Below are 57,671 nucleotides of genomic sequence, written 5' to 3'. Positions count from 1 at the left end.
AGGGCGCCAAGTACGTCGCCAGCACCATTAAGGCCGAGCTCGGCGGCGCCAACCCGGCCGACCGGGAGCCCTTTCAGTACTTCGACAAGGGCTCCATGGCCACGGTGTCGCGGTTCTCCGCGGTCGCCAAGATCGGCCCGGTCGAGTTCAGCGGGCTGTTCGCCTGGTTCGCCTGGCTGGTGCTGCACCTGGTGTACCTGGTCGGGTTCAAGACCAAGATCAGCACCCTGCTGTCCTGGACGGTGACGTTCCTGAGCACCCGTCGCGGCCAGCTCACCATCACCGAGCAGCAGGCGTTCGCCCGGACGCGGCTGGAACAGTTGGCGGTGGTCGCCGCCGAGGCCAACCGGCCGGCGGCCAGACGCGCCAGCTAGCTTGCCCGACAGCGCAATTCAATGACGGCGTGACGGGCGCCGCTCAGCGGAGCTCGAGGTTCTGCAGCCGCACCTGACCGCGGGCGACGACGCGGTCGTCGTCGTCGGTGATGGTGACCAACCACAACTGCTGGCTGCGGCCGCGGTGGATCGGCTCGACGGTGCCGTACACCATGCCCGAGCCGATCGAGCGCAAGAAGTCGGTGTTGTTGTTGACGCCCACCACGTTTCCGCCGCCGCGGGTGGCCAGCCAGGTGTAGGCGGCCACGCTCGCCATGCTTTCGATCATCGAGCAGTAAACGCCGCCGTGCACCAAACCCATCGGCTGCAACAGCTTGGGCGTGACCTCGAGTTGGGCCCGCGCACCGTCGGGGCTGAGTTCGGTGAACTGCAGCCCGATCTCGCGGTCGAAGGGTGCGGAGAAGTCCGGCGGGATAATGGCATTCTGCGGCTCTGGCACGTCCATGTGTCTACACCATGGCCCGCAAGCGTTTTCGCCGTGGGACTTTGGCCCCGAAAACGGCTGAGCCCCGTACCTGTTGGCACGGGGCTCGCCGATCGAGTAGACCGGGGGTCGCTGCAGCCCTCAGGACACTCACACGGTCTGTTATCGCTCGACTCGATCAGCATAGGCAAGGCTGCCCTAACTTCGCAAGGGGTATTGTTCTTCTTGTTCGCCCCGGGGGCGCGCGCGTCGGCCGACACAGTGGTTTGTCAGCCTTCCGTACGACCGTCGGTAGTAAGCCGGAGTACGCTGGTTTCGACGCTCAGGAGATGAACGAACTATGGCCAAACTGACTCGGCTGGGGGATCTGGAACGGGCCGTCATGGACCACCTGTGGTCCACGCCCGAGCCTCAGACCGTTCGCCAGGTCCATGAGGCGTTGTCGGCGCAGCGCGATCTCGCCTACACCACGATCATGACCGTGCTGCAACGGCTGGCCAAGAAGAACCTGGTCTCGCAGATCCGGGACGACCGGGCGCACCGGTATGCGCCTGTTCATGGTCGCGACGAGCTGGTCGCCGGACTCATGGTGGACGCGCTGGCCCAAGCCGAGGATCCCGGGGGCCGGCAGGCCGCGCTGGTGCACTTCGTCGAACGGGTCGGCGCCGACGAGGCGGAGGCGCTGCGGCGCGCGCTCGCCGAACTGGAAGCCAATCAACGCAATAACTCACCATCTGCTGGCGCTGCACCGGAGGCCTGAGGGACACTGACAGTGTGTCCGCGCTGGCTTTCACCATTCTCGCGGTGCTACTGACCGGTCCGGTGCCGGCGATGTTGGCACGCGCGCGCTGGCCGCTGCGCGCTCCCCGCGCCGCCATGGTGCTCTGGCAGGCGGTCGCACTGGCCGCGGTGCTGTCGGCGTTCAGCGCCGGCATCGCGATCGCCACCCGGCTGTTGATGCCCGGCCGCGACGGGCGACCCACGACCAGCATCGTCGGCGCCGCCGAGCGCCTCGGCTGGCCGCTGTGGATCGCGTACGTCAGCGTGTTCGCCCTGACCGTGCTGGTCGGCGCCCGGCTGATGGTCGCTGTGGTCCGGGTGGCCATCGCCAACCGGAAGCGACGGGCCCACCACCGCATGGTGGTCGACCTGGTCGGGGTCGGCCACGGTGCCGCGCTGTCGCAGCCCTGCGCCCGCACCCGCGATCTTCGTGTGTTGGACGTCCCACAACCGCTGGCCTACTGCCTGCCCGGCGTGCGCAGCCGCGTGGTGGTCAGCGAGGGGACGCTGAGCACCCTCGCCGACGCCGAAGTGGAGGCGATCCTCACCCACGAGCGCGCCCACCTTCGGGCGCGGCACGACCTGGTGCTGGAGGCCTTCACCGCCGTGCACGCGGCCTTCCCGCGGCTGGTCCGCAGCGCCAACGCGCTCGGCGCCGTCCAGCTGCTGGTCGAGCTGCTCGCCGACGACGCGGCGGTGCGCGCCGCGGGTCGCGCTCCCCTGGCCCGGGCGCTGGTCGCCTGCGCGTCCGGCCGGGCCCCGTCGGGTGCGTTGGCGGCCAGCGGTCCCAGCACGGTGCTGCGAGTGCGCCGCCTGGGCGGACGCGGCAACAGTCCGCTGCTGTCGGCGGCCGCATACCTGGCCGCGGCCGCGGTATTCGTCGTGCCCACGGTCGCGCTGGCCGTCCCGTGGCTCACCGAGCTGCAACGCCTGTTCAACCTCTGACACCGCCGAGAACCGATCACCCCGGGCGCCTGACTGTTCGCTGTGCCACAGTGTCACCGAAAGCTTTTGGTGAAAGTTCTCCAACTTGAGAGGCGACAACATGAGTTCGTCGGATGCCCACTCCGGATCCAAGACCGGCACCGCGCAGATCGGCGTCACGGGCCTGGCCGTGATGGGTTCGAACATCGCCCGCAACTTCGCCCGGCACGGCTACACGGTGGCCCTGCACAACCGGTCGATCGCCAAGACGGACGCGCTGCTCAAAGAGCACGGCGACGAGGGCACGTTCGTGCGATCGGAGACCATCGCCGAATTCCTGGACGCGCTGGAAAAGCCGCGCCGGGTGCTGATCATGGTCAAGGCCGGTGAGCCCACCGACGCCGTCATCAACGAGCTCGCGGACGCCATGGAAGAAGGCGACATCATCATCGACGGCGGCAACGCCCTCTACACCGACACCATCCGCCGGGAGAAGGCCATCCGGGAGCGCGGGCTGCACTTCGTCGGCGCCGGCATCTCCGGCGGCGAAGAGGGCGCGCTCAACGGCCCGTCGATCATGCCCGGCGGCCCGGCCGAGTCGTACGAGTCGCTGGGCCCGCTGCTCGAGGAGATCTCCGCACACGTCGACGGCGTGCCGTGCTGCACCCACATCGGCCCCGACGGCGCCGGGCACTTCGTCAAGATGGTGCACAACGGCATCGAGTACTCCGACATGCAGCTGATCGGCGAGGCCTACCAGCTGTTGCGCGACGGGCTCGGCAAGACCGCCCCCGAGATCGCCGACGTGTTCGCCGAGTGGAACAAGGGCGACCTGGACAGTTTTCTCATCGAGATCACCGCCGAGGTGCTGCGCCAGACCGACGCCAAGACCGGCAAGCCGCTGGTCGACCTCATCCTCGACGAGGCCGAACAGAAGGGCACCGGGCGCTGGACCGTGAAGTCCGCCCTGGATCTCGGCGTACCGGTGACCGGCATCGCCGAGGCGGTGTTCGCCCGCGCGCTGTCGGGCTCGGTGGCGCAGCGCAAGGCGACTACCGGGCTGGCGTCCGGCCAGCTGGGCGAGAAGCCAAGCGACGCAGCGCAATTCATCGACGACGTGAGCAAGGCGCTGTACGCGTCGAAGATCATCGCCTACGCCCAGGGCTTCAACCAGATCCAGGCCGGCAGCGCCGAGTACGACTGGGACATCACCCCCGGCGACATGGCGACCATCTGGCGCGGCGGCTGCATCATCCGGGCGAAGTTCCTCAACCGGATCAAAGAGGCGTTCGACGAGAACCCCGACCTGCCGACGCTCATCGTCGCGCCGTACTTCCGCAGCGCCATCGAGGAATCGATCGACAGCTGGCGCCGCGTCGTGGTGAAGGCCACCGAACTCGGCATCCCGATCCCCGGGTTCTCGTCGGCGTTGTCCTACTACGACGCGCTGCGCACCGAGCGGCTGCCGGCCGCACTCACCCAGGGCCTGCGCGACTTCTTCGGCGCGCACACCTACGGCCGCGTCGACGACGACCCGGCCAAGCGTTTCCACACGCTGTGGAGCGGGGATCGCACCGAAGTGCCCGCGTAGCGGGGACAGCACTGGCGTGAAGGGGGCGTGAGTTTGGTGGGGCGACTGCGATGAGGTTTCTCGACGGGCACCGACCCGCATACGACCTGACCTACAACGACGTGTTCGTGATGCCGAACCGTTCGGAGGTCGCGTCCCGCTTCGACGTCGACCTGTCCACCGAGGACGGTTCGGGCACCACGATCCCCGTCGTCGTCGCCAACATGACCGCGGTGGCGGGGCGGCGGATGGCCGAGACGGTGGCGCGCCGCGGGGGCCTCGTCATCTTGCCGCAGGACCTCCCCATCACCGCGGTGCAGCAGACGGTGGAGTTCGTCAAGAGCCGCGACCTGGTGCTCGACACCCCGGTAGTGCTCGGGCCCGACGATTCGGTGTCCGACGCCACGGCGCTGATCCACAAGCGCGCGCACGGGGTCGCGGTGGTGACCTTCGAGGGCCGTCCACTAGGCCTGGTCAGCGAGTCATCGTGCCTGGGCGTGGACCGCTTCACCCGGGTGCGCGACGTCGCCTTGACCGATTTCGTCAGCGCCCCGGTGGGGACCGAGCCGCGCAAGGTCTTCGACCTGCTCGAGCAGTCACCCCTCGGTGTCGCGGTGGTGACGAACGCCGACGGCACGCTGGCCGGCGTGCTGACCCGCACCGGCGCCATCCGCGCGGGGCTGTACACCCCGGCGGTCGACGCGCGCGGGCGGCTGCGGGTGGGCGCGGCCGTCGGCATCAACGGCGACGTCGGAGCCAAGGCGCGATCGCTGGTCGAGGCCGGGATCGACGTGCTGGTGATCGACACGGCGCACGGGCACCAGGTCAAGACCATCGAGGCGATCCGGACGGTCGCGGCGCTGCAGCTGGGGGTGCCGCTGGTGGCCGGCAACGTCGTCTCGGCCGACGGCACCCGTGACCTGCTGGACGCCGGGGCGACCATCGTCAAGGTCGGCGTCGGGCCGGGGGCGATGTGCACCACCCGGATGATGACCGGTGTCGGCCGCCCCCAGTTCTCCGCTGTTGTCGAATGCGCGTCGGCGGCACGGGAACTGGGTGGGCACGTGTGGGCCGACGGCGGCGTCCGGCATCCGCGGGACGTGGCGCTGGCGCTGGCCGCCGGAGCCTCCAACGTGATGATCGGGTCGTGGTTCGCCGGCACCTACGAGTCGCCCGGCGACCTGATGCGCGATCGCGACGACCAGCCGTATAAGGAGAGCTACGGCATGGCCTCCAAGCGTGCGGTGGTTGCGCGCAGCGGGGCGGACACGGCGTTCGACCGGGCCCGCAAGGCGCTGTTCGAGGAGGGGATTTCGACGTCCCGGATGGGGCTGGATCCGGCCCGCGGCGGGGTCGAGGACCTGCTCGATCACATCACCTCCGGCGTGCGCAGCACCTGCACCTATGTCGGCGCCGCGAACTTGGCGCAGCTGTACGAACGGGTGGTGATCGGGGTGCAGTCGACCGCGGGCTTCGCCGAGGGGCATCCGCTGCCGCAGGGATGGTGACACGGCGATAGTAAGGCTAGCCTTGCCTAACTATGGCTGCTAATCTACTGCGCCATGACCTCCTCTTCCCCCGCCTCCTCGGCCTCCCCCGCCCACGTCAGCCCGGAGCTGCTCAGCATCCTGCGCGACGAGCTCAACGTCGACGCGGCCCGCGTGACGCCCGACGCCCGGCTGGTCGACGACGTCGGACTGGATTCGGTGGCCTTCGCCGTGGGCATGGTGGCGATCGAGGAGCGGCTGGGCGTCTCGCTGTCTGAAGAGGAACTGCTGAGCTGCGACACGGTCGCGGACCTGCAGGCCGCGATCGCCGCCAAACCCCGCGATGAGTGAACTGGCCGCGGCGCTGACGGACGCGATGCGCACGGGCACCAGCGAACTGGTTGTCTTCGACCGCGAGACGTCGACGTGGGGCCACCATCCCTGGCCGGAAGTGCACGGGCTGGCCGAGAGCATCGCCGCATGGCTGCTCGATCGGGGGCGCCCGGCCGCGGTGGGGCTGGTCGGCGAGCCGACCCTCGAATTCGTCGCCGCCATCCAGGGCGCCTGGCTCGCGGGCGCCGCCGTGTCGATCCTGCCCGGTCCGGTGCGCGGCGCCGAAGGCCGGCAATGGGCGGCCTCGACGCTGGCCCGGTTCAGCGGCATCGGCGTGCGCACCGTCTTGAGCCACGGCTCGCAGCTGGACGGCTTGCAGGCGCTGGATCCGCCCGGCGACATCGTCATCGAAAGCCTTGCCGCAGCGGCAGATACGGGTCGCTCATGCGCCGCGGTTGGCGCCGACGGGAATCCGGCAATCTTGCAGGGCACGGCGGGTTCCACCGGCTCGCCCAAGACGGCCATGCTGTCGGCGGGCGCGGTGCTGGCCAACCTGCGCGGCCTCAATCAGCGCCTCTGCGTGACGCCGGCCGACGTCGGCTGCTCGTGGCTTCCGCTGTATCACGACATGGGCCTGTCCTTCCTGCTCGCCTCGGTGCTGGGCGGGATGTCGCTATGGCTGGCGCCGACGGCGGCTTTCACCGCCTCGCCGTTTCGCTGGCTGAGTTGGCTCTCGGAGAGCCGGACGACGATCACCGCCGCGCCCAACTTCGCCTACAACCTGCTGGGCAGGTATGCCCGCCGGGTGTCCGACGTCGACCTGGGCGCGGTGCGGGTGGCCATCAACGGTGGCGAACCGGTCGACTGCGAGGGATTCCAACGGTTCGCCGACGCGATGGCCCCGTTCGGATTCGACGCCGGCGCCGCGACCCCGTCCTACGGGCTGGCCGAATCGACCTGCGCCGTCACCGTACCGGCGCCGGGCACCGGGCTGCGCGTCGCCAGCGTCGCCGGCGAGACCGGTACGCGTCGCCACGCGGTGTTGGGCCAGCCGATTCCGGGTACCGAGATCCGCATCGCGCCGCACGACGACGCCGACGGCGACATCGGTGAGATCGAGATCCGGGGCGCCTCGCTGATGGACGGGTACCGCGACCACCCGCCGCTGGACCGCGAAAACTGGCTTCCCACCGGGGATCTCGGCTTCTTCGACGAAGCCGGGCTGGTGGTGTGCGGCCGGGCCAAGGAGCTCATCACCCTCGCGGGTCGCAACATCTTCCCGACCGAGATCGAGACGGTCGCCGCCGGCGTCCGCGGGGTCCGCGAGGGCGCCGTGGTGGCGTTGGGCACCGGTGAACGGTCCGCGCGCCCGGGCCTGATCGTCGCGGCCGAATTCCGCGGGGCGGATCAGGCGGGTGCCCGCGCCGAAATCATTCAGCGCGTCGCATCCAGGTGCGGCGTCGTTCCCTCCGACGTGATCTTCATGGCACCGGGGTCGCTGCCCCGCACGTCGTCGGGCAAACTGCGCCGGCTGGAAGCCCGGCGCGCTCTAGAGGCGGTGGACTAAGTGACGACAACATCCATGCCGACCGAGGCATCCGCCACCACCATCGACGACTACCGGCGCCTGCTCGCCGGCGCGTTCGACGACCGGGTGCTGGCCTGGACAGCCGAAGCCGAAGCACAGCAACGCTTTCCGCGTGAGCTGATCGAGCACCTGGGCGCCTGCGGCGTGTTCAGCCACAAGTGGGGCACCGGACCGCTGCCCGACGTGGCCCGGTTGGTGGAACTGGCGCTGGCGCTGGGCGGGCTGTCGTCGGCCGGCATCGGGGTCGGCGTCAGCCTGCACGACTCGGCCATCTGTGTGCTGCGCCGATTCGGCAAGTCGGACTACCTCAAGGAGACCTGCGAGCGGGCGATCCGCGGCCAGGCCGTGCTGTGCATCGGGGCCTCCGAGGAGTCGGGCGGGTCGGACCTGCAGATCGTTCGCACCGAAATATCCTCTCGGGACGGCGGTTTCGACGTTCGCGGCATCAAGAAGTTCGTGTCGCTGTCCCCCATCGCCGACCACATCATGGTGGTGGCCCGCAGCGTCGACCACGACTCGGCCAGCAAACACGGCAACGTCGCGCTGATCGCGGTGCCCACCGCGCAGGTCAGCGTGCAGCGGCCCTACAACAAGCTCGGCGCCGGGCCGCTGGACACCGCCGCCGTGCACATCGACACCTGGGTGCCCGCCGATGCCCTGGTCGCGCGGGCCGGCACCGGGCTGGCCGCCATCAGCTGGGGGCTGGCGCACGAACGAATGTCGATCGCCGGGCAGATCGCCGCATCGTGTCAACGGGCGATCGGAATCACCTTGGCCCGCATGATGACTCGGCGCCAGTTCGGCCACACGCTGTTCGAGCATCAGGCGTTGCGGCTGCGGATGGCGGATCTGCAGGCGCGCGTCGATCTGCTGCGACACGGACTGAACGGCATCGCGGCGCAGGGCCGTTTGGAGCTGCGTGCCGCCGCGGGCGTCAAGGTGACCGCGGCCCGCCTCGGTGAGGAAGTGATGTCGGAGTGCATGCACATCTTCGGCGGCTCGGGGTATCTCGTCGACGAGACGCCGCTGGGGGCGTGGTGGCGCGACATGAAGCTGGCCCGGGTCGGTGGCGGCACCGACGAGGTGCTGTGGGAGTTGGTGGCCGCCGCGATGGCGCCCGATTACCGCGGCTACGAGTCGGTGATCGGGGCTTCCAGCGCGTAGAGCGCCATGCGCCGGTTGGTCGTGTCGTGCTCGCCGAGGAACTTGCATCCCGCGTACTCGCACAGCCGGCGCGCGGTGGTGTTGCGGTGATCGGGGTCGAACATGACCCGCCGGCAGCGGGGCTCGAGCGCGAAGACGCTCGCCACGATCCGGGGCAACAGCATCGGGCCCAGGCCGCGGTTCACCAGTTTCAGGTCCGCGATCGCGGCGTGCAGCCCCAGGTCGTACGGCTCGGCGTCGTAGTGACGGGAGATCAGATCCTTTGCGCCCCAATACAGTTCGAGGTAGGCGCAATCCCTGCCCCGGATGCTGCCGAGCAATGGCAGGGAATATGTCCCGTCCAGCTGGGCGCTCAGGTGCTGGCGCCACCGGGGCGCCGGCCAGTCGTATTCCCAGGCCTGCGCCAGATGCGGGCGATTCATCCACTCGGTCACCATGTCCACGTCCTCGAGCTGCGCCACGCGCATGGCGAAGGGTGGATCCAGCGTGGGAACCGGTGGGCGGGGGATGCGAGCCACCTCGTCGGGGATGTCGAAGCGTTCGCGCGGCAGGACGTGAATGGACGGCGTCTGAGCGTCGGGCATAGTGCGCAGAGCCTACCGGGTAAGGTTAGCCATACCATAGTTGGGCCGGGCCGATGAGCCGAGGCGGTCGGCATGCCCCGCGCCGGGCGGCGCCGTGCGGCGGCGGGCCGGGCTAGCATAAGACAGCAAAGACGGAAGCAACCGCGACCGCCCCGCCATCTGGCAGCGAAAGGATCGACGTGCCGCAGGCACCCGTGCAGGCCATCGGCTTGCGGGCGCACGGGCCGTCCGACGAACCGCGCGATGCGGAGCCTCCCCCGCCGCCTTTTCTCCTGATCGGCGTTCTCCCGCCGGGGCGGCGTAGGTCATGAACGTCACCGTCACCGTGATCAGCGTTGTGGCGATCGCGGTGCTCATTTTCGGCAACGCCGTCTTCGTCGCCGCGGAGTTCTCGCTGACCACCCTCGACCGCAGCGCGGTGGAGGCCAACGCCCGCGGCGGTGGTCGGCGGGACCGCTGGATCCGCCGCGCCCACCACCGGCTGTCGTTCCAACTGTCCGGCGCCCAGTTGGGCATCTCGGTCACCACCCTGGCGGCCGGTTACCTCACCGATCCGATGGTGGACGACCTGCCGCACCCGTGGCTGGATGCCATCGGCATACCCGACCAGGTCGGCGACGCGCTCATGGCCTTTGTGGTGCTGGTGATCGTGACCTCGGTGTCGATGGTGTTCGGCGAGCTCGTCCCCAAGTACCTCGCGGTGGCCCGGCCGCTGTCCACGGCCCGCGCGGTCGTCAGCGCCCAGTTGGTGTTCTCGCTGCTGCTGACCCCGGCGATCCGCCTGACCAACGGCGCCGCCAACTGGATCGTGCGCCGGCTGGGCGTCGAACCCGCCGAGGAGTTGCGGTCGGCTCGCTCCCCGCAGGAGCTGCTGTCGCTGGTGCGTTCGTCGGCGCGCAGCGGCGCGCTGGACGCCGCCACGGCCGCCTTGGTGCGCCGCTCGCTGCAATTCGGCACGCTCAGCGCCGAGGAACTGATGACGCCCCGCTCCAAGATCGTGGCGCTGCAGACCGACGACACGGTCGCCGACCTGGTGACCGCGGCCGCCGAGTCCGGCTTCTCCCGCTTCCCCATCGTCGACGGTGACCTCGACGAGACGGTCGGCATCGTGCACGTGAAGCAGGTGTTCGCCATCCCGCGCACCGAACGGGCCCGCACCCGGCTGGTCACGGTGGCCCAACCCGTTCCGAAGGTGCCGTCCACCCTGGACGGCGACGCGGTGATGGCCGAGATCCGGGCCAACAGCCTGCAGACCGCGCTGGTCGTCGACGAGTACGGCGGCACCGCCGGCATGGTGACCGTCGAGGACCTGATCGAAGAGATCGTCGGCGACGTCCGCGACGAGCACGACGACGCCACCCCGGACGTGGTGCCCGCCGGCAGTGGCTGGCGGGTCTCGGGCCTGCTGCGCATCGACGAGGTGGCCACCGCCATCGGTTTCCGCGCGCCGGAGGGCCCCTACGAGACCATCGGCGGCTTGGTGCTGCGCGAGATCGGTCACATCCCGGTGGCCGGTGACACGGTCAAGCTGCCCGCGCTGGACGCCGACGGCCTGCTGGACGCGGTGACCCGCTGGCAGGCGACGGTCATCCGGATGGACGGCCGCCGGATCGACCTGCTGGAGCTGATCGAACTGAGCAATCACGGCGAGGTCCCCGCCACCGGGGGGCGCCGATGAGCGACACCATGGGCCTGCTGCTGGCCTGCCTGCTGATCGGGGTGAACGCGTTCTTCGTCGGCGCGGAGTTCTCGCTGATCTCCGCGCGCCGCGACCGCCTCGAGGCGCTGGCCGAGCAGGGCAAAGCGGCCGCGGTCACGGTGATCCGCGCCGGGGAGCAACTGCCGTCGATGCTGGCCGGTGCCCAGTTGGGCGTCACGGCCGCGTCGCTGCTGCTCGGGCGGATCGGGGAGTCGGCGGTGTCCAATCTGCTGCGAACGACGCTGGGGCTGACCGGAATTCACCCGGCGCTGCTGCACACGCTGTCGTTCGCGATCGCGCTGGCGATCGTGGTGACCCTGCACGTGTTGCTGGGCGAAATGGTGCCGAAGAACATCGCACTGGCCGGCCCGGAGCGCACCGCGATGCTGCTCGTGCCGCCGTACCTCGCCTACGTGCGGGCCGCCCGGCCCTTCATCGTGTTCTACAACAAATGCGCCAACGTGGTGGTGCGCGCGTTCGGCGTCGAACCCAAGGACGAGCTGGAGATCACAGTCTCACCCGTCGAGCTCAGCGAGATGATCGCGGAGTCCGAGTCCGAGGGCTTGCTGGACCGCGAGGAACGCACCCGGCTGACCCGGGCGCTGCAAATTCGCCACCGCGTGGTCGGTGACGTGGCCGTCCCCCTCGCCGCGGTGCACGCGGTTCCGGTGGCCGCGGCGGGCTCGGGGCCGACGGTCGGGGCGGTCGAGCAGGCCCTGGCCCAGACCGGCTACTCCCGGTTTCCGGTGGCCAGCGTCAGCGGCGTGTTCGTCGGATATCTGCACATCAAGGATGTGCTGACGCTCGACGACGATCCGCGGACGGTGATCGATCTGGCGATGGTGCGGCCGCTGCCGCGGCTGTCCCGGTCACTGCCGCTGGCAGACGCGCTGTCCCGGATGCGCCGCAGCAACAGCCATCTGGCGTTGGTGACCGGCGAGACCGGCGCCGTGGTCGCCATGGTGGCGATGGAAGACCTGGTTGAAGACCTCGTCGGGACCATGCGCGAGGCGTAGCGGCACTGGCCGGCCGGAACGACCGCGCGCAGCCCGTATGATCTTCACGGCTACCAGTTAAGAAAGTGCTGGAGGGCGGGCGACCGCGGGCGCGCGGAACATGCGTTGCTGGACACGGATCCCGGCGCCCGCCGCAGCGTCGTTCTTGGGGCGCTCAGCGCGGTCTGACCTGCGCCTGCCGGGTCGGGCGAATAACGCCCGCCACGCTGCGCTCGGTAGGCTTATGACATTGCCAATCTGGGCCTGTGCGGCCCATGGACGGTCCAGTGCGGCCCGTGATGGAGGAGAATCATGACTGATCGCGTGTCGGCGGGGAACCTGCGCGTCGCCCGAGTGCTCTACGACTTCGTGAACAACGAGGCGTTGCCCGGCACCGACATCGACCCGGACAGTTTCTGGGCGGGCGTCGACAAGGTCGTCACCGACCTGACCCCCAAGAACCAGGATCTGCTGCGCCGGCGGGACGAGCTGCAGGCCCAGATCGACAAGTGGCACCGGCAGCGCGTCATCGAGCCGCTCGACATCGAGGCGTACCGCAAGTTCCTCATCGAGATCGGTTATCTGCTGCCCGAGCCCGAGGACTTCACCATCACGACGTCCGGCGTCGACGACGAGATCACCACCACGGCCGGCCCGCAGCTGGTGGTCCCGGTGCTCAACGCGCGGTTCGCGCTCAACGCCGCCAACGCCCGGTGGGGCTCGCTGTACGACGCGCTGTACGGCACCGACGTCATCCCGGAAGACGACGGCGCCGAGAAGGGGTCGAGCTACAACAAGGTCCGCGGCGACAAGGTGATCGCCTACGCGCGTAAGTTCCTCGACGAAGCGGTGCCGCTGGAATCCGGGTCGTGGGCCGACGCGACGGGCCTGTCCGTCGAGGACGGCCAGCTCAAGATCGCGGCCGCCGACGGCGCCGTCGGCCTGGCCAGCCCGGAGAAGTTCGCCGGCTACACCGGCGAGCTCGGCTCCCCCAGCTGGTCGGTTCTGCTGGTGAACCACGGCCTGCACATCGAGATCCTGATCGATCCGGAATCGCCGATCGGCAAGACCGACTCGGCCGGCATCAAGGACGTGGTCCTGGAATCGGCCATCACCACGATCATGGACTTCGAGGACTCGGTGGCCGCCGTCGACGCCGACGACAAGGTGCTCGGCTACCGCAACTGGCTCGGGCTGAACAAGGGTGACCTGTCCGAAGAGGTCAGCAAGGACGGCAAGACCTTCACCCGGGTGCTCAACGAGGACCGCACCTACAAGACACCCGACGGCGAGGGCGAGCTGACCCTGCCCGGCCGCAGCCTGCTGTTCGTGCGCAACGTCGGTCACCTGATGACCAACGACGCGATCGTCTGGAGCGAGGGTGACGACGAAAAAGAGGTGTTCGAGGGCATCATGGATGCGCTGTTCACCGGGCTGACCGCGATCCACGGGCTCAAGACCGGTGACGCGAACGGCCCGCTGGCCAACAGCCGCACCGGGTCCATCTACATCGTCAAGCCCAAGATGCACGGACCCGACGAGGTCGCCTACACCTGCGAGCTGTTCAGCCGCGTCGAAGACGTTCTCGGCCTGCCCCAGGGCACCCTGAAGGTCGGCATCATGGACGAGGAACGGCGCACCACCGTCAACCTCAAGGCCTGCATCAAGGCCGCGGCCGACCGGGTCGTGTTCATCAACACCGGCTTCCTGGACCGCACCGGCGACGAGATCCACACCTCGATGGAGGCCGGCCCGATGATCCGCAAGGGCGCGATGAAGGGCACCGCGTGGATCAAGGCCTACGAGGACGCCAACGTCGACATCGGGCTGGCGGCCGGCTTCAAGGGCAAGGCCCAGATCGGTAAGGGCATGTGGGCGATGACCGAGCTGATGGCCGACATGGTCGAGCAGAAGATCGGCCAGCCCAAGGCGGGCGCGACCACCGCGTGGGTGCCCTCGCCGACGGCGGCCACCCTGCACGCGATGCACTACCACTACGTCGACGTCGGCGCCGTGCAGGAGGAACTCGCCGGCAAGAAGCGCACCAAGATCGAGGAGTTGCTGACCATCCCGCTGGCCAAGGAACTGGCCTGGGCCTCCGAGGAGATCCGCGAAGAGGTCGACAACAACTGCCAGTCCATCCTGGGCTACGTGGTGCGCTGGGTGGCCCAGGGCGTCGGCTGCTCCAAGGTGCCCGACATCCACGACGTGGCGCTCATGGAAGACCGTGCCACGCTGCGGATTTCGAGCCAGCTGCTGGCCAACTGGCTGCGCCACGGGGTGATCACCGAGGAGGACGTGCGGGCCAGCCTGGAGCGGATGGCCCCGCTGGTCGACGAGCAGAACGCCAAGGACGCGGCCTACCAGCCGATGGCGCCCAACTTCGACGACAGCCTGGCCTTCCTCGCCGCCCAGGATCTGATCCTGACCGGAACGCAGCAGCCCAACGGCTACACCGAGCCGATCCTGCATCGCCGTCGGCGGGAAGCCAAGGCAGCCGGCCCGCAGAATTGAGCCCGCGCTCAGTTCGGGTTCGAAACGTGGCATAGCGTCGCCGATGACTAAGATCGGCGCCGAGTTAACGATGGATCGACGGAAAGGCCGAGGGCACTGCTATGGGTAGGCACAGTGCGCCCGACCCTGACGACTCCCTCGACGAGCCATCTCGCGACGACGCCGTCGACGAGCCGTCTCGAGGGCACGAGGCAGGAGATCACCGCCGGGATGCCGGCGCGGATTCGGAAGCCGACCTCTACTCGGACGACGATGACTACGCCGATGAGGGCGACTATGCCGACGAGGGTGGTTACTACTCCGCCGAGCGTGGCCATCCCGACGACGCCTACCCGGCCGAGGATGCCTTCGCAGCCGGCGCCGCCGACGACTACCCGGAGTTCCCGTCGCGGCAGGCGGCCCCGTCGAAGCCTGAGCCGGCGGCCGCATCGCCGTCGCTCTTCCGGGGCGGGCATCGCGGGCTCGGCGATTGGCGGGGCGGTCACCGCAGTGAGGCCGGCCGTCGCGGCGTCAGCATCGGCGTGATCGTGGCGCTGGTCGCGGTCGTGGTCGTGGTGGGAGCGGTCATCCTGTGGAGCTTCTTCGGTGACGCGTTGTCCAAGCGTTCACACAAGGCGGCCGGCGGCTGCGTCGGGGGTCAGGAAACGGTGCCCGTCGTGGCCGATCCGTCCATCGCCGATGCCATCGGGCAATTCGCGGAGAGCTACAACAAATCCGCCGGGCCGATCGGGGACCGCTGCATGGTGGTGAGCGTCAAGCCGGCCAACTCCGACGCCGTGCTGAACGGTTTCATCGGCAAGTGGCCCGCGGAACTGGGCGGCCAGCCGGCGCTGTGGATTCCGGGCAGTTCGATCTCCGCCGCGCGACTCGCCGGCGCCACGGCGCAAAAGACCGTCACCGAGAGCCATTCGCTGGCCACCTCGCCGGTGGTGCTGGCCATCCGTCCCCAACTCGCGCCGGCCCTGGCCAACCAGAACTGGGCGGCGCTACCCGGGCTGCAAACCAATCCGAATGCACTGGCGGGGCTGAATTTACCGGGGTGGGGCCCGCTGCGCCTGGCGCTGCCGATGAACGGCAATGCGGACGCGTCGTTTCTGGCCGGCGAGGCGGTGGCGGCCGCGTCGGTGCCGCCCGGAGCGCCGGTGACGCAGGGCACCGGCGCGGTGCGCAGCCTGTTGAGCGCGCAACCCAAGCTGGCCGACAACTCGCTGACCGAGGCGATGAACACCCTGCTGAAGCCCGGTGACGCCGCAACCGCGCCGGTGCACGCGGTGGTCACCACCGAACAGCAACTGTTCCAGCGCGGGCAATCGTTGCCAGACGCCAAGGGCGCCTTGGCCTTCTGGCTGCCGCCCGGGTCCGCGGCGGTTGCCGACTACCCCACCGTCCTGCTCAGCGGCTCGTGGCTCACCCGCGAACAGGCCTCGGCGGCCAGCGAGTTCTCGCGATTCATGCACAAGTCCGACCAGCAGGCCAAGCTGGCCAAGGCCGGCTTCCGCGTCAACGGGGTGAAACCGCCGAGTAGCCCGGTCACCAATTTCCCGTCGCTGCCCGCGGCGCTGTCGGTGGGCGACGACGCGATGCGCGCCACGCTCGCCGAGGCGATGGCCAGCCCGTCGAGCGGGCAGGCCACGACCATCATGCTCGACCAGTCGATGCCCGGTCAGGAAGGTGGAAAAACCCGGCTGGCCAACGTGATCGGGGCGCTGCAGGACCGGATCAAGGCGCTGCCCGCGTCCGCGGTGGTGGGCCTGTGGACGTTCGACGGCCACGAGGGCCGGTCGGAGGTGGCCAGCGGCCCGTTGTCCGACCCCGTTAACGGCCAGCCGCGTTCGGCCGCGCTGGCCGCCGCGCTGGACAAGCAGTACTCGTCGGGCGGTGGCGCGGTGTCATTCACCACCCTGCGGATGCTCTACCAGGACATGCAGGCCAATTATCATGCGGGCCAGAACAATTCGATCCTGTTGATCACCGCGGGGCCACACACCGATCAGACGCTGGACGGGGCGGGGCTACAGGACTTCATCCGCAAGAGTGCCGACCCGGCCAAGCCCATCGCGGTGAACGTCATCGATTTCGGGGCCGACCCGGACCGCGCGACCTGGGAAGCGGTCGCCCAACTCAGTGGCGGCAGCTACCAGAACCTCGCGACGTCGGCGGCCCCCGACCTCGCGTCGGCGGTCAACAACTTTCTGAGCTGACAGCGCTGACCGGCCGGGCCCACCCAGCTCGTAGCCGATGCGGCGGGACGCGAAAGCGAAGATCCCGGTCGTTGCGCGATCAGTGCGGCGTTCGGATGCCGATCCCGGATGAATCCGCCGCCGCCCCTGTCCAACGACGGCGGTCTGTGCCAGACTCCACGATAGAATCCGCCTTGATTTCTATCAGGCGTGGGCTGAGGGAGACGTAGTCGAAGATGTCCGCTGCACCAGCCGGCCCGGCGCTGACGCCGGCATTGCACCCGATCGGTCCCGGTTCGGCGACGTGGCGGCGCGGCATCGACTGGCGGATGCCGCTCGCCAGCCGAGCGACGCTGTTGCTGCAAGTGGCGCACCCGGTGGTCGGCGCCGGGGTGATCGATCATTCGGAGTTCCTCAGGGACAGGTGGGGGCGCATCTCGCGGACACTGGCCGCGGTGCGGCGCTATCACGGATTTCACGGGCCGCAGGCCGCCGTCGCCGAGGGTCAGCGGCTTCGCGACGTGCACCGCAACATCTCCGGGATGGACGCGCTCGGGCGCAGCTATCACGCACTGAATCCGGACGCGTACCTGTGGGCGCATGGCACCACCTATGCGGGTGCCGCCGACGTGCGCCGGGTGTTCGGCGGGACGCTCGACGACGAGACCGAGGACGCGTTGTTTCGCGAGTGGCGAGACGTCGCGGGGATCCTGCGCATCCCCGAACGGGTGATCCCGCAGACGCGGGCGGCGTTCTGGGATTACTACCACGACACCGTCGAACGCCGTCTGGAACGCAACGCCGCGACCGAACTGCTCCTGGAACTGGACCGCTATCCGATGCCCGTGCCGCCCGGCGTGCGTGTGCCACAACTGGTGTGGAATTCGGCCGCGGCTCCGCTGGCCGCGCTGCTGAGGCTGACCACCGCCGGACTGTTGCCGGTGACCCTCCGGGAACGGCTGCGCATCGAGTGGACTGCCGAACGCAAACAGCGGTTTGAGCGCGCGGTGGTCGCGGTGCGGGCATTGGACCGCGCGCTGCCCGCCAGGGTCCGCTACCCCGCGGCGCACCGCGGCGAGCCGGTGTTCGAATCCGTCTGAGCTGTCAGTTAATTCAGGAAGGCACAGCATGGCCCATCCCCTGCCTACCGGCCCGGAGGACGCGGCGGTGCCGCCGGATCGGGGCGCCCGGCGGGCGGACACCGATTCCCTCGACACGGCGTTTCTGGCCGAGGAGATGTCGCCCTGGCTGTCCCCGGCCTACGGTGCGGCGAACGTCGTGATGCAACTGGCGAATCCGGGTGTGGCCTATGGGGTGATGGAGAGCAGGGTTGACAGCGGCAACCTGTACAAGCATCCCTTCAAAAGGGCCCGCACCACCTTCACCTACATCGCGGTGGCCATCGCCGGAAATGCCAACGACCGCAAAATCTATCGGGACGCGGTCAACGCCGCACACGTCCAGGTGCGCTCCGGGCCGCAAAGCCCGGTGCGCTACAACGCCTTCGACCCCGCGCTGCAGCTCTGGGTGGCCTCCTGCATGGCCGCGGTCTTCGAGGACACCCGCAAGCTGCGGGGCGGCCGCTCGCGGCGCGACCCCGAGGCGGTGCACCGGGCCGCGTCGGTGTTCGCCACCACGCTGCAGGTGCCGCGGGACATGTGGCCCGCCGACCTGGACGCAGCCGCCCGCTATTGGCAGGACCAACTCGATCGGCTCGACTTCGACGACCGGATGCGCAGCTATCTGACCGGCATCGCGCGCCTCGATTTCCTGCCCGCACCCATCCCGGCGCTGTTCGGCGGATGGAACCTCTTCATGACCCTGGGCTACCTGCCCCCGCAGCTGCGCGACAAGCTCGGGTTCGCCTGGTCGGACGCGCAGCAACGCCGATTCGACCGTTGGCAGCGCATCTTCGGGCTGCTCGACCTGTTCACACCGCGGTTCCTGGTGCGCCTCGGCGTACACGCGGTGGTGTGGGACATGCGATTGCGTCACCGGATCGGCGCGACGGTGGTGTGACCGACCAGCTCAAGGAGGACCGGCATGACGACGACGGCGAGTTTTCATGGCAGCGTGCCCGGCGCGGCGTCGAAACCGGACGCGGCGCACCGGGAACTGGCGGACGACGTGCGGTGGTTCGCGGGCTCACCCTTGGCGGCGGCGTTCGGCCGCCTCGCCCTCGACCAGGTGGCGCACCGCGAAATCGCGGCGGCGGTGGACCGCAGCGGACGGTTCGCGGACAACTTCACCGACCGTGGCATCCGCAGTTTCGCGTTCACCGCCCTGGCGACCTTCGGCGACAGTTCGGACGCGCGGACATCGCGGGCCGACCTGAAGCGACTGCATCGAGACGTGCGGGGCGCCGGCAAGGACTCGTTCAGCGACACCCGTTACAGCGCACTGAATCCCGACGTGTGGATCTGGGTGGCGGTGAGCGGCCTGAACCTGTTGTATCAGGCCTATCTGCGGGTGTGCGGTCGCCGGCTCACCGCGGCCGAGAAGGAGGTCGTCTACCAGACGCTGCGGGGCGAACTGCAGTTCCTGGAATTGCCCAGTAAGCAGGCGAAGCTGCCGGCGACCCTGCACGACATGCTCGAGTACTACGACTCCGTCGCCGTGAAAGACCTGGCGGACAACGAATTTCTGCAATTCGCCAATCGCAGTTTCGTCGCGCCGCCCATCCCGAAGTTGTTGGTAGCCAAACAAGTTCGGCCACTGCTGCGATTGGTGTGGCCGGTGATGACGACGCTGGCGTCGCGGCCGGTGGTCGTGTGTTCCGCCGCGGTCGCCCATCCGACCATGCGCGAGCTGCTGGGCGTGCGGTGGGGTGCGCGCGAGCAATTCGAGTTCGCCGTCTACGTTGCCGCGTTGCAGCTGAGCTGGCGATGGTTGCCCCGACGGCTCGCCCTGGAGCCGTTGGCCTACAACCGCTACCAGTACGAGCGGCTGCGCGACCGGTATCGCTCGGTGCTGCTGGATTCCTTCGCCGCGCCCGACCGGCCTGATTCGGCACACTAGGTCGCGAAGCGCCCGGCGGCGCCCGATAGCGCACAATCGTCGTGACACCCCGATCGGCTGGAGGCCAGATGGTAGACCCCGCGATGCTGCTCGGCTTGGTGCCCGACGGCCTGGCCACCCTCGATCCGACCGCCCGCACCATCGTCACCGCGGCGCGCACCTGCTTTACCGAGCGCGGATTCTCCAACACCACCATGCAGGACATCGCCGACACCGCCGGTGTCGGCGTCGCCACGGTCTACCGCCGGTTTCGGCACAAGCGAAACCTGGTGCGGCTGACCATCATGGACGAGTCGCTACGGCTCAGCACGCTGGTCTCCGAGGTCGCCGGCCGGGCGTCGACACCGCAGGAAGGGATCGCCGAAGTCTTCGCCGCCTTCGTTCACGAAGCCTCGGCGCCCAAGCTGCTGACCCGAAGCATCCGCGAATCACCCGCCGCCGGTGAGCTGACCGCCTACCTGACCGATGAGAACCTGATCGCCATGACCCGCGGCTACATCGCCACGTGGCTTCGCCGTTGGCAGGAGCGCGGCGAGCTGGCGGCCGATCTCGACACCGAGATCGTCGGCGAGATGATCGGGCGGCTGATCATTTCGCTGATCAAGACGCCGCAATCGGCCATCCCGATTTACAACCTGAGCCAGGCCCGCGATTTCGCCCGCCGGTATCTGGTGCCGTTGGTGGTGCCGGCCCCGGCGACGACGCCCGGCTGAGGGCCGGCCGGACCGTCAGGCGAACGCCTCCACCGGCGGGCACGAGCAGACCAGATTGCGGTCGCCGTAGGCGCCGTCGATGCGACGCACCGGCGGCCAGACCTTCGGCCGGAACTCCTTGCCCAGCGGGTAGGCAGCCTGCTCCCGGGTGTACGGGTGGTCCCAGTCGCTGACCACCAGGCACTCGGCCGTGTGGGGTGCACCGCGCAGCGGGTTGTCTTCAGCAGGCCACTCCCCCGCGCCCACCCGGTCGATCTCGGCACGGATGGCGATCATCGCGTCACAGAACGCGTCGACCTCGGTCAGGCTCTCGCTCTCGGTGGGCTCCACCATCAGCGTGCCGGCCACCGGGAAGCTCATGGTCGGTGCGTGAAACCCGTAGTCCGCCAAGCGCTTTGCCACGTCGTCGACGGTGACTCCGGTGGACTTGGTGATGCCCCGCAGGTCCAGGATGCACTCGTGGGCGACCATGCCGTTCTCGCCGGTGTAGAGCACCGGGAAGTACTCGTCGAGTCGCCGGGCGATGTAGTTGGCCGACGTGATCGCGGTCAGCGAGGCCGCGCGCAGCCCCTCGGCGCCCATCATCCTGATGTAGGCCCAGCTGATCGGCAGGATCGAGGCCGACCCGTAGGGCGCCGCGGACACCGGGTGGCCCTGGGGTAGTTCGGGGGCGTACGGATGCCCGGGCAGGAACGGCGCCAGGTGCGCGCGCACCGCCACCGGCCCCACGCCGGGTCCCCCGCCGCCGTGCGGGATGCAGAACGTCTTGTGCAGGTTCAGGTGGCTGACGTCGCCGCCGAACTTGCCCGGCCGGGCCAACCCGACCAGCGCGTTGAGGTTGGCGCCGTCGACGTACACCTGGCCGCCGGCGTCGTGCACCGCGGCGCAGATCTCGGCGATGTCGTGCTCGTAGACGCCGTGCGTGGACGGATAGGTGATCATCAACGTGGACAGCCGGTCGCGGTGCTCGCCGACCTTGGCGCGCAGGTCCTCGAGATCCACGTCGCCGTTGGTGTGGCAGGCCACCACGACGACCCGCATCCCGGCCAGGGCCGCCGAGGCCGCGTTGGTGCCGTGTGCGCTGGACGGGATGAGGCAGATGTCGCGGTGCCGTTCCCCGCGGCTGGCGTGGTAATCGTGAATGGCCAGCAGCCCGGCGTACTCGCCCTGCGACCCGGCGTTGGGCTGCAGCGAGACGGCGTCGTAGCCGGTGATCTGCACCAGCCAGGTCTCCAGCTCGGCGATCAGGCGCCGCAGCCCGGGGGTGTCGGACGCCGGCGCGAAGGGATGCTGGCGGGCGAATTCCGGCCAGGTGATGGGCTCCATCTCCGCGGCGGCGTTCAGCTTCATGGTGCACGACCCGAGCGGAATCATGCTGCGGTCCAACGCGATATCCTTGTCGGCCAGCGCGCGCAGGTAGCGCATCATCGCGGTCTCGGTGCGGTACTGGGTGAAGGCGGGGTGGGTGAGGAACTCCGACGTGCGGGTGACGATGCCGGCGTCGGCACCCGCCTGCCCGGTAGGTCGCACCCCGAAGGCGTCGAGCACGGCGGCGACGTGCTCGCCGGTGGTGGCCTCGTCGCAGGCCACCGACACGTGGTCGTCGTCGACCCGCCACAGGTTGATGCCCTTGGCCTTGGCCGCGGCGATCACCTCGGCGGCGCGCCCGGGCACCCTGGCCAGCACGGTGTCGAAGTACTTGTCGTGCACCAGCGCATCGCCGAGCGCGGCGGCGATAGCCCCGGCGTGGCCGTGGACGCGGCGCGCGATCGCCGTCAGCCCCTCGGCGCCGTGGTAGCTGGCGTACATCGCGGCCATCACCGCCAGCAGCACCTGCGCGGTACAGATGTTGCTGGTCGCCTTGTCGCGGCGGATGTGCTGTTCGCGCGTCTGCAGCGCCAGCCGGTAGGCGGGCGAACCGTCGGCGTCCAGCGACACCCCGACCAGCCGGCCCGGCAGCTGACGCGCGTGGTTGGCGTGCACCGCCAGGTAGCCGGCGTGTGGTCCCCCGAATCCCATTGGCACGCCGAATCTTTGGGTGCTGCCGAAGGCGACGTCGGCGCCGATCTCACCGGGCGGCGTGACCAGCGTCATGGCGAGCAGGTCGGCGCCGATGGCGACCAATGCGCCGCGCTCGTGGGCCTGCTCGACCAGGGCCGACCAGTCGGTGACCCGGCCGCTGGCCCCCGGCAGCTGGGCGATGACGCCGAAGAAGTCCCCGTCGGGCAGGCCGTCACGCAGGTCGGCGGTGACGATCTCGATGCCCAGCGGCTTGGCCCGGGTGGCCACGATGGCCGCGGTCTGGGTGAACAGGTCGGCGTCCATCACCAGGCGGTTGGCCTTGCCACGAGCCGCCCGGTGCATCAGCGTCATGGCCTCCGCCGCCGCGGTGCCCTCGTCCAGCATCGAGGCGTTGGCGACCTCGAGGCCGGTGAGGTCGGCGACCATCGTCTGGAAATTCAGCAGCGCCTCGAGCCGGCCCTGGCTGATCTCCGGCTGGTACGGCGTGTAGGCGGTGTACCAGGCCGGGTTCTCCAGGATGTTGCGCAGCAATACCGGCGGGGTGAGCGTGTCGTAGTAGCCCTGCCCGATCATGGACACGGCCACCGTGTTGGCCTCGGCCAGCGACCGCAGCTCGGCCAGCGCCTCGGTCTCGGTGGCCGCCGGCGGCAGTTGGTCCAGACCGGGTGCGACGCCGCCGTCGCCGCGCCGGTCCAGGATGCCGGCCGGCACCGCCTTGGCGGCCAGGTCGTCCAGCGAGTCGACACCGATGACGGCGAGCATGGCCGCGACGGCCTGACTGTCCGGGCCGATGTGCCGAGCTGCAAAGGTGAATTGATCGGACACTGGAACTCCTGTGTGGGCGGGCGAAGACGGATCGGGGCAGAGGACTAACGGCCCTCTCCCTCTGTCTTCACCCATCGCCGGGCGCCTGAGAGATTCGGCGCCCGCTACCGAGCGCCTTTCCCCATCGGCGGGTGCGGACCCACGGGTCCACGCCGCTTTCCAGAGGCATCATGATGTCGCGCGGTCCGGGTGCCTGAGAGGTTGACGGAGAGGTGTTGCTCCTTCGGCGTCCGTGACTGGCAGCCACGAAACTCTCCCGCACGAAAGCGATGCGCTGTCCAGCTTACTCGGCCGCGCGGAGCGCCACGTCGCGCGTGGCGCGGTGCGCCGTCAGCCGATCTTGCGGTCGCGGTGCTTGCGCCGGGACGCCAGCTCGTCCTCGGGCTCGGCGATCGATTCGCCGCCGTCGGCCCGCTCGCCGGGGAAGTCCGCGATGACGCCGGTCAGCTCGCGCATGGCGCCGGACACGGCGATGCCGAAAACGCCCTGCCCGCCCTGCAGCAGGTCGACGACCTCTTCGGCCGAGGTGCACTCGTAAACGGTGGTGCCGTCGGAGAACAGGGTGATGTTGGCCAGGTCCTGGACGCCGCGCTGGCGCAGGTGATCGACGGCGACGCGGATGTTGTGCAACGAGATCCCGGTGTCCAGCAACCGCTTGACGATCTTGAGGACCAGGATGTCCTTGAACGAGTAGAGGCGCTGGCTGCCCGAGCCCGCCGCGCTGCGGATCGACGGGACCACCAGTGAGGTGCGGGCCCAGTAGTCCAGCTGGCGGTAGGTGATGCCGGCGATCTGGCAGGCGCTCGGACCGCGGTATCCGACCAGCTCGTCGGGCACGGAGTCGTCCGGGAACAGGCCGGGCTGCACGGGTGCGCTGGCTACGGTGACACTGCGGTCACTGGGCGCCGGGTTAGCGCTGTCCGCTAGGTTGAGCTGCTCTTGGCGTGGCTGCTCGCTCACGGTGGTTCCTCTCCGCGATCGCGCTCTCGTCGTTGGCTGCGTCTGAAGGCTGCATCGCAGCCACGTTTGCTCAAGCCCGAGTGCTAGTAGAGCTTACGCTCTGTAGATAGCCACCGCGCCTGTAGTCGCGATCAAAGTATGGCCGCCGCGGGGCCAAGTCGGCGAGCTATCCGCCAGCGTGTCGAGATCACGGTGCTGTTTGAGACGCATCCGTGATGTCGCCATCCAGGCTAAACCAGCCGGCACCCCGATCCCAAAGCGCTGGTAACAGGCTTAGGTGGCTTTGAAGTCGTCCGGAGACACGCTGTCGAGAAATTCCTTGAACTTCTCCACCTCGTCCTCGCGGACGGCGGTGCCGCCTTCCTCGTCGCTCTCGTCCGGAATCAGCAGGCCGGCCTGGGCAAGCACGCCTTCCTCGACGTAGATGGGCACGCCGACGCGCAGCGCGATCGCCACCGAGTCCGAGGGGCGGGCCGACACGGTGATGTTGCGGTCGAACACCAGGTCGGCGTAGAAAGTGCCCTCTTGCAGATCGACGATCCGCACCTCTTTCAACGAATGTCCAAGGGCGGCAATGACATCCCTGATCAAATCGTGCGTCAACGGGCGCGGGGGCTCGACGCCTTGCTGTTCCAGGGCGATGGCGGCGGCCTCCGACTGACCGATCCAGATCGGAAGGTAACGGTCACCGTTGGTTTCGCGCAGTAACAACACCGGCTGGTTCTGCGGCTGCTCTACGCGAATGCCGACAACACGAACTTCACCCATTTGTGTCTGCCCTCCGCATTGTGGCGCCGGTTGGATTGGTTACTCGCCAGGACGGCGAGGTCAAAAATCCGCCCTACTGCCGAAAACCAAGCTGTCGAACGAAGTCTAGTCCTCACCGATCCAGAACGTCGCGAACGGCGGATTTGATCAACGACGTGTGCAACGTGATGGCGAGTGCGGCGACCTCGCGCGCCAAATCGTCGGCGCGGTCGCGGGCGCCGGCTTTGCCGGCTTTGACTACCGGCCCGGCGATTTGGGCGATCAGGTCCGACTGCCGATCGGCGGCCGAGCGGAAAGCCCGCAAGTGCCGTGGTTCGACACCGTAGTCCGACAGCGCCCGGGCGCATTGCAGGATGACCACGGCGTGCTCGTCGAAAAATCCGGCGGGCCCGGTGGTGATGACTCCCGCTTTGAGAAGCGAGGTCAGCAGCTCGTCGTCCACGCCCGCGCGCGCCAGCAGCTCTTCGCGGCTCAACCGGACGTGGGTGGGAGCCACCGCCGAAGTGTCCGAGCGCGGGTCCGAGCCGGCACCGTCCCCGGTGCCCGCCACCGACACCAGTCTCGGGACCGAATATGACGATTTGACGGGCGGCAGCTCGCCGTCGGGCTGGGCGTCCAGTTGCGCCCTGATGACCTTCAGCGGCAGATAGTGGTCACGCTGCGCAGTAAGGATGAACCGCAACCGCGCGCAGTCATATGCGGTGAACCTCCGATACCCCGACGCGGCCCGCTGCGGCGTCACCAGCCCCTCGGCCTCCAGGAAGCGGATTTTGGAGATGGTGACATCGGGGAAGTCCGGCCTCAGCAACTCCAAGACCGCCCCGATCGACATCCCGGCCAGTGCCGAGCTATCGGGTGCGCTCACTAGCCTGAAGATCCTCCATCCTCACCCTGCTTGGGTCCGGTGAGAAACACCAAGCGGAACTTGCCGATCTGCACTTCGTCGCCGTTGGCAAGCACCGCCGAGTCCACGGGCTCACGGTTGACGTAAGTGCCGTTGAGACTACCAACGTCGACCACGCTGAATTCGTTGTTTTCCAACCTGAATTCGGCATGCCGGCGGCTGACGGTCACGTCGTCGAGAAAAATGTCGCTGTCGGGATGCCGCCCGGCGGACGTGGTGGCCTGATCCAGCAGGAATCGCGAACCGGCATTCGGTCCCCGCTTGACGACCAGCAACGCCGAGCCCGCCGGGAGCCCTTCGACCCCGGATACCGCGCTCTCGGTTCCCGCCTGCGCGGGCGCGTCCAATTCGTTGAGGAAGTCCGCACGGAAGACCGAAGTCGTCTCTACCGTGACTTCGTCCGAATTCTGGTCGTTGTCCATGTCCGTCACGCGCTGCTCCTCACTGGCTGCTGTGGCGTTGTCTGTCCGGGCCGCTCGGCCGGCTTGTGCACCAGGTTTCTTTGCCCGGTATGCCGATTACTGCCGTTTCGTACTGTCAAAGTGTCTGTCACGTGTCTTTCAGCGATCTTCGAAGGTCTTCAAAGGTCGATGTGTCGACGGTACCGCGCACCGGCCTGCAATGCGCCCACCACCTGACGAACCGAAACTCCGATTCCCCCGTACCCTGGCCCCGCCGCTCGCCGGCGGTGCGGGGCTGCAGGGACATTAGCAATCCTCATTCGGTGAGCGTTCCGCGGTAGGCCTCAGCGTCGAGCAGCGAAGAAATTGTCGACTCCAATTCGCCGACCTCGGATACCTGAACGTCCAGCAACCACCCGGCGCCGTACGGGTCGGAGTTCACCAATTGCGGACTGCCGTCCAGATCGGCGTTGACCGCCGAGACTTTGCCCGAGACGGGCGCATACAAGTCCGACACCGATTTCGTGGATTCGACCTCACCGAAGGATTCGCCCGCGGTCAGCTCGGTGCCCACGTCGGGCAGCTGAACGAAAACCACATCACCCAACGCCGATTGCGCAAAATCGGTGATGCCCACTCGCACGGTGTCATCCCCACTTCGACGAACCCATTCGTGTTCGGCGGTGTAGCGCAGATCGGGCGGGATATCGCTCACGAGTGATCCTGTTCTGTTCGGGTGATGCTCACTTGACCGGCTGAGCGTATTGGTGCGGTTTTGGTTGCCGCAAGGTGGTCACGTCCACCCGGTCGGCCTGCTGGACCGACATTCGCCCCCCGACGCGCTTGACGGTGTCCTGCGCGCCGCCGGGAATGTTCATGGCCGCGGCCAGAGTGGGCGGATCGCCAATCGCCAGAATCGAATACGGCGGTGCTAGCGTTTTCGAGTCGATGGTCAGCGACCCAGGCGTCCCCACCACCCAGGTGTCGACACCCACTCGCACCGACTGGTGTGCGTCGTTGACCTCGATCGCCTCGGCGCCGGCGGCGCGCAACTCGTTGATCACGTCGAGCATCGCCTCCGGCGAAACCCCGGGCCCGGGGTCCTCGATCGTGACGGTGACGCCGGGCCCGGTGGCACCGACCGCCCCCACCAGAATGGACAGCGCCGCCAGCCTGGACTGTGCGGACTGGATGGCGGCCTGGTCGTTGTTTCCCGACGCCTGCAACGAATTCAGCGTGTTCTGTAGCTCGTTCACCTCGGTGTTGAGCGTGCCTTCGCGTTGCCGCAACGAATCCAGCAGCACCAACAGGTCCGCCGGCCGCGCCGTCTCCAGCGCGTCACCCGACTCGGTCTGGCGGGCCTGAGTGACGATCGCGAGGCCCAGCAGCAGGCACAGCATCGCGGCCAGCGTCCCGAACGCCATCCGGGAGCGGCCGCCGCGCACCATCCCCGACAACCCGGTGCGGTGCACCGCACCGATTTCCGGACGGGGGCTTTTCGCGGCCAGTTCGTGGCGGCCGCGCGGCGAACCCTGTTCCGGGGTCGCACCGTCACCACCGTGGCCGGCGGCCCGCTGGCCGCCGGCGCGATCTTGCGGATCCTGGCTCACGTCAACCTCAACCTCAAGTGCGTCACGCCCCGAACAGCCTGCGGCGCAGCGCGGCCGCATTGCCGAAGATGCGGATACCCAGCACGACGATGATGGCCGTGGACAGCTGGGTGCCCACCCCCAATTGGTCACCGACATAGACGATCAGGGCGGCCACGAACACGTTGAACACGAACGAAATCACGAAGACCTTCGGGTCGAAGATCCGTTCCAGGTATGCGCGCAACCCGCCGAACACGGCGTCCAGCGCCGCGACCACCGCGATCGGCAGATAGGGCTGGACGACTTCTGGCACCGCGGGGTGAAAGACGAGGCCGAGCACGATGCCGATCGCCAGCGCTGCGATACCGATCATGCGTGGTTTCCCGTCCGCGTCTCGCACAGGGGAATGCGTCTGTTCAGGACTTCTCTCACCGTGGCCCAATCTGCTTGGCGAACTTGACATCCCGGATCGATCCGGCTGGCAGCGACAGACCGTCGGCGGCGTCCACCGTAACCACGACACCGTAGGAAATCTGCAACAGCCGCAGTCGCTGCAGGCCGGGGCTGCTGTCGAAGACGTCGCGCATCGCCCGCGGCGCACCGATGGCCAGGACCGTGTACGGGCTGCTGGTCGGGTTGTTGTCGACCAGGATCGCGCCGCCGGCCTGCCGGATGGTCACGTTCGGCCCGATCCGCACTCCGCCGACGGAGATCGCCTCGGCGCCGCTGGCCCACAACGAGTTGACCAGCAATTGCAGATCGCGGTCCAGGATGATCTGCCGGCTGCCGCTGACCCGCTGCTTGGACACGTCGGAAAGGTTCGGGCTGGCGCCGGGATCGGTGACGGTCACCTTCAGGCCGGGCCCGATGATCGCCGTGCTGGCCGCGGCCAGGCTCAGCGCGTCCAGGCGTTTCAGCAGCCGCTGCCCCTCGGCGTCGTCGGCTAGGGCGTGGCGCTGAACGTCGTCGACGCGCGTCGTCAGCTCGCCGCGGCGCTGGTTCAGCTTGGCCGCAGCGCCTTCGGCCGACCGCACATTGCCCAACAGCAGCTGCTGGGCGGTGCGCACCCCCGGAGCCACCGAGCGGGCCTGCGCGACCGCGGCGGCGAACACCGTCGCGATCAGCAGCGCCGCCAGCGCCTGCCAGAGCCAGCCGACCACCCGCCGGCGCCCACCGGATGGTGCGTCGGCGGCACCGCGCTTGGCCGCCGCCGCGGCGTAACCGGGATCGAGGTGCTCGGAGAGCAGGGCGCGCAGCAGCGAGGGCACCGGGATCTGTTTCGGTCGCGACGCCACATGCGCGCTGTGCCCGGCATTGGGGTCATAGCCGCCGAGCAGGGGATCCCTATCAGCCATGGTCAGCCACCTTCGCCGCGGCCGACGGGCGAGAACCGCGATCGACCTTGGGCATGCGTCGCAGCACGAGAGTCATCTGCACCGCATACTGCACGAACGCCCACAGGTAGGCATACATGCCCCAGATCAAAAAGGCCCATCCGCAGGCCCCGATCACGTGGCTCCACAGCGCATCCCAGGTGCCCAGCAGCACCAGCGGGAAGCCGGACATCAGGGCGAACGTCGCGGCCTTGCCGATGTAGGTCACCGGCAGCGCCGTCAGGCCTCGACTCCACAGCAGCGGCAGCGTCGCGGCCAACAGGCCGTCGCGCGCGAGCAGCACGATGACGAACCACCAGGGCACGATCCCGCTGAACGCCAGCACGATGGGCACGGCCACCATGTAGAGGCGGTCGACCGCCGGGTCGAGCAGGACCCCGAGCCGGGAGGACTGATCCAGCAGCCGGGCGATCTTGCCGTCCGCCCAGTCCGAGGCGCCGCTGAACATCAGAATCCCGACGGCCCACCCGTTGGCGTGGGCGACCAGCAGGGCATAGACGAACACCGGGATCAGCGCCAGACGGACAGCGCTCAGCGCGTTGGGCACCGTCAGCACCCGGTTGGGCGGAAGCACCGGCTCCATGAGCCGTGACCTTAACGCGACTGGGCGCCGAACGCCCGGCTGCGCCGCGCTTGCGATCGCCACGAGCTCAGCGGAACACCCCGGGCAGGCTCAGAGTGGACAGCGTGTCATCCGACAGCGGGTTGTCGTTGACCATGTAGGTCCACGTCGACGTCGGCCGCGCCAGCTTGGACAGGTCCAGCCCGGGCTCCTCGTCGAGGACGTTGGCGGTTTCGAACGTCTGCTGGGCCGCCTCGATGGCGTCGGCGGCCAGTGACGCGAAGGCGTCGACCGCCAATCGGTGAAACTCGTCCAGCGGGTTCTGCCGGCCCAGCGCCCGCAGATGGATGCTTTCGCGGATGTCGGCCAGATACGCCAGGTGGTCGGCCCAGCCGCGGTCGAGGTGATACAGCATGATCTGCCGGCAGATCGTCTCCAGGCGCTCCTCGGTGATCCCCTCGGTCTCGGCCAGCTCCTGGTAGCGCTTGGGGGCCAGCTCGGCCAGCTCCTCGCGCGCGGTTGGGTTGCGCAGCAACGTGTTTCGCCGGTCTACGATGATGGCGCGCTGCTGGGCGATCAACTGGTTGTAGCGCCAGGTGTTCGCGTGCACGTCCAGCATGCGGCCCTCGGCCACGCGCTGGGCGTGGTCGAGCAGGCCCGCCGCCTTCGGGCTGACGATCCGGCCGTCCTCGTCGGTGTCCATCGGCAGCTTGTTGTGGTCGAGGTTGGCCGCCACCACGTCGTCTTCCCAACTCGAGAAGAAGACCGACGACCCCGGGTCGCCCTGCCGCCCGGCGCGCCCGCGCAGCTGGTTGTCCAGCCGCTGGGTGTGGTGTCGCCCGGTTCCGACGACGTGCAGCCCGCCGAGCTCGGCGACCCGGTCGTGGTCGGCTTCGTCGGAGCCGCCGAGGCGGATGTCGGTGCCGCGCCCGGCCATCTGGGTGGAGACGGTGACGACGCCGAACTTGCCGGCCTCGGCGATCACCTGAGCTTCCTCGGCGTCGTTTTTCGCGTTCAGCACCACCGCGGGCACCCCGCGGCGCAGCAGCCGCTCGTGCAGGTCCTCGGATTCGGCGACGTCGCGGGTGCCCACCAGCACGGGCTGCCCGGTCTCGTTCACCTCGGCGATGTGGGCGACGATCGCGTCGTTCTTGGCGGCGGCGGTGATGTACACGCGGTCGGATTCGTCTTCGCGAATGTTGGGCTCGTTGGGCGGAATTGGTGACACACCGAGCTTGTAGAACTGGCGCAGCTGCTCACCGGCGGCCAGCGCGGTGCCGGTCATGCCGCACACCGTCGCGTAACGGTTGATCAGCGCCTGCACCGTGATGGTGTCGAGCACCTCGCCGGTTTCGGTGGTCTCGATGCCCTCCTTGGCCTCCACCGCGGCCTGCAGGCCGTCGGGCCAGCGTTGCAGTTGCGCGATGCGCCCCCGCGCGGCGTTGATCAGGTGCACCGCGTCGTCGCGGACGATGTAGTGCACGTCGCGCTGCAACAGCACGTGGGCGTGCAGCGCGACGTTGATCTCGGTCAGGGTGGTGACGACGTGCTCCTCGGAGTACAGATCGATGCCGCCGAGCGCCTTTTCCACCTTGCGGGCGCCGACCTCGGTCAGGTGGACGTTGCGGCTGTCGGCGTCGGTGTCGTAGTCGGTGCCGGCCTCGAGCTGGCCGGCCAGCTTGATGATCTCCAGCCGCGGCGTCTCCCGGTGGGTGGTCCCGGCCAGCACCAGCGGCACCAGCGCCTCGTCGACCAGCACCGAGTCGGCCTCATCGATCAGGGCCACGTCGGGGTTGGGTGAGACCAGGTCGGCGACGTCGGTCACCAGCTGATCGCGCAGCACGTCGAAGCCGATCTCGTTGACCGAGGCGTAGGTGACGTCGCAGCCGTAGGCGGCCCGGCGTTCCTCGCTGGTGGACTCGGCGGTGATCCAGCCGACGGTCAGGCCCATGGCCTCGATGACCGGGCCCATCCATTCCGCGTCCCGGCGGGCCAGGTAGTCGTTGATCGTCACCACGTGCACGTGCCGACCGGCCAGCGCGTAGCCCGCGGCCGCGATCGCCCCGGCCAGGGTCTTGCCCTCACCGGTGGCCATCTCGATGACGTCGCCGGCCAGCATCCGCAGCGCCCCGAGCAGCTGCACATCGAATGGGCGCAGGGTCGTCGATCGTTCGGCCGCCTCTCGGGCGATGGCCAGGAACTGCGGGATGTCCTCGGAATCGGCGAGGTCGTCGAGGTTGAGCAGCCCGGCCGCCTTGCGCAGCTGCTCGTCGCTGAGCCCGGCCGCCTCGCCGTCGTACTCCGACGAGTCCTTGACCTGGGTGAGCGAGCGGCTGCGGTCCTTTTCGGTGCTGGCGCCGAGCAGCTTCCAAAAGCGGCTGCTCAGCCGGCCGGGTTGAGCGCGGGTCGTCTTAGGCACAGGTCAACGGTACGCGGTGACCCACCGCGCGAATTCATCACGCGAGGTTGGACCGGCGTGGATATGCGACGTCGGGGTCGGTGAGCACATTGACGACGGCCGGCAGGCCGCTGGCGAAGGCCCGTTCCAGCGCGGGCCGCAGCTCGCCGGGCGCGGCGACCAGTTCGCCGTGCCCGCCCAGGGCGCGGGCCACCTCGTCGTAGCGCGTGCCGGGACGCAGTTCGGCGACCACCGAGTAGCCGTACAGCGCTTCCATGGGGTGCTTCTCCAGCGCCCAGATTCCGTTGTTGCCGATCACGGAGACGACCGGCACGTGGTGCCGAACCAGGGTGTCCCATTCCATGCCGCTGAACCCGAACGCGCCGTCGCCCTGCAGCAGCACCACCTGGCGGTCCGGGTGGGCCAGCTTGGCGGCCAGCGCGTAGCCGGGGCCCGACCCCAGACAGCCGAACGGTCCGCTGTCCAGCCAGCAGCCCGGCTGGTAGCTGTCGATCACCCGCCCGGCGTAGGACCCGAAATCGCCGGCGTCGATGACGACCACGGCGTCGCGGTCCAGCATCGGCGCGAGCTCGGCGTAGACCCGCATCGGATGCAGCGGTATGCGGTCGTCGGCGAGTTCGGCCTTCTCCTTGTCGCGCGCCGCGGTCTCGGCGATTCGCAGTTCGTCGATCCAGCCGCGGTGGTCGCTCCCGGTGGCCGGGGCCAGCGCGGCGAGGATCGTCAACAGGTCGCCGTACAGCTCGGCCGCCACCGGCCGGGGATGGCGGCGGTCGGGTTCGACCCGGTCGACCACGATGAGCTCGGTGTCTGGCCCGAAGACCGCGCCGAAGCCGAGCCGGAAATCCATCGGCACCCCGACGATCAGCGCAACGTCGGCCTCCCCCAAGGCTTTTCCGCGGACCCTGGAGAACGCCAACGCATGGTCGGCGGGAACCGCGCCGCGGGCCATGCCGTTCATCAGCACCGGGATGTGCAGTTCCTCGGCCAGGCGCAGCAGGGCCGCCTCGCCGTGCCCCCACCACACATTGGTGCCCGCCATGATCACCGGCCGCTGCGCCGCGGAGAGCAGGGCCGCGGCCCGACTCAGGGCCGCACCGTCGGGCGCGGGCCCGGGTGGCAGGTCGACGAGCGCGCCGGGCCGGCCATCATCGTCGGACACGGAGAACACGTGGTCCATCGGGAAGTCGACGAAGCCGACGCCCGAGGGCGCTGTAACCGCGGCGCGCAGCGCGTCGTCGACGAGCCGGCCGGCGTCGCCCGCAGACTGCGCGGTGGCGGCGAAGCGGGCCAGCGGCGCCACGAACGGTACGTGGTCGATCTCCTGCAGCGACCCCATGCCCCAGCGCTGCGCCGGCGCCCGGCCACCCAGCACCACCAGCGGCGACTGGTTCTGCTGCGCGGCGGCCATCGCGCTCATCCCGTTGGTGATGCCCGGCCCCGCGGTCAGCGCGGCCACGCCGGGCGACCGCGTCACCTTCGACCAGCCCTCGGCGGCGAAGGTCGCGGTCTGCTCGTGGCGGGTGTCGATCAGGCGGATTCCTTCTTCGCGGCACCCGTCGTAGATGGAGAACAGGTGGCCGCCGGACAGCGTGAAGACGGTGTCGACACCGCTGGCTTTGAGGCGGCGCGCGATGAGTCGGCCGGCATGTACGGTCTGGCTGGATGGAGCGTCGATGCTCATCTGCGCAGCCTATTCGAGAACCGCTCGGGTAATTTGCGGGGAAGTGCCGACCGCAGAAGGAGACGCCGAAATTGGACTCGAAGCTGTTCAAACCGTCCATCGATTGGTCGTCGGCATTTCAGGATTCCCTGCGGTGGCTCGCCATCGCATGGGTGATCGGTGCCGTCAGCCTGCTGGCCGCGCTGGTCGCCGCCAGGTATCTGACCCCGTGGGGCCGCCAATTCTGGCGGATCACGCGCGGTTACTTCGTCGGGCCGACCAGCGTCAGGGCCTGGCTGGGGCTCGGTGTGCTGCTGCTGCTGGTGCTCTTCTCGGTCCGACTCAACGTGCTGTTCAGCTATCAGAGCAACGACATGTACACCGCGTTGCAGGTGGCACTGAAAGGGCTCGCCACGGGGAACAATGAGGTCAAACAGTCCGGGATCCACAACTTTTGGGTCTCGCTCGGGATTTTCATCCTGCTGGCGGCCATCTTCATCGCCCGGGTGATCCTCGACATCTACCTGACGCAGCGGTTCATCATCGCCTGGCGCATGTGGTTGACGGGGCATCTCACCGACGACTGGCTCGCGGGCCGGGCCTATTACCGGGATCTGTTCATCGACAACACTATCGACAACCCCGACCAGCGCATCCAACAGGATGTCGACATCTTCACCGCCGGGGCGGGCGGCACCCCCAACATCCCGTCCAACGGGACGACCAACACCCTGCTGTTCGGTGCCGTCAACGCGGTGGCATCGGTGATCTCGTTCGCCGCGATCCTGTGGAATTTGTCCGGAGACTTCGATCTTTTCGGTGTGACCGTGCCGCGTGCGATGTTCTGGACCGTTCTGATCTATGTCTTGATCGCGACGGTGGTCGCGATTTGGCTTGGACGCCCGCTGATTTGGCTGAGCTTCAACAACGAGAAACTCAACGCCGCGTTCCGTTACGCCCTGGTGCGGTTGCGCGACGCCGCGGAGGCGGTGGGCTTCTACCGCGGCGAGCGCGTCGAGCGGGCGCAGCTGTGGGGGCGCTTCACGCCGGTCATCGACAACTACCGCAGGTTTGTCCGCCGGACCATCATCTTCAACGGATGGAACTGGTCGGCGACGCAGACCATCATTCCGCTGCCGTTGGCAATTCAGGCGCCGCGCCTGTTCGCCGGGGAGATCGCCTTCGGCGATGTCACCCAGACCGCGCAGGCTTTCGGCAACATCAACGACTCACTGTCGTTCTTCCGCAACAACTATGACGCGTTCGCGGCCTTCCGGGCGGCGATCATCCGGTTGCACGGCCTCGTCGACGCCAACAGCAAGGGCCGCGCGCTGCCCACCATTTTGGTCAAGCCCAGCGAGGATTCCGCAGTGGAGCTGCGCGGCATCGAGGTGCGCACGCCGGAGGGCGACCAGCTGGTCGACTCGCTGGACATCCAGCTCGATTCGGGCGACAGCCTGGTGATCACTGGCCGGTCCGGGGCCGGCAAGACCACGCTGCTGCGCAGCCTCGCCGAACTGTGGCCGTACGCCTCGGGGACCCTGTGCCGCCCGGACGGCGACAACGCGACGATGTTCCTGTCCCAGCTGCCGTATGTGCCGCTGGGCAGTTTGCGCACCGTGGTGTGCTACCCGAACTCGCCCGACAATGTGCCCGACGAACAGCTACGCGACGTGCTCACCAAGGTGGCCCTGGCGCCGCTGATCAACCGGCTCGACGAAGAGAACGACTGGGCCAAGGTGCTCTCGCCTGGCGAACAGCAGCGGGTCGCCTTCGCGCGCATCCTGCTGACCCAGCCGAAGGCGGTCTTCCTCGACGAGGCCACCTCCGCTCTGGACGAGGGCCTGGAATTCGCGCTGTATCAGTTGGTGCGGACCGAGCTGCCCGAGTGCGTCATGGTCAGCGTGAGCCACCGGCCCACCGTCGAACAACACCACTCCCAGCAGCTGCACCTGCTCGGCGGCGGCCCGTGGCAATTGGGACCCGTCGAGAAGGAACCCGCGCCGGTCTGACGCCTACGCTCCCCCGGCGCGTTGCGCCGCGTGCGCTCCGGCGCGGGGTCGTGGCGCGCCTACGCTCCCCCGGCGCGTTGCGCCGCGTGCGCTCCGGCGCGGCGGCCGAAGAACGACCCTTCGCCCAGCTGCGTTCCGCTCGCGTAGCCCTTGCCGTCCTGGGCGAGGTTGGACGCGCACGCCCCGGCGGCATACAAGCCGGGCACGACGGAGCCGTCTTCCCGCTGCACCTCGCCGTCGACGGTCACCGCGAGGCCGCCGATGGTGAATCCCGAGTACATCGCCCGCCCGAGCGACAGATCGAACACCGCCCACGGACCATTGTCTTGCGGCGCAAGGAATTCCGGCTGCTTGTGGAAATCGGGATCCTCGCCCGCGGCGGCATTCTTGTTGTAGCGGTCCAGCGTGGCCGCAAGATTGCCGGCCGGAATGCCAAGCGCGGCTTCCATTTCCGCGATCGTCTCGTACCCGTCGAGGAAGCGGATCAGCGGCATGGCGGGCATCTCGGTGTGCGCCTCGTCCACGATCAGGTACGCCGTCTGGTCCGGCTGCTCCAACACGAAGGCCGACGTCCGCGAGTGGTAAGAGTCCTCGGCGACGAAACGCTGGCCGTCTTTGTTGACGATCACGCCGGTCAGCAACACCTCGGGCGGGTAGGCCGCCGCGGTGATGAACAACTCGTCCATGTTCTTGGTGGCGCCGCCGGCCGAGACGCCCATCCGGATGCCGAGTCCGTCGTCGTTGGGATTGCCCAGGATGTAGGGCGCCACGACGCCGTGGTGTTTGGTGCGTCGCTCCTGACCCAATGCGGGCGTGTGCTCGGCGACCATCTCCGGGTTCATCGCGAATCCGCCGGCCGCGATGATCACGGACTTGGCTTTGATGGCGCCGGTTTCGGTGAAGTGTTTCCAGGCCACGCCGACGACCGCGCCGTCGCCGTCGGTGACCAACCTGGTCACCGACGTCTCGTAGCGGATCTGCACGCCCAGGGCGTCGGCCCGCTTGAGCAGCAGGTCGACAACCATGCTCGCGCCGCCCAATTCGCCGGGCACCGGCACCGAGTGCCCGCGCGGTGCCGGTTTGGCCCGCTCGCAGAAGGGCCAGACCTTCTCGTTGCCGGTGTAGCTCAGCCCCTCGGTGCCCGGCGGCACGACGACCTTGCCCGGGTAATAGCTGCGCTCGAACTGAAAACCCAGGTCTTCCAGCCAGTTGAAATGCTCGACGCTGCCCTCGCAGTAGGCGCGGATCTTGTCGAGTTCGGGTTCCCGCGACACCTCGACCAGATACTTGTACATCTCTTCGACGGAATCGTCTTGACCGGTCGCCTGCTGCACCGCGGTCCCGCCACCGAGGTAAAAGTGGCCCCCGGCGAGCGAAGTGGTGCCGCCCGCCGCGGCCGCGCGTTCGAGCACCAGCACCCGCGCGCCGGCGGCGGCCGCACTGACCGCGGCGCAACCGCCGGCAATGCCGAACCCGATCACCAGGACGTCGACGTCATCCGACCACGCGGTCACGTCGTTCGCGCTGACTGTCGCCGGTATCTCCGTGCTCATGGGCGCCACTCCTCCTCATCGCTGCGTCGCGCACCGTCGCCGGCGCGGCTCACCGCTGCTCCTGTTTGATGTAGTCGTAAAAGGCCCGCATTTCGGGCGAAACGTACGCAACCTCCACATACGGCACACCCGCCTGCGGCGCGGACAGGTAGACGAAGTGGATGCCGCCGGGCATCACGCCTCGCTGCACAACCGCGGCGCCCCGCTCGCCGGCCTCGCTCACCGCCACTTCCAGTTGCTCGGGGCTTTCGACCTCCATGCAGACGTGGTGCAAACCCGGCCCGCACTCGGACAGGAAGTCACTATAGATGTTCTGGCCGCGGACCGGCTGGATCAGTTCCAACTGCATGTCGCCGAGGTAGCTCAGCGAGATGCTGGCAAAGAAGTCGGCGGCCTCGCCGCGGTAGCTGCACGCTTCCGGAGCAAAGTGCACCTCGGGTATGCGCACCCACTTGCGCACCCCTAACAGGCCGGTGAGGGCCGTTTCGGTGGCATCCAGGTCGCCGGTGACCCAGGCAATCTGCGTCGGTGATTCGAGGGGAAGCGTCATCGTCTCGCACAATAGTCCAGCCGCCGGGCCGCCAGAAAGGGCCCGAATGACTTTGCCGTGGGCGGCTGCTCCGGCCGCCTGCTCACCGGGTGAACACGTTCTAATTATGGTTTGCCGGCGGCCGCCGCGCCCGTCAGTGCCGGCTCAGTACGTCCACCAGCAGCCGCAGCTGGGCCTCGAAGACGCCCTGCGGGTCGGTCAGGGTGTCGGCGCCGTATTGCCCGAACACCTCGAGGCTGATGGCGCCGAGCACACCCGCCCACAGCAAAAAGCACTTGGCCAGCACCTGGTCGTCACCGGGGAACCCGAATTCCTGACGGATCCGTTCGAAGTCCGACGACATCGGTTGCGGGGCAACATCATTGGTCAGCCGGATGTCACCTGTGGCGATTCCCGCCGCGACCGCGTCGAACAGCGCCGCCACCACCCGGGTACCCACCGCAACCGTGCGCTCGGGCGGCGCGTGATATCCGGGCACGGGACTGCCGTACAGCAGGGCCCAGCAGGCCGGGTGCGCGACGGCCCACTCCCGGGTGGCTCGCGCGATGGCGACGACATCGTCGCTCCACAGGTCGCCGACCGACTGACGGGCGCGATCCACGGCATCGGCCAGGTCGGAATAGGCGTCGACGAGCAGCAGGGTCAGCAGTTCGTCGCGGCTGGACACGTAGCGGTACACCGCCGAGGACACCATGCCCAGGTCGCGGGCTATCGCACGCACCGACAGTCCGGCGGCGCCGCGGTCGACCAACTGGCGGCGACCGAGTTCGATGATGCGCGCCTCGATCTGCTCGCGCGATTCCTGGCGTTTGCCCACGCCGCCAGTCTGTCACGACCGAGAACACCGCTCTTGCTTTCCGCGGCGGGTCGTGGCAGCATCGTCGAAACCGAGAGCATCGCTCTCGTTTTGATCGGGATTGCTGAGAGGCCACGACATGTCCACGCGATACGAAGAACCGAACCGGGCCGCGCGCGCCGCCAACCGGGTCATCCGCTGGCTGGCCGAAGCGGGGATCAGCATCGCCGGCACCCGGGCCTTGCGGGTGCGCGGTCGCAAAACCGGAAAGCCGCGCGCCGTCGTGATCAACCTGCTGACCGTCGACGGCGTCGACTACCTGGTCTCCCCGCGCGGCAACACCCAGTGGGCCCGCAATGTCCGGGCGGCCGCCGTCGTCGAGGTGGGCCCCCGCTGGCACCGGCGCAGCCTCCGGGTCAGCGAGGTCGATGACGCGGCCAAGCCCGAGCTGCTGAGGCGCTATCTGGCCCGGTGGTATTGGCAGGTCAAGGGGTACGTCGCCGGATTAACCCCGGACAGCACCGACGAGCAGTTCCGCGCCGCCGCTCCCTCGATTCCGGTGTTCGCGCTGACCCCGATCGGCGCAGCCGGCTTGGCCTAGTGCGCGTTGTCGCGCACGCAATGACCTAGTGCGCGTTGTCGCGCACGCCGAGATCCTCGCGGACCTCCTGCGACGTGGCCCCCCACGACACCGCGGCGGGCAAGTCACCCCACACGCTGTTGAAGATCCCGACGATCTGTCCCGGGCCGCCGTTGGGCGCCAGGTACACCGGTCCGCCCGAATCGCCGTTGTGGCTTTGCACGCCGTGCGACATGGTGAACCAGCCGTTGTTCACGCTTTCCACCGTCCCGCAGGTTTCCCCGGTGATCACGCCGAAATGGCAGACGGGCTGTCCGGGCGCGAGCGCCAGCCCGGGGTCGGAGACGAGCGGCCGACCGCCCGGCAGGATGTTGTTCGCCGTCACGCTGTTGTCCAGCACGATCGCTTCGTAGTCGCTGATCGTCTGGCTGGTGGACACCGTCGTCCCGCTGGGCGTGTTGTCCCGGAAGGCCGCCATCCGGCCGATGACGGCGCCGCCCCGGTCCGTCACCACTCCGGCCCCGCTACGGCAGTGGCCCGCGGTGAATGCGATCTTGAGAGCGGGGTCGACGTAGCCGAGCGTGCACACCCGGTTGTCCTGGCGTATCTCCATGCCCGGGTACACCATGACGTCGGCTTTGGCCTGCGCGGCCGGCAGCAAGGAGGCGAGCGCTGCGACAGTAGTCGACGCGGCGAATGCGCGCGTTGCCAGTCGATGCACCATGAACTCCGATCCATCGGGCCGATACTGACGGGAGGCGGGGGTCACGGCGTAACCCTCCTCCACGCTCGGCTTTTCGCGCCGGCCCGCGCAAATGTTACAGCGAGGTCACGAGCGGGGTGGTGGCGTCGGCCGGACGGGCCGCCCGCGGCAGCCAGCCCGGCGGGCCGAACACGTACCCCAACCGGTCACGCAGGCGCGTCGCCGAGCGCCAGTCGCGGGCAATCGCGACGTATTCGCGGGTCTGCAACGTCCAGATGTTGAACGTGTCCACCCGCTTGGTGAGCCCGTAATGCGGCCGGAACAGCTCGGGCTGGAAGGTGCCGAAGAGCCGGTCCCAGACGATGAAGATGCCGCCGTAGTTCTTGTCGAGATACACCTTGTCCATTCCGTGGTGCACCCGGTGGTGCGACGGCGTGTTGAAGACGAACTCGAACGGTCGCGGCAGCTTGTCGATGCGCTCGGTGTGGATCCAGAACTGGTAGATCAAGTTCAGCGAAAAACTGAAGAACACCATCCACGGTGGAATCCCCAACAGCGGCAACGGGATCCACATCAGGATTTCGCCGCTGTTGTTCCACTTCTGGCGCAGCGCGGTGGCGAAGTTGTAGTACTCGCTGGAGTGATGGGCCTGGTGCGTCGCCCAGATCAACCGCACGCGGTGCGCGATCCGGTGATAGGCGTAGTAGAGCAGGTCCACACCGAGGATCGCGATCACCCAGGTGTACCAACGGGTCGCGGGCAGCTGCCAGGGCGCCACGTAGGCGTAGATCGCCGCGTAGCCGAACAGCGCCAGCGTCTTCCAGCCGGCGGTGGTGGCCACCGACACCAGCCCCATCGAGATGCTCGCCATCGAGTCGCGGGTCAGGTGGGCTCCCGAGGCCGGCCGCGCGGCAACGACGGCGTCGGCCCCCTCGGCCGCCTCGGCCGTCAGATGTTCCAGCTTTCGGGCGGCGGTCCATTCGAGGGTCAACAGCAGCAGGAAGAACGGGACGGCGAAGAGCACCGGATCCCGCATCTGCGGAGGCAGCGCGGATAGGAAGCCTGAGAGGGCGCTCACACAGGTAAGACTACGACGAGCGCCGCGGTATTCACCTCGCCACGGTCGGTCGGGCGCCGCACCGCGGTGGCACGTCGATCAGCGACGATCGTCGGACTGCGCTTCGTCCCCGGCATACCACTGCACCGCGCGGACGCCGGGCAGCAGCGACAGTTCGGCCACCAGCCGCTCCAGCCGCGCCGGGGCATCGCCGTTCATCAGCAGGTGGGCGGTCAGCGCGACCTCATCGCCGTCCGGGTTGCCGGTGTGGATCCCGCGAAGCGTGATGTCGTTGCTGCCGGCGTGCTGGACGATCTGGGCGCGGGCGTACTTCTCGTGCTTGGGACGGCAGATCACCTGGACCAGATACGGCAGCAGGCTTTCGTCTTCCTCGGCGCTGTTGTCGCGATCGATCAGCCGGCCGAGCGGGCGTCCCAGGACATGAATGCCGACGACGGTGGCGGTGCCGATCAGCGCGAACACCAGGTGCCCGGAAGCCGCCAGCACGCCGATCGCCGCCGAGCACCACAATGTGGCGGCCGTGTTCAGGCCACGGACGTTGACGCCCTCCCGCAGGATCACCCCACCGCCGAGGAATCCGATACCGGACACCACATAGGACGCGACGCGCGTCGGGCTGCTGTCGGAGGTGGCGGCCGCGTACAGGACGAACAGGGTGGCGCCTCCGGCGACCAGCGCGTTGGTGCGCAGCCCGGCCCGACGCGCCCGCCATTGCCGTTCCAGGCCGATGAGGGCGCCGCAGCCGACGCCGACGCCGAGCCGGAGCGCGAAATCGAGGGCGCTCAACGTCTCCAACGACACGCTCCTTCCCGGTTGCAAGACGGCGAAGGGAGCTAACCAGATCCGGGTTAACGGCAAGTGGAGCCGACCGAATCGCCGACGTCGGGAGTATCCCCCGCGAACGGCGAGCCCGGGCTAACCGGTTTTGGGCGTCAGGTGGTGCGGACAGTAGGCGCTCGACGCGAGCGCCGCGAATTTGGCCGCGGCGTCCATCGTCATGCCGGGGTTTTGGTCCTTGATGTCGCTGACGACCTGCAAACCCGTTTCACCCCTGCCCAGCAAGCCGCACACGGCTTTGGCGGACGCGATGACCTGGCCGGGGCTGCTGTAGGTGATGCCCGAACTGTCGAGGTTTGCCAGAAACGCCCCATCGTCCCCCTCGGGCTCGGCATGCGCGAGCGCCGCGAAGCTGATCGTGCCGATGGCGCCGAGCAGCGCCAGTAGGAGTCTCATACCGTTCGCGCCCTCCTGACCGGGGCGTCGGGCGGGGTCACCGTGGGCTTGTCACCACTGGACACGTGCACCGCATGGATGCCGGGCTTTGTCGACAGTTGGTCGAGCAGAGCGTCCAGGCCGGCCTTGTCGACATTCCAGTGCTGCACGGCTTCCGGTTGCTTTTGCAGCTTCGCGATGACGTCGTCGAGTTTGACGGGGGCGGTGCTCTTCGTGGCACCGCCGGCCCGGACGCCTCTGCCGCCCACTACTTGCGGCGCGACAGCGCCGAGGGCGCCCCCGGTCAGGCTGCCCAGTGCCATCTGACCGAGCAGGCTGCCTGGGATCGCGGCGGTGGGGGCCGCGGCCAGGCCGGCGGCCGGAAGGCTGCTGGCCAGCCTGATCGCCGGGGTCGCCGAGGCCCAGGTCGGCGGCACCGACAATTTGCCCACAACGTTCGCCTCGCCCACGCCGGCTGATACCGCGCCGGTCAGGCCCGCGCCGGCCGACCGCAGACCGAGCCCTGCACCCAAGGCGGACTTCGGGATTTCGATGCCCTCGACCGGGACTTTGTAGAACATCTTGAACTCGGTCATGGCGAGGTTGATCGGGCTCATGCTGTCGTTGGCGACCGTGCTGAACCGGCCGATGTCGGCGAGGATGCCGAAGGTGTTCTGCCACGTCGTGCCGGCCAGCGGGGAACCCGTGAGGGTGTTGAGCACCTGGTCCCAGAACTCCATGTAGCCGCGGGAAGCGCTGCCGAGGGCCTCGAGTAGCTGGCTGATGATGCCCGACGGTGGGGACGCGGCGTCCGCGGCCGCACCGGTACCGCTTGCTAAAGCGCTGGCCTGGCCCACCGCGGCCGACTGGGCGGCGATTCCCGTCGCGTTGGTGGTCTGGGGTGGCTCGGTGAACGGGGTCAGCCGGGTGGCGGCGGCAGACGCGCTGGCGTAGCCGAACATCGCGGTGGCGTCCTGCGCCCACATTTCGCCGTATTCGGTCTCGGTTGCGGCGATCGCGGTGGTGTTCTGCCCGAAAACGTTGGTGGCCAACAGCATTGCCAATCGTGCGCGATTGGTCGCGATCGCGGTCGGTGGCACCACCGCCGCGAAGGCGCTCTCGTAGGCCGCCGCGGCCGCCGTCGCATGGATGGCCGCCGTCTTCGCCTGCGCCGCAATCGTCGACATCCAGGCCGCGTACGGCGCGGCGGCGGCGGCCATGGCGACCGCCGACGGGCCGGCCCACGCCTCGTTCGTCAGCCCCTCGATGACCGAACTGTAAGACGATGCGGCCGACTGCAATTCGGCCGCTAACGCGTCCCACGCGGCGGCGGCCGTCAGCATCGGTCCCGCCCCCGGACCCAGGTACATCTGGCCAGAGGTGATCTCGGGTGGCTGGAGAGCGAAATTCATCGCGGCGCCCTGGTCACAGCGGGCATGGCGCGTTCTCCATGGTGCGATGGTTCGGTGCCGTCCGAGGTGTCATGTCGAAGGTCCGCTCAATCCGCCGGTACCACAATGATTGTGGCCGTGGTGGCAACGCCATCAGCCGCCGCCGCGAGGCCGGTGGTGCCATTGCTGACGGTGCGCACACCGGCGCCCGCCAAAGCGCGTCCGGCCAGGCTCGCCGCGGCCATCTCGCCGAACATCACCCCTTGCGGCGTCGTGGGGATCGTCGGGATTGGCCCCGTACTCGCGCTCGGCAGTACCGAGGCGACTGTCTTCATCACGGGCGCGGCTGCGGCCCAGCCTTGCGGGACCGACAGCGATCCGACCAGGGTCGCGCGGCCCATGGACCCCGCTACGCCCCCGATCTCTGGTGTCACCGCGGAGACGTAGCCGCCCCGCAACGGAGCCAGCGGCGACAACCCGCCGGCGATGGCCTTCCCGCCGCCGAGCAGTTCGGCGACACCCGGCGCGTTCTGGGCCAGCCCTAAGGCCTGCAGGGACAGCAGCCACCAGCCGCCGGGCAAGATGATCGCCCCGATGGGGCTGTAGGCGCCGGTGATGGCGGCGAAAAATGGCCTGAGGGCGGCGGTGATGGGGTAAATGGCTTCGATGATCGATGCCGCCGGCGTCGCCGCCGCCGCCGAAGGGGTCGACGCCAGGCCTTGCAGCATCGTGGGCAGCGCGTCGATCAGCGCCGGCAGCTGGGATGCGACGTCCGACGCGGCGTTCTGCGCCAGCGCTGCGGATTGCCTCGCCACCGCGGACGAATCAGTCGTCCGCGGCGGCTCAGCGAAGGGCGGCAACTGGGTGGCCGCAGCCGACGCGGCGGCGTAGGCATACATCGCGGCGGCGTCCTGGGCCCACATCTCGGCGTACTCCGCTTCGGCGGCCGCGATGGCCGCGGTGTTCTGGCCGAGGATGTTCGTGGCGATCAGCGTCATCAACAGGCTGCGGTTGGCGGCGATCGCCGGTGGGGGCACGGTCGCCGCGAACGCGGTCTCGTAGGCCATGGCAGCGAGCCTTGCCTGCATCGCGGCCTGTTCCGCCTGGGCAGCGGACTGGTTTGCCCATGCCACATACGGGGCGACGGCGGCACTCATCGACGTCGCCGCCGGTCCAAACCAGGACCCGATGGTCATGCCCGAAATCGTCGAACTGTATGCCGCCGCATAGGAATACAGCTCGGCTCCCAGCGCATCCCATGCCGCGGCGGCGGCCAGCAAGGGCCCCGATCCGGCGCCCACGTACATCCGTCCCGAATTGACCTCTGGTGGCAGCGCCCCAAAGTCCACCCGTTGCCTCCCGTCCTCCTCTGGCGCCAGGGTAGGAGCGCATACGCCACCAGCCGGCAAACAAGCTCCGGCTCAAATGGAATTCATGGGATTCACAGGCGGAACATATCTATGTTTCATGTGATTGGAGAGGTGCTCCGCCGCGGTCGAACCCGCCGTCGCTAGGTCAGCGTTTTGCGTAGAGTTGCTGCGGGCAATAGTATTTCGCCGCGATCGCCAGGAAGGACGTGGCGTGATCATTGGTGAGCCCGGGGTTTTCACTCTTGAGCTCGTCCAGCATTTGCGGGCCGAATTCGCCGTTGCCCATCGACACGCACACCGCTTTGGCGAACTTGATCGCCCCGTCAGGGGTCGAGTAGGTGATGCCCGCGCTGCGCAGCGAGGCGAGGAAACCGGCCTCGTCGACGCCGGGTGCCGCCGGGTCGCCATGGGTGAGCGGGGCCAGCGCGATCGCGGCCGAAACGCCGACGCCGAGCGCGAGCAGCAGTCTCATGACCGGTGATTGTCCCATGTTCAGGAGATGACCGCAGCGGCGCGCGGCGCTTCGCAGACATGTTGAGCTGCAGTGTGTTTCACAGGTCAGCGCCGCGGGCGGGCGTCAGGCCTTGGAAAGCTGGTGGGGGCAGTAGTACTTCGCGGAAAGCACGGCGAAATTCGACGCCATCTCCATGTCCATCCCGGGATTGTGGGTTTTCACGTCGTGGACCAGCTCGAGGCCCGATTCGCCGTTGTTCAAGCACGAACACACCGCCCTGCCGGCGGCGACGGCCGACCCCGGGCTGCTGAAGCTGAAGCCGGCCTGCTGCAGCGCGGCGACGAAGCCGCCGTCGTCCCCGTCGGGCACCGGCGGAGGATCCGCGTACGCCGGTGCGGCCAACCCGATCATCACAACGACGCCAAGCAGCGCCAGTAGTCGTTTCATCGCTATCACCTTTCCGTCGTGGCGGATTGTCCGTGCCGCTCAACCCAATTGGGCATCGGCGGGTATGACCTTTGACTTGTCGCCCTTCTTCAGATGCACCGCGTGGATGCCCGGCTTCTTGGCCAGCTGCTCGAGCAGCGCGTCGAGGTTCTCTTGATCGACGTTGTGGTGCTGGACGGTTTCAGGCTGCTCCGAGATCTGTGCGACAAGGCGTTTCAGCTGTTCCGGTGATTGCTTGTCTTTGAGGTCCTTGATGGGAGTCATCCGGTTGCGCACACCGGCACGCGCCACCGTGGGTCCACCGGAGCCGACGGCGCTACCGAGCATCCCGGCCAGCCCCATCGAACTGAACAGGCTCCCCTGGCCCAGCGCGGCCGCGGGCACGGCTTCGGTTCCGGCCGCCGACAGCGCGGCCGCAACCGTTCTGATGGCCGGGGTGGACGTGGCCCAGCTCGGCGGGATGGACAGCTTTCCGACCAGGGTGCCGGCGTTGCCCATGCCGGCGATCGGGGTGATCGAGCTGTACAGGGTGCCGCGGCCGAAGCCCAACGCCCCCAGCCCGGCGCCCAGGGCGTCTTTCGGCAGCGCCCCATACCCGATGGGTGGGGCGAACTTGAGCCATTGCGACAACGGAAAGTTGACCAGCAACCCGATGTCGTTGAACTGGGTGGTCAAACCCAGCGGCACCTTCACGGCGTTGTACAAGCCCGTATAGAAGCTCGACCCGCCCGGCAGGCCGTTCAAAAGATTTGTGACGAACTGGTTGTAGAGATAGGCGAGGTTCGCCGGGCCCGAGAACAATCCGCTGTAGGGCAGAGTGGTCGTGGCGGCGCTTGCCGCGGTGTTCGCGACGTTGGCGGCGGGGGTGCTGGCCGCCGAACTCACCGCGGCCGCTTGCATCGGCTCGGCCGCCTCGTTGGTGGTCTTGGGCGCCGGGCTGAACTCCGTCAGGTTGTTGGACGCCGTCGCCGACGAGGCGAAGTAGGTGTCCATGGCGGTGGCGTCTTGAGCCCAGAACTCGCTGTACTGGGCCTCATTCGCGGCGATCGCCGACGTGTTCTGCCCGAACAGGTTGGTGGCCACCAGCTGTGCGAGCAGGGCCCTGTTTTCGGCGATCACCGCCGGCGGCACGTGTGCGGCGAAGGCCGTCTCGTAGGCGGCCGCGGCCTCGGTGGCCTGGATCGCGGATTGGGCGGCCTGCGCGGCGGTCTGCTGCATCCAGGCGACGTACGGGGCGGCCGCGCTCGCCATCGCCAGCGATGACGGTCCCACCCAGGGCCCGGCCGTCAGGCTGGAGAGCACCGACGAGTAAGACGTTGCGGTGGACTGCAATTCGGTGGCCAGGTTCTGCCAGGCCGTCGCCGCGGCCACCAAAGACCCCGCGCCCGGACCGCTGTACATCCGGCCCGAATTGAACTCGGGTGGAAAGGCTCCGTAAAACATCTTCGTACCCCTACCTTCGCGTCCGGACGGTCGGTGATTGGCTGCCGTGCGATTGCGTCATCGCGATCACTCCTCGATGCACGGGATCACGATGATGGTGGCCGCGGCCGGATCGGCCTCGGCGGCAACGCCGCCCAGCGAACCCGCTGCCGAGGCGGCACCGCCGGCGGGCCGGGTTGCGGCGGCTGCGACGGCGCGTCCGGCCAGGCTGGACAGGGCCATCTGGCTGAACACGCCCTCTTCACCGGCCAGTGCGGCCGGCGCCGCGGCCATGTTGGTGGGCAGCACCTGGGCGATGGTTCGGATCGCGGGGGCGGCCTCGGTCCAGCCCTGCGGCACCGACATGCTGCCCACCAGAGCGGCTTTGCCCATCGACCCGGATACCTGCCCCGCCCCGACCGCGGAGCTGAGCACGGGTTTGACGGCGTTGGCGCCACTGGTCAGCGGCGCCAACGCCCCGGAAATGGCCTTGGGCCCCGCTAGATAGGCGGCGGCGCCTTGCCCGTTCTGCCCCCAGGCGTAGGCCTGGCCGAATGACAGGAATGGACCGCCCGGGATGCTGGTCCAGGACTGCGGGGAGAACGGCCCGGTGGCGACCGACCAGAACTCGTTCCAATTCGTTATCGCACTCGGCAGGGTGAGTGACGAACCGGACGCCGCCGTTGTCGTGCTGCTGGCGTTGCTCGCGGCCTGGGCCGCGGGCTGCATCGTGCTGCTCAGTTGCGCGAGGTGACTGGCGGTGTTCGAGCTTGACTGCCCGGTGCTCTGGGCGACCGCGGCCGCCTGCGTGGGGCCCGCCGAATCGTTGGTGGTCCGCGGGGGCTCGACGAACGGGGTCAGCTGAGCGGCACTAGCTGAGGTGGCCGCGTACGTGTACATCGCGGCGGCGTCCTGCGCCCACATCTCCATGTAGTGGGCTTCGGTGGCGGCGATCGCCGGCGTGTTCTGGCCGAGGATGTTGGTCGCGATCAACGTCGCGAGCAGGGCGCGGTTGGCGGCGATCACCGGCGGCGGAACCGTCGCGGCGAAGGCGGCCTCGTAGGCGCCGGCCGCGAGTTTGGCCTGGGCGCCTGCCTGTTCGGCTTGCGCGCCGGTGGCATGGATCCAGGCCACGTAGGGTGCGGCGGCGGCCGCCATGGCGATCGAGGATGGTCCCGTCCACGGTCCCGTTGCAAGCGTCTCGATGGTCGAGCTGTACGACGCCCCGGTGCTTTGCAGCTCGGCGGCCAATTCATCCCATGCCGCGGCAGCGGCCAGCAGCGGCCCCGAGCCCGCACCGACGTACATCCGCCCCGAGTTGTATTCCGGCGGATAAGCCCCGAAATCCAACATCTAGGGCCTCCGATCCCTCATCTGGCGGCTGGCGCACGCAGCGCTCCATGGCCGCGACATCGACACAATGGCGACACCTCGCGAGGAGTGCGACGGAATTGTTATAAGACACATGTACAAACCTCATGTGCTGCAGGCAACAAAGCCATACCGCTCCTAGCTGTAAATGGATGCCCGAATGGCATATGAACAACTGGTCAAGCCACGCTGCTATTGCACTGACGATGCTGACCAACGCTTATTCGGTGGGCGTTCCCATCAGGTAAACGTTCGTTAAACAAATGTGTTTGCAACGGCTTGACCAGTGTGAGAACGCTGCATAGCAACGTTGAGTTAGTGGTGTAAATCACGTGGTAAAGCCAAATGTGGGCAGCATCGACCGACGGCTTGATACAACTCAATCCGTGAATGTCTAACTCGCGTATTCTGAATGCATAGTCGGCACCATTGCCGACGTTATAAACTACGCTCAGAAGCTACCGCTGTGGTCTCCGATCGCGAATCTTCACAACCTCCTATATAGGTTCAAGAAATCATTAAGCGCGATATTGTGCGGACCGTCGGAATAGCGCCCCGGACATCCCGGCATTGCCGCGGAAGGTAACTGGAACTTAAGGACCGACGCCCGTGGTGACCTTCCGACTGGCGAGCCGAGCAGCGGCGCTCCACGGGACACCGGTAGTAACCGGCACATCACGAACGACGGCCCGATATTCGGCGTCCGAGAGCGCGGCCCGGGCGCGGATCAAAGCACCTCGGGCAGCTATAGCGCCGAACTGATAATTGATCGTCACAACCGTTCTCCTCAGGTTCCCTCATACGAGTAGACGCGGTCACTCTGCTGTAGCACTGATTAGCTACTGGCAGTTTCCTGGAAGGCCGTTTCTGCAGATCACTGCCGACTTCCGGTCTCACTGGAAGCAGCGACAACGGACGATGAGACATTGCCGAACAGCCCGCCATTGTGGATCGCACGCCGGATAAGGGATCGACGGCCGGGGCATCACGAAGCCGGCCCGTCCCCGGCGCCGATTGGGCAGGGCGACGCCGTCAGCGACGCGCCACCCGGCGTTCGTCAGCCTCCGGTGTGGGCGTTAGCCACTGCTGTGCGGGTTCGTTCCGCCATCGCTGGTGGAGAGACGGTCGGGACAGTAGGCGCTGGCGGCGGCCTGGACGAAAAGGGCGGATTTTGCTGCGGTAAACGCCGGGTTGAGCTCATGGACGTCCCTGATGATGTCGAGCTCCGTGGTCCCTGAGTTGGCCAAGTCGCATACCTTTTGCCCCGCCTTTATCGCGCGGTCGGGGTTCGAGTAGGTGATACCCGCCTTGTTGAGCGCGGCAAGGAATGCGTCGTCGTCGGAGTCGGCGTGCGCTGGTATTGCCGTGCCGACCACGGCAATGACGGCGGTCAGAATCGGTAGGTACCTCATGTCGGAATTCCCTCTCTTTATCCGGCGGCCGGTGGGCGACCCATGATGCGGGGGCGAAACCCGTACATCGGCTCGGAGAACTCGTCCTCGTGCCCACCGGGGAGGCCCGCCAGCGGCACACCCGGCATGCCGACTGCCCCGGCCTGTTCCGTCACCATCGGGGTGGCAGAGCCGAACCCGTGGTAAGCGCCTAGGCCGACCTGGGTCGTCGCCGCCACTGGCGTGATTGCCGCTCCAGCCGCACCCCAGGCCGGCGGAACCGACAGGGCCCCGACCAGACTCGCCTGTCCGACGCCGGCTACCGCTGCCACGCCGGGCGCGGTCACCGACGCCAGGTTGGCGGTGCCCCCAAGGCCGGCGGCCAGCACCCCCAGTCCCGACGTGCTTGCGTCTACCGCATTCAAGGACGAGATGGAATTCATGTTGACCGCCGAATCGACGAACGACGTCGGGTTCAACAACCCGCTGGTGGTAAACGCGTTGGACAAGTTTGCGACCGAGGCGTTGTTGAGGAAGCTCCCAAATACGTTGCCGTCGGATCCATCCAAAAAGTTCATGAGTCCGGCCAGCCCGGGCTGGCCGGAGCCGTTGGTGTTGGGCGCGAGTCCCAGCCATGCAAGTAGTCCCCCCGACGGGTCGCTGGCGCCGGTCGCGGCGTTGGCTTGAGCGACCGTGGCGGCTTGCTGCGCGATGCCGCCGCCGGTGGTGCCGGACCGCGGCTGTTGGAACGGGGTCATTTGAGTTGCCGCGCGCGAGGCGGTGCTGTAGGTGGTCATCGCGGCGGCGTCTTGCGCCCACATCTCGCCATATTGGGCCTCGTTGGCCGCGATCAATCCAGTGTTCTGGCCGAACAGGTTGCTCGCCACCAAGTTGGTCAGCTGCGTGCGGTTGGCCGCGACGAGGGCCGGGGGCACGGTTGCGGCGAACGCGGCCTCGTATGCGGCCGCGGCGGCGGTGGCTTGGGTACCGGCCCGCTCCGCCTGGACGGCGGTGTTGTTGAGCCACTCGACGAACGGTGCCACCGACGCCGACATTTTCGCCGAGGACGGTCCGAACCAGGATTCGCTGGTGAGCGCCGCGATCACCGATTCATAACTGGTTGCAGCGGAACGCATTTCAGCGGAAATGGCGTTCCACGCGGCGGCGGCGGTCAGCATCGATTCCGAGCCGGGGCCGGAATACATTCTGGCCGAGTTGATTTCGGGTGGCAATCCCGCATATAGCGACATGACATCTTCTCCAGAGTTCTCAGCCGGCGGCCGGCGGACGTGGCATGACGACGGGCCGGAACCCGTACTTGGGGATGGCGCGGCGCAGTCGCCGACCGGTGCTACCCACCGGCCCCGCGACACCTCCGGGCCCGCCCGCGGCCGGGGCTGCCGTCGCGTCGGTGAGACCGGTGACGCCGGTGGCCTGGACGGCCGTTTGACCAGGGTTGATATTGGCCGTCGACGTCCAGCTCTGCGGCACGGACAGCGACCCCACCAGATGCGCATTGCCCACCCCGCCAGACGCGCCGCCCAGGCCGGCCGACCCCACCGTGCTCGACGCCAGGTCGGCACTCGTCATGCCTTCGGCGTCGGCGGCGAAATCCGCGAGGCCCCCCAGCGTCGTCGCATGCTGGGCCGCCAGGACGCCCTGGACCGAGGAAATGATGAACTGCGGGTTGAAGGGACCGCCGGCCAGCGCGCCATTGACCACGGCCGTGCTGAAGAAGTTGCCGTTCGTGAACGTACCGAAAGCGGAATTATCCGATCCGCTCAGCAGGCCGGCCAGATACGACGACACCGAACCGGGCGACGAGATACCGCCCCCGCCCGACGACACTGCCGACTGCACCGAACCCGCCGGCGTCTGGGCCGCCTGGGCCACGGTGTTCGCCTGCGCCGCCACCCCGTCGGTATTCGCCGTGGACGGCGGCGCAGCCAACGGAGCCAGTTGGGACGCGGTGCTCGAAGCGCTGGCGTAGCCGTTCATCGCGGCCGCGTCCTGCGCCCACATTTCGGCATACTGTGCCTCGGTGGCCGCGATCGCGGGCGTGTTCTGGCCGAACACATTGGTTGCCACCAGCGCGGCCAACTGAGCGCGGTTGGCCGCGATCACCGGCGGTGGCACCGTCATGGCAAAGGCCGACTCGAAGGCGGACGCTGCCGCGAACGCCTGGCCGCTGGCCTCCTCGGCGTGCGTGGCGGTGCCGTCCAGCCAGGCCAGATAGGGCGCGGCCGCGGCCAACATCGACATCGAGGACGGCCCCAGCCAACCCGAACCGGTCAGTTCGGTCACCACAGACCCGTAAGCGGCTGCGGCGGAGCGCATCTCCGCGGCCATCGTGCTCCATGCCGCGGCGGCGGCCAGCATTGGGCCCGATCCGGGCCCGGAATACATTCTGGCCGAGTTGATTTCCGGCGGCAGCGCCGCAAAATCCAACATGATGCATTCCCGACGATTTCAGCGGGCCGCGGCTGCGTTGATGGCCTCGGTGGCCGCATACGAGCCGGCGCTGGCCTGCAAGGTGATCACGAAGTTCTCGTGCAGCGCCGCTGCCTGGGCGCTCAACGCCTGGAACAGCTGGCCGTGTCCGGCGAATTGCGCCGCCGTCAGCATCGACACCACATCCGCTGCGGCAGGCACCACCCCGGTCATCGGGGCCGCGGTGGCCGAGCTCTGCGCGGTCAGCGCCGAACCGATCTCTTGCAGCCGGCTGGCGGCCACGGCCAGCGAATCCGGCTGTGCGGTAACAAAGTTCATCACAAATCTCCCCACCAAGAAAGGAGGCGAGCCAGGATCCCTGGCCGCGCCGGGGCGCGCATCAGCGCCACACGTCAGTGAGCGCGCGCGTTACGAAAGGTGGCTAATTACAAGCCAATTCAGGAAATATCGATGCCGAGGTCGGATCGAAGCGAAATGGTCATCGATCTGGAATACGGACTGTCGTCGGGACTCACGTCGCTCTCACCTCCTCCAAGCCAGGGCACGCGGGGGTGCCACACGGTGCACACGGGGAGGAACAGCCAGGCGAAACGGCCGGCTGCGGCACCCCTCTCGTCAGAGCTTCGGCACCACACGGCGTATCCGGCTAGCTGAAGCCGGAAGCCACTTGGGCTCAACCCTTAATCCGGGAAGAGCTGTCCTGACCCTGGGCGTCTTTCGACGTTCGAGGTCAGTGGCCTATGTCCGTGCAGACGCCTCACCTAGCGAGGTGCTTGCATTGGCCATGGTGGCACTCGGCGGTCGTCGAGTCAAGCTGAAGGACAACGCATCCCCAGCGGTTCACGCGCCCGTCACCTGGGGGCGCGCGCAATGGCGGCCACCGGACGGGCCAGGACCCGGTTAGTCCGCCTTCTTCTCGGCGACCGCCGCGCTGAGACCCTCGGCCAGATCCTCCCGCGTCAGTTCCTTGAACCGCAGCAGTTGACGTTCGCTGAATTCGGTCACGTCGCTGGCCAGCACCGCATCCAGGTCCTCGTCGTCCAGACGGAAACTGCGGTGATCCCGGGCCTTCTCCACCACGTTGCGCACGAAACCGGCGTTGCCGAGCGTATCGATGCCGCGGATGAGATCGCCGTCCTCGGAATAACTTTCGTCGAGATAGAACTTTGTGTACGACGGCAGCAACGCTTGGGCCGACTCATCGGTGATGACGTCTTCGTTCTCCTGGCCCATCAACCGTGTCAGCGCGACCAGCTCGTCCGGGGTGTAACTGAAGAACTCGATGACGGTCGAAAACCGCCGTCGCAGACCCTGATTCACTTCCAGCATTTTGTCCATGGCCTTGGCGTAACCGGCGCCGAAGACCACCAGCTCGTCGCGGTGGTTCTCCATGTACAGCAGCAGCGTGTTGATGATCGCGTTGCCATACGGGTCACCCTGCTGGTAACCCTTCTCGTGCAGCGTGTGCATCTCGTCGAAGAAGACCGCGCCACCGAGGGCGCCCTCGAGCATCTCCTCGGTGTTCTTCTCCGCGTCGGCCATGTACCGCCCCAGCAGCTTGGTGCGGCTGGTCTCCACCACCACGGGCTTGCGCAGCACGGTCAACCCGCACAGCTGCTTGCTGAAAGCCCTTGCCACCGAGGTCTTTCCGGTGCCAGGCGGTCCGAGCAACAGCGTGTGGCGCGAGGTCACGGGCACCGGGAGGCCCATCTTGGCGCGCGCCAGGTTCACCTTGGTCGTCGACTTGATGAGCTTGATCTCGCGCTTGGCACGTTCCATGCCCAGCATGGCGTTGAGCTCGGCGTCGCCCTCGGCCAGGTACTTCGCCGCCTCTTCGGCGTGACGAGCGGCCTCGGTCTCGGCCCGGGTCGGCGCGCTGTCCTGGTCCCACGGGTCGGTGCGGGCCTCGATCGTTTCCGGGTCGGTCAAGACCAGCCGATAGTTGGGGTTGTCCAGCGCCTCGCGGGCCGGCGTGAACTTCGGGTCCCGCGAGTACACCCGCCGCAGCAACTCGACGGCCTCGTCCTCGCGGCCGAGGTGCCGCAGGCACATCCCCTGGGTGTACAGGGCGATGTTGGCCGCGCCGGGCACCCGGTCACCTTCGATGGCGTCCTGACCGCGGCGCAAGGCCTCCTCAAACACACCCAGCGAAGCCAGCGCCGTGGTGGCCATCGCGGCACCCGCGGCCTTCAGCTCGGGCTGCCGCCAACTCTTGCCCTCGGCGAACTGGTTGAGCACATCCGGCCACCGAGCGGTGCGGAAGTACAGCACGCCGCGCACGTAGCTGACGAGTTCCTCGTCGACGGGCTGGCGGGGCTCGACGCTGTCGATGAGTTTCGCGGCTTCCTCGTAGCGTTTCGCTTCGGCCAGGACCGCGGCGTACGCGCACGCCAACGTCTCGACGCTGGTCACCGCCAGCCGCAGGAACAGCCCGTCGGAGACCTCGGGACGGAACTGCAGCTCGGTGACCCCGAGGCGGCGAGTCTCCCAACCGAACGTCCGGATGGCCGACCACGCGCCGGAGAGCACGTCAATGCTCTGCTCCCCCACCAGGATTCGCGCCAGCCAGGCGTCACACATGCCCGGATCCAGGTTGGTCGCGGTGGCGAACATCTGCGCCGCGACCTGCGGGTTGTGGCTGGGCTGCAGCCCGTTGACCGAGACGCCGGAGGCCAACAGGCCGGCGACCATCGCGTTGCGGGCGCCTTCAGCGGTGGATTGCGGCCTCGTCATTGCGCTACAGGTACGCCCGCCGAGCTCCCTCGCAGCTGGTCGACGGATAACGCAAGGTCTTCATCGTCGGCGCGCAGTGGACGACTCGGCACCACCAGCAGGGGGCGCGCCGTGGGGGCGGGCAGGCTGGCGCGCACCGCGGCCAGCTGGCGTCCGGTGAGACGGTTGAGCCCCGACGCGACGTTCCTGCGCAACCGCTTCTCGGTGTGGTAGCGAACCCAAGCCGATACCTGCGGCCGGCCGCCGCGCGAGGTGAGCCGGATGGTCAGCACGGTCGCGACGGTCTCGTCGTCCCACAGCTCGTCCAGCTTCTCGGTGGTGATGTCGGACGGCGACAACCACAGGCTGGTGACGAAACCGTTGAAGTGCTTGAGGCGTCGCCACCCGGGACGGCTCCAGGTCGGTTCCAGATCGGCCAGCACCGCCCGGTCGACCTCGGCGAGCTCGTCGGCCGTCAACGGCCGGGCCGCACAGGTCAGCCCGTCGAGGTCCTGGGCGAGCCGCTCGGTGGCCGCCACCAGGGTGGACGCCAGCGAATCGCGGGCGGCCACAGCGGCGACGTTGCGCTGCGGGTTCATCCGCAACACCAGCCAGGTGCGGCGAATGTAGGAGGTGGGCTGGTCGTGGGCCACCTCCCACTCTTCGGGCCCCCAGTCGTCCAGCTTGGACAACTCCGCGGCTCTGGCTTCGGGGCCGCCGCGCCGGACCTTCACCGACACGATGTCGATGTCGTCGAGGTGGATGTCGAACTGGCGCAGGCCCGACGCTACCGCCGACACCAGCAGCGTGGGGGGCGAATTGCGGTGCCGAAGCCGCGAGGCCGACTCCTCGTCACCCCCGTTGATCGCGATCACCGTGACCAACTGGCCGTCGTGCTGGCGCACGCCGACCGTGTCGCGCCCGTATTTGCGTTGGTGGTCGAGGGCCGGGGTGCAGCCGGCGGCCAGCGCCGAACCCGGGTCGGCGGACCAGTCCCACAGCCACGTGGCCAACCCCGAGGTCACCGTCAGCCCGTGATAGGTGACCAGCGACAGCAGCGTCACCAGCAGGGCCAGACCGACGCCCACCCAGAACGCGATGCGATACGTGCCCTGCCAGGACTCGGGGCAGTGGCTGGCCACCACCATGATCACCACGTCGACCAAGAACACCGCGGTCAGCCGCGGCCACGTTAACGACAACCCAAATCTGCGCTGAGCCTTCATGAGTGTTGCTGCTCCGCCCCTATTGCTGTTTCCGCGATCGCTTCATCAGCATCGCCGTACCGAACACTCCGCCGCCGATGAGTAGCGCGCCCAGCAAGCCGCCGGCGGCCACCCACACTGGCACCATATCCCGGTGCGGCACGGGTTTCGGAATGTTGAGCGGTGCCGACAGTTGCTGCGGCGGTTTCACCGGACCGTCGGGCACGTCCCAGGTCAAAGCCGCCACCGGGTCGACGACGCCGTGACCAACCTGGTTGTCCACGCCTCGTGCCGGCGCCCGGGCGGTGCGCGTCAACCGGTTGATGACCTGATACGCCGATAGCTGCGGGAACTTCGCCCGCACGAGCGCGGCGACCCCGGACACGATCGCCGCCGAGAAGCTGGTGCCGGACGGGACCAGCAGCGTGTTGTCGGGTCCGTCGATCGCGTTGATCAGGCCGTCGTCGCGGGGCGACAGACCGATGACGTCCGTTCCCGGTGCGGCGATCCCGACCCACGGCCCGGCCACGCTCGTCGACGCCTGACCCTGATTGCCCTGGCTGAGCGGGCGGCCGTCGTTGTCCACGGCGCCGACCGTCAGGACGTAGTCGCTGAACCAGGACGGCGTCACGACCGTGGTGACCGCGTTCCAGTTGCGAGGATCGTTGGGCTGCAACGGATCATGCGGCGGGTTCTGCTTGCAGTCCTTCTTGCTGGTGTCACCCGCGGCGGCCACGATGACGGCGTTCTTGTCGACGGCCGCGTAGCGCACCGCCGCGCCCAGCGAGCGCTGGTCGATGATGTTGCGCGCGCTCATGCAGGTCACGTCGGAGATGTTGATGACCTGAGCCCCCATGTTGGCGGCGTGCACGATCGCCCGCGCCATCGTCTGCACGTTGTCGATCTTCGCCGAGGTCTGGGGATCCTCGTCACCGGTGTAGGCGTCCTTGAGGCCGAAGGCCTGGCTGGATTGCCGGATCGCGATGATGTCGACGTCCGGAGCCACCCCGCTGAACGCGTCCGGGCCCGCCGGGGCGCGGCCGTGCGCCAGGCGCTGCGCCAGGTCAACGGCGAACACCTGGCCGACGTCCGGGTGGG

At 68.3% G+C, this 57,671-nt stretch carries 52 protein-coding genes and 2 riboswitches (1 of these 54 running past the window's edge); of the genes, 18 read left to right on the top strand and 34 right to left on the bottom strand.

The genetic code is table 11. From position 1 onward, the window contains the following. Nucleotides 1-374: the 3' end of an NAD(P)/FAD-dependent oxidoreductase gene (locus A5624_RS25300; protein WP_066872790.1), read on the top strand. The gene continues 1,012 nt to the left of window position 1, outside the view; 374 of the gene's 1,386 nt are visible here — the last part of the coding sequence; the start codon falls outside the window, past its left edge; it ends in the stop codon at nt 372-374. Between the two features lie 43 nt (nt 375-417). On the opposite strand, the gene A5624_RS25295 is transcribed toward A5624_RS25300, so the two are convergent. Next, nucleotides 418-840 (bottom strand): PaaI family thioesterase, encoded by a 423-nt coding sequence (locus A5624_RS25295; protein WP_369827523.1) that lies wholly within the window; start codon nt 838-840, stop codon nt 418-420. A gap of 319 nt (nt 841-1,159) precedes the next feature. On the opposite strand from A5624_RS25295, the gene A5624_RS25290 reads away from it, so the two are divergent. From A5624_RS25290 to mbtN, 7 genes are all read left to right on the top strand, one after another. Beyond that, nucleotides 1,160-1,579, top strand: coding sequence for a BlaI/MecI/CopY family transcriptional regulator (locus tag A5624_RS25290; RefSeq protein ID WP_066872787.1), 420 nt, complete (start codon nt 1,160-1,162; stop codon nt 1,577-1,579). Between the two features lie 14 nt (nt 1,580-1,593). Continuing rightward, nucleotides 1,594-2,544 carry a M56 family metallopeptidase gene (locus A5624_RS25285; protein ID WP_066872785.1) on the top strand — a complete coding sequence of 317 codons (951 nt, stop codon included), beginning with the start codon at nt 1,594-1,596 and terminating at the stop codon, nt 2,542-2,544. Nucleotides 2,545-2,644: 100 nt separating this feature from the next. After that, complete coding sequence (gndA, locus tag A5624_RS25280) at nt 2,645-4,114, top strand: NADP-dependent phosphogluconate dehydrogenase (RefSeq protein WP_066872782.1); 1,470 nt, start codon at nt 2,645-2,647, stop codon at nt 4,112-4,114. A gap of 50 nt (nt 4,115-4,164) precedes the next feature. Then, on the top strand, nt 4,165-5,601 hold the full coding sequence (locus A5624_RS25275; RefSeq protein ID WP_066872779.1) for a GuaB1 family IMP dehydrogenase-related protein: 1,437 nt from the start codon (nt 4,165-4,167) through the stop codon (nt 5,599-5,601). A 54-nt stretch (nt 5,602-5,655) separates the two neighbouring features. Beyond that, nucleotides 5,656-5,931: an acyl carrier protein gene (locus tag A5624_RS25270; protein ID WP_066872776.1), complete on the top strand. Its 276-nt coding sequence runs from the start codon at nt 5,656-5,658 to the stop codon at nt 5,929-5,931. Beyond that, entirely contained in the window at nt 5,924-7,480 is a 1,557-nt protein-coding gene (gene mbtM, locus A5624_RS25265; RefSeq protein WP_066872773.1) for a long-chain-fatty acid--ACP ligase MbtM, read from the top strand. Before A5624_RS25270 ends, mbtM begins: the two co-directional genes overlap by 8 nt. A gap of 15 nt (nt 7,481-7,495) precedes the next feature. Then, nucleotides 7,496-8,665: a mycobactin biosynthesis acyl-ACP dehydrogenase MbtN gene (gene mbtN / locus A5624_RS25260; RefSeq protein ID WP_066872770.1), complete on the top strand. Its 1,170-nt coding sequence runs from the start codon at nt 7,496-7,498 to the stop codon at nt 8,663-8,665. Here mbtN and A5624_RS25255 read toward each other — a convergent pair. Then, entirely contained in the window at nt 8,632-9,249 is a 618-nt protein-coding gene (locus A5624_RS25255) for a GNAT family N-acetyltransferase (protein ID WP_066872767.1), read from the bottom strand. The genes mbtN and A5624_RS25255 overlap by 34 nt on opposite strands. A 307-nt stretch (nt 9,250-9,556) precedes the next feature. Here A5624_RS25255 and A5624_RS25250 point away from each other — a divergent pair, with 307 nt between their 5' ends. The 8 genes from A5624_RS25250 (at nt 9,557) to A5624_RS25215 (ending at nt 20,368) form a co-directional block, all read left to right on the top strand. Next, nucleotides 9,557-10,927 (top strand): hemolysin family protein, encoded by a 1,371-nt coding sequence (locus tag A5624_RS25250; protein ID WP_066872765.1) that lies wholly within the window; start codon nt 9,557-9,559, stop codon nt 10,925-10,927. After that, nucleotides 10,924-11,964 carry a hemolysin family protein gene (locus A5624_RS25245; RefSeq protein ID WP_066872762.1) on the top strand — a complete coding sequence of 347 codons (1,041 nt, stop codon included), beginning with the start codon at nt 10,924-10,926 and terminating at the stop codon, nt 11,962-11,964. The genes A5624_RS25250 and A5624_RS25245 overlap by 4 nt, the downstream gene beginning before the upstream one ends. A 291-nt stretch (nt 11,965-12,255) precedes the next feature. Then, a complete protein-coding gene (locus A5624_RS25240) occupies nt 12,256-14,457 on the top strand; it encodes a malate synthase G (protein ID WP_066872759.1) in 2,202 nt (733 codons plus the stop codon). A 101-nt stretch (nt 14,458-14,558) separates the two neighbouring features. Continuing rightward, a complete protein-coding gene (locus A5624_RS25235) occupies nt 14,559-16,658 on the top strand; it encodes a substrate-binding domain-containing protein (protein WP_066872755.1) in 2,100 nt (699 codons plus the stop codon). A gap of 215 nt (nt 16,659-16,873) precedes the next feature. Then, entirely contained in the window at nt 16,874-17,737 is an 864-nt protein-coding gene (locus tag A5624_RS25230) for an oxygenase MpaB family protein (RefSeq protein ID WP_066872752.1), read from the top strand. 28 nt (nt 17,738-17,765) lie between these two features. Next, nucleotides 17,766-18,656 carry an oxygenase MpaB family protein gene (locus tag A5624_RS25225; RefSeq protein ID WP_066872749.1) on the top strand — a complete coding sequence of 297 codons (891 nt, stop codon included), beginning with the start codon at nt 17,766-17,768 and terminating at the stop codon, nt 18,654-18,656. A 24-nt stretch (nt 18,657-18,680) separates the two neighbouring features. Continuing rightward, the gene (locus A5624_RS25220; RefSeq protein ID WP_066872746.1) at nt 18,681-19,655 is read left to right on the top strand and encodes an oxygenase MpaB family protein; all 975 of its coding nucleotides are present in this window, start codon (nt 18,681-18,683) and stop codon (nt 19,653-19,655) included. A gap of 68 nt (nt 19,656-19,723) precedes the next feature. Continuing rightward, the gene (locus tag A5624_RS25215; RefSeq protein ID WP_066872744.1) at nt 19,724-20,368 is read left to right on the top strand and encodes a TetR/AcrR family transcriptional regulator; all 645 of its coding nucleotides are present in this window, start codon (nt 19,724-19,726) and stop codon (nt 20,366-20,368) included. A 15-nt stretch (nt 20,369-20,383) separates the two neighbouring features. On the opposite strand, the gene gcvP is transcribed toward A5624_RS25215, so the two are convergent. From gcvP to A5624_RS25155, 12 genes are all read right to left on the bottom strand, one after another. Then, nucleotides 20,384-23,215 carry an aminomethyl-transferring glycine dehydrogenase gene (gcvP, locus tag A5624_RS25210; RefSeq protein ID WP_066872741.1) on the bottom strand — a complete coding sequence of 944 codons (2,832 nt, stop codon included), beginning with the start codon at nt 23,213-23,215 and terminating at the stop codon, nt 20,384-20,386. A gap of 171 nt (nt 23,216-23,386) precedes the next feature. Beyond that, a riboswitch (glycine riboswitch) is annotated at nt 23,387-23,484 on the bottom strand. A 61-nt stretch (nt 23,485-23,545) separates the two neighbouring features. Next, a complete protein-coding gene (locus A5624_RS25205) occupies nt 23,546-24,175 on the bottom strand; it encodes a MerR family transcriptional regulator (protein ID WP_066872738.1) in 630 nt (209 codons plus the stop codon). A 273-nt stretch (nt 24,176-24,448) separates the two neighbouring features. After that, a complete protein-coding gene (locus tag A5624_RS25200; protein WP_007771374.1) occupies nt 24,449-24,943 on the bottom strand; it encodes a bifunctional nuclease family protein in 495 nt (164 codons plus the stop codon). 112 nt (nt 24,944-25,055) lie between these two features. Next, nucleotides 25,056-25,808, bottom strand: coding sequence for a MerR family transcriptional regulator (locus A5624_RS25195; protein WP_066872735.1), 753 nt, complete (start codon nt 25,806-25,808; stop codon nt 25,056-25,058). Continuing rightward, nucleotides 25,808-26,269, bottom strand: a complete 462-nt coding sequence (gene garA / locus A5624_RS25190) for a glycogen accumulation regulator GarA (protein WP_369806961.1) — start codon at nt 26,267-26,269, stop codon at nt 25,808-25,810. Before garA ends, A5624_RS25195 begins: the two co-directional genes overlap by 1 nt. Nucleotides 26,270-26,564: 295 nt before the next feature. Beyond that, a complete protein-coding gene (gcvH, locus tag A5624_RS25185; RefSeq protein ID WP_066872726.1) occupies nt 26,565-26,963 on the bottom strand; it encodes a glycine cleavage system protein GcvH in 399 nt (132 codons plus the stop codon). 28 nt (nt 26,964-26,991) lie between these two features. Continuing rightward, nucleotides 26,992-27,858, bottom strand: coding sequence for a DUF881 domain-containing protein (locus tag A5624_RS25180; RefSeq protein ID WP_066872724.1), 867 nt, complete (start codon nt 27,856-27,858; stop codon nt 26,992-26,994). Between the two features lie 22 nt (nt 27,859-27,880). Further along, nucleotides 27,881-28,213 (bottom strand): small basic family protein, encoded by a 333-nt coding sequence (locus A5624_RS25175; protein ID WP_007170008.1) that lies wholly within the window; start codon nt 28,211-28,213, stop codon nt 27,881-27,883. Between the two features lie 55 nt (nt 28,214-28,268). Continuing rightward, nucleotides 28,269-29,195 carry a DUF881 domain-containing protein gene (locus A5624_RS25170; RefSeq protein ID WP_066872721.1) on the bottom strand — a complete coding sequence of 309 codons (927 nt, stop codon included), beginning with the start codon at nt 29,193-29,195 and terminating at the stop codon, nt 28,269-28,271. Further along, nucleotides 29,188-29,817 (bottom strand): CDP-alcohol phosphatidyltransferase family protein, encoded by a 630-nt coding sequence (locus tag A5624_RS25165; RefSeq protein ID WP_066872718.1) that lies wholly within the window; start codon nt 29,815-29,817, stop codon nt 29,188-29,190. Before A5624_RS25165 ends, A5624_RS25170 begins: the two co-directional genes overlap by 8 nt. A 67-nt stretch (nt 29,818-29,884) precedes the next feature. Next, nucleotides 29,885-32,215: an accessory Sec system translocase SecA2 gene (secA2, locus tag A5624_RS25160; RefSeq protein ID WP_066872715.1), complete on the bottom strand. Its 2,331-nt coding sequence runs from the start codon at nt 32,213-32,215 to the stop codon at nt 29,885-29,887. 37 nt (nt 32,216-32,252) lie between these two features. Then, nucleotides 32,253-33,896, bottom strand: coding sequence for an acetolactate synthase (locus tag A5624_RS25155; protein ID WP_066872712.1), 1,644 nt, complete (start codon nt 33,894-33,896; stop codon nt 32,253-32,255). A gap of 71 nt (nt 33,897-33,967) precedes the next feature. Here A5624_RS25155 and A5624_RS25150 point away from each other — a divergent pair, with 71 nt between their 5' ends. Beyond that, nucleotides 33,968-35,887 carry an ABC transporter ATP-binding protein/permease gene (locus A5624_RS25150; RefSeq protein ID WP_066872709.1) on the top strand — a complete coding sequence of 640 codons (1,920 nt, stop codon included), beginning with the start codon at nt 33,968-33,970 and terminating at the stop codon, nt 35,885-35,887. Nucleotides 35,888-35,946: 59 nt separating this feature from the next. On the opposite strand, the gene A5624_RS25145 is transcribed toward A5624_RS25150, so the two are convergent. The 3 genes from A5624_RS25145 to A5624_RS25135 form a co-directional block, all read right to left on the bottom strand. Then, nucleotides 35,947-37,440 (bottom strand): FAD-binding protein, encoded by a 1,494-nt coding sequence (locus A5624_RS25145; RefSeq protein WP_066872707.1) that lies wholly within the window; start codon nt 37,438-37,440, stop codon nt 35,947-35,949. A 49-nt stretch (nt 37,441-37,489) separates the two neighbouring features. After that, the gene (locus tag A5624_RS25140; RefSeq protein ID WP_066872704.1) at nt 37,490-37,990 is read right to left on the bottom strand and encodes a VOC family protein; all 501 of its coding nucleotides are present in this window, start codon (nt 37,988-37,990) and stop codon (nt 37,490-37,492) included. A gap of 133 nt (nt 37,991-38,123) precedes the next feature. Beyond that, a complete protein-coding gene (locus tag A5624_RS25135; protein WP_066872701.1) occupies nt 38,124-38,807 on the bottom strand; it encodes a TetR/AcrR family transcriptional regulator in 684 nt (227 codons plus the stop codon). A 118-nt stretch (nt 38,808-38,925) separates the two neighbouring features. Here A5624_RS25135 and A5624_RS25130 point away from each other — a divergent pair, with 118 nt between their 5' ends. Next, nucleotides 38,926-39,387 (top strand): nitroreductase family deazaflavin-dependent oxidoreductase, encoded by a 462-nt coding sequence (locus A5624_RS25130; RefSeq protein ID WP_066872698.1) that lies wholly within the window; start codon nt 38,926-38,928, stop codon nt 39,385-39,387. Nucleotides 39,388-39,412: 25 nt separating this feature from the next. On the opposite strand, the gene A5624_RS25125 is transcribed toward A5624_RS25130, so the two are convergent. From A5624_RS25125 to A5624_RS25045, 17 genes are all read right to left on the bottom strand, one after another. Continuing rightward, nucleotides 39,413-40,090: a hypothetical protein gene (locus tag A5624_RS25125; protein WP_066872695.1), complete on the bottom strand. Its 678-nt coding sequence runs from the start codon at nt 40,088-40,090 to the stop codon at nt 39,413-39,415. Nucleotides 40,091-40,184: 94 nt separating this feature from the next. After that, on the bottom strand, nt 40,185-41,147 hold the full coding sequence (locus A5624_RS25120; protein WP_066872692.1) for a sterol desaturase family protein: 963 nt from the start codon (nt 41,145-41,147) through the stop codon (nt 40,185-40,187). A 78-nt stretch (nt 41,148-41,225) separates the two neighbouring features. Next, the gene (locus A5624_RS25115; protein WP_066872826.1) at nt 41,226-41,942 is read right to left on the bottom strand and encodes an MgtC/SapB family protein; all 717 of its coding nucleotides are present in this window, start codon (nt 41,940-41,942) and stop codon (nt 41,226-41,228) included. 120 nt (nt 41,943-42,062) lie between these two features. After that, on the bottom strand, nt 42,063-42,380 hold the full coding sequence (locus tag A5624_RS25110) for a DUF732 domain-containing protein (protein WP_066872689.1): 318 nt from the start codon (nt 42,378-42,380) through the stop codon (nt 42,063-42,065). Further along, nucleotides 42,377-43,771 carry a PPE family protein gene (locus A5624_RS25105; protein WP_066872686.1) on the bottom strand — a complete coding sequence of 465 codons (1,395 nt, stop codon included), beginning with the start codon at nt 43,769-43,771 and terminating at the stop codon, nt 42,377-42,379. The genes A5624_RS25110 and A5624_RS25105 overlap by 4 nt, the downstream gene beginning before the upstream one ends. 86 nt (nt 43,772-43,857) lie before the next feature. Continuing rightward, a complete protein-coding gene (locus tag A5624_RS25100) occupies nt 43,858-45,099 on the bottom strand; it encodes a PPE family protein (protein ID WP_082990651.1) in 1,242 nt (413 codons plus the stop codon). A gap of 166 nt (nt 45,100-45,265) precedes the next feature. Beyond that, on the bottom strand, nt 45,266-45,592 hold the full coding sequence (locus tag A5624_RS25095; RefSeq protein WP_066872679.1) for a DUF732 domain-containing protein: 327 nt from the start codon (nt 45,590-45,592) through the stop codon (nt 45,266-45,268). 105 nt (nt 45,593-45,697) lie between these two features. Then, nucleotides 45,698-46,021 (bottom strand): DUF732 domain-containing protein, encoded by a 324-nt coding sequence (locus A5624_RS25090; RefSeq protein WP_066872676.1) that lies wholly within the window; start codon nt 46,019-46,021, stop codon nt 45,698-45,700. 39 nt (nt 46,022-46,060) lie between these two features. Then, a complete protein-coding gene (locus A5624_RS25085) occupies nt 46,061-47,464 on the bottom strand; it encodes a PPE family protein (protein ID WP_066872673.1) in 1,404 nt (467 codons plus the stop codon). Nucleotides 47,465-47,530: 66 nt separating this feature from the next. Then, nucleotides 47,531-48,796: a PPE family protein gene (locus tag A5624_RS25080; protein WP_066872670.1), complete on the bottom strand. Its 1,266-nt coding sequence runs from the start codon at nt 48,794-48,796 to the stop codon at nt 47,531-47,533. A gap of 1,094 nt (nt 48,797-49,890) precedes the next feature. Then, a complete protein-coding gene (locus tag A5624_RS25075) occupies nt 49,891-50,226 on the bottom strand; it encodes a DUF732 domain-containing protein (protein ID WP_066872668.1) in 336 nt (111 codons plus the stop codon). Nucleotides 50,227-50,243: 17 nt separating this feature from the next. Then, entirely contained in the window at nt 50,244-51,455 is a 1,212-nt protein-coding gene (locus tag A5624_RS25070; RefSeq protein ID WP_066872664.1) for a PPE family protein, read from the bottom strand. A 19-nt stretch (nt 51,456-51,474) separates the two neighbouring features. Next, nucleotides 51,475-52,656 carry a PPE family protein gene (locus A5624_RS25065; protein ID WP_066872661.1) on the bottom strand — a complete coding sequence of 394 codons (1,182 nt, stop codon included), beginning with the start codon at nt 52,654-52,656 and terminating at the stop codon, nt 51,475-51,477. A gap of 18 nt (nt 52,657-52,674) precedes the next feature. Continuing rightward, a complete protein-coding gene (locus A5624_RS25060; protein WP_066872658.1) occupies nt 52,675-52,974 on the bottom strand; it encodes a PE family protein in 300 nt (99 codons plus the stop codon). 282 nt (nt 52,975-53,256) lie between these two features. Next, nucleotides 53,257-53,432: riboswitch (M-box (ykoK) riboswitch) on the bottom strand. 124 nt (nt 53,433-53,556) lie between these two features. Further along, nucleotides 53,557-55,389 carry a type VII secretion system ESX-5 AAA family ATPase EccA5 gene (gene eccA5 / locus A5624_RS25055; protein WP_066872655.1) on the bottom strand — a complete coding sequence of 611 codons (1,833 nt, stop codon included), beginning with the start codon at nt 55,387-55,389 and terminating at the stop codon, nt 53,557-53,559. Beyond that, nucleotides 55,386-56,594 carry a type VII secretion protein EccE gene (eccE, locus tag A5624_RS25050; protein ID WP_066872652.1) on the bottom strand — a complete coding sequence of 403 codons (1,209 nt, stop codon included), beginning with the start codon at nt 56,592-56,594 and terminating at the stop codon, nt 55,386-55,388. Before eccE ends, eccA5 begins: the two co-directional genes overlap by 4 nt. A 19-nt stretch (nt 56,595-56,613) precedes the next feature. After that, a partial coding sequence (locus A5624_RS25045) for a S8 family serine peptidase (RefSeq protein ID WP_232002325.1) occupies nt 56,614-57,671 on the bottom strand: 1,058 nt, incomplete at its 5' end.

The sequence above is a fragment of the Mycobacterium sp. 1482292.6 genome (genome assembly GCF_001672995.1).
GTDB classification, from domain to species: domain Bacteria; phylum Actinomycetota; class Actinomycetes; order Mycobacteriales; family Mycobacteriaceae; genus Mycobacterium; species Mycobacterium europaeum_A.
This window is presented reverse-complemented; position numbering and strand designations above follow the sequence as displayed.

Bases quoted from the DNA above. Each gene is read 5' to 3' on its own strand.
- A5624_RS25175 (WP_007170008.1), bottom strand. From the start codon at position 28,213: ATGATCGGTATCGCAGCGCTGGCGATCGGCATCGTGCTCGGCCTCGTC.
- mbtM (WP_066872773.1), top strand. From the start codon at position 5,924: ATGAGTGAACTGGCCGCGGCGCTGACGGACGCGATGCGCACGGGCACC.
- A5624_RS25240 (WP_066872759.1), top strand. From the start codon at position 12,256: ATGACTGATCGCGTGTCGGCGGGGAACCTGCGCGTCGCCCGAGTGCTC.
- A5624_RS25220 (WP_066872746.1), top strand. From the start codon at position 18,681: ATGACGACGACGGCGAGTTTTCATGGCAGCGTGCCCGGCGCGGCGTCG.
- A5624_RS25105 (WP_066872686.1), bottom strand. From the start codon at position 43,771: ATGAATTTCGCTCTCCAGCCACCCGAGATCACCTCTGGCCAGATGTAC.
- A5624_RS25270 (WP_066872776.1), top strand. From the start codon at position 5,656: ATGACCTCCTCTTCCCCCGCCTCCTCGGCCTCCCCCGCCCACGTCAGC.
- mbtN (WP_066872770.1), top strand. From the start codon at position 7,496: ATGCCGACCGAGGCATCCGCCACCACCATCGACGACTACCGGCGCCTG.
- A5624_RS25095 (WP_066872679.1), bottom strand. From the start codon at position 45,592: ATGAGACTGCTGCTCGCGCTCGGCGTCGGCGTTTCGGCCGCGATCGCG.
- A5624_RS25070 (WP_066872664.1), bottom strand. From the start codon at position 51,455: ATGTCGCTATATGCGGGATTGCCACCCGAAATCAACTCGGCCAGAATG.
- A5624_RS25075 (WP_066872668.1), bottom strand. From the start codon at position 50,226: ATGAGGTACCTACCGATTCTGACCGCCGTCATTGCCGTGGTCGGCACG.
- A5624_RS25250 (WP_066872765.1), top strand. From the start codon at position 9,557: ATGAACGTCACCGTCACCGTGATCAGCGTTGTGGCGATCGCGGTGCTC.
- A5624_RS25145 (WP_066872707.1), bottom strand. From the start codon at position 37,440: ATGAGCACGGAGATACCGGCGACAGTCAGCGCGAACGACGTGACCGCG.
- A5624_RS25215 (WP_066872744.1), top strand. From the start codon at position 19,724: ATGGTAGACCCCGCGATGCTGCTCGGCTTGGTGCCCGACGGCCTGGCC.
- A5624_RS25235 (WP_066872755.1), top strand. From the start codon at position 14,559: ATGGGTAGGCACAGTGCGCCCGACCCTGACGACTCCCTCGACGAGCCA.
- A5624_RS25080 (WP_066872670.1), bottom strand. From the start codon at position 48,796: ATGTTGGATTTCGGGGCTTATCCGCCGGAATACAACTCGGGGCGGATG.
- A5624_RS25225 (WP_066872749.1), top strand. From the start codon at position 17,766: ATGGCCCATCCCCTGCCTACCGGCCCGGAGGACGCGGCGGTGCCGCCG.
- A5624_RS25295 (WP_369827523.1), bottom strand. From the start codon at position 840: ATGGACGTGCCAGAGCCGCAGAATGCCATTATCCCGCCGGACTTCTCC.
- A5624_RS25165 (WP_066872718.1), bottom strand. From the start codon at position 29,817: ATGGAGCCGGTGCTTCCGCCCAACCGGGTGCTGACGGTGCCCAACGCG.
- eccA5 (WP_066872655.1), bottom strand. From the start codon at position 55,389: ATGACGAGGCCGCAATCCACCGCTGAAGGCGCCCGCAACGCGATGGTC.
- A5624_RS25125 (WP_066872695.1), bottom strand. From the start codon at position 40,090: ATGGTGCATCGACTGGCAACGCGCGCATTCGCCGCGTCGACTACTGTC.
- A5624_RS25275 (WP_066872779.1), top strand. From the start codon at position 4,165: ATGAGGTTTCTCGACGGGCACCGACCCGCATACGACCTGACCTACAAC.
- A5624_RS25110 (WP_066872689.1), bottom strand. From the start codon at position 42,380: ATGAGACTCCTACTGGCGCTGCTCGGCGCCATCGGCACGATCAGCTTC.
- A5624_RS25060 (WP_066872658.1), bottom strand. From the start codon at position 52,974: ATGAACTTTGTTACCGCACAGCCGGATTCGCTGGCCGTGGCCGCCAGC.
- A5624_RS25245 (WP_066872762.1), top strand. From the start codon at position 10,924: ATGAGCGACACCATGGGCCTGCTGCTGGCCTGCCTGCTGATCGGGGTG.
- gndA (WP_066872782.1), top strand. From the start codon at position 2,645: ATGAGTTCGTCGGATGCCCACTCCGGATCCAAGACCGGCACCGCGCAG.
- A5624_RS25170 (WP_066872721.1), bottom strand. From the start codon at position 29,195: ATGGCTGATAGGGATCCCCTGCTCGGCGGCTATGACCCCAATGCCGGG.
- A5624_RS25255 (WP_066872767.1), bottom strand. From the start codon at position 9,249: ATGCCCGACGCTCAGACGCCGTCCATTCACGTCCTGCCGCGCGAACGC.
- A5624_RS25065 (WP_066872661.1), bottom strand. From the start codon at position 52,656: ATGTTGGATTTTGCGGCGCTGCCGCCGGAAATCAACTCGGCCAGAATG.
- garA (WP_369806961.1), bottom strand. From the start codon at position 26,269: ATGGACAACGACCAGAATTCGGACGAAGTCACGGTAGAGACGACTTCG.
- A5624_RS25200 (WP_007771374.1), bottom strand. From the start codon at position 24,943: ATGGGTGAAGTTCGTGTTGTCGGCATTCGCGTAGAGCAGCCGCAGAAC.
- A5624_RS25140 (WP_066872704.1), bottom strand. From the start codon at position 37,990: ATGACGCTTCCCCTCGAATCACCGACGCAGATTGCCTGGGTCACCGGC.
- eccE (WP_066872652.1), bottom strand. From the start codon at position 56,594: ATGAAGGCTCAGCGCAGATTTGGGTTGTCGTTAACGTGGCCGCGGCTG.
- A5624_RS25230 (WP_066872752.1), top strand. From the start codon at position 16,874: ATGTCCGCTGCACCAGCCGGCCCGGCGCTGACGCCGGCATTGCACCCG.
- A5624_RS25085 (WP_066872673.1), bottom strand. From the start codon at position 47,464: ATGTTTTACGGAGCCTTTCCACCCGAGTTCAATTCGGGCCGGATGTAC.
- A5624_RS25290 (WP_066872787.1), top strand. From the start codon at position 1,160: ATGGCCAAACTGACTCGGCTGGGGGATCTGGAACGGGCCGTCATGGAC.
- A5624_RS25155 (WP_066872712.1), bottom strand. From the start codon at position 33,896: ATGAGCATCGACGCTCCATCCAGCCAGACCGTACATGCCGGCCGACTC.
- A5624_RS25130 (WP_066872698.1), top strand. From the start codon at position 38,926: ATGTCCACGCGATACGAAGAACCGAACCGGGCCGCGCGCGCCGCCAAC.
- A5624_RS25090 (WP_066872676.1), bottom strand. From the start codon at position 46,021: ATGAAACGACTACTGGCGCTGCTTGGCGTCGTTGTGATGATCGGGTTG.